We start from the raw sequence: 57671 nt of genomic DNA, 5'->3' as shown, positions 1-57671 counted from the left end.
CCCTCCGGTCCGAGGGCGGCATCGTCGATTTCATGCTCGCGACGTACGGCACCGGGTCTCGTATCAAGGCGCTACGCGGAGATCTGGGCGCCGCGTACCAACTTCTCGACGAAGGGGCCGAGATCGCCGCGATGCTGACGCTGCCGCGCCTGACCGCCCGCATCCGGAACGAGCGAATACGGTTGGCGCTGGCCGATCCTTCGATTCTCGACGAGCATCCGCGGTGGGCGCAGACAGTTCCCCGCGACAGCGGCGACCCCGCCTCACACACAAACGGGATCGACCTGATCACGCAAGAGCTGCATGAAGACTCCGACATTCGGCTCCTGCTCCACGCTGCCTCGCCGACGAATCAGGAAGCAACGGCGACCGCGTGCCGTCGGTCGCAGGCGATGCTCGAGCGTATCTCCCGGCAGTCGCGGCCGAAAGCGCTCCTGAGGGCCCGCCTCCTGCACTGCACGTGTTTGTTCGCGGCCGGACGTACGTCGGAGGCGAAGGAGTGCGTGATACCGGCTCTGGCCCTGTGTGCCGACCGCGAACTCCCCCGCGTCGTGCTCGACGCAGGCCCAGCTGTGGCCGAGGTGGTGGCCTCACTCGAGTCCGATCTACAGCTCGGCAGGTGGCAGCCACAATGGGAACGAGTCCCGAGCTCATTTCTCACTCGGATGACAGAGGACTTCGGGTCCAGCAGCCCCCGCGCGTAGGGCCGCTACGCGATCGGCTTGCCCTCGCTGCTCGCCCAGGTGGGCATCAGTTCGTTCGAGGGGAGCGTTTTGTCGAGAAGTTTCTCAGCCTGTGCGATCCCGGCAACGGGAAGCCCGGTCGGATCGAGCAGCCCGATCTGCACCAGTACACCCGCCTGATCCCAGTAGATGTGCTCGTTGTACAGCTTGTCTCCGCGCAGGGTGACGACAGCAACCAACGGAATTTCGACGTATCGTCCGGTCGGCGCGACACCGGGGAGCATCCAGTCGATCTCGCGGTCGTGCGTGAAGCAGAACAGCTGCTCTTCGACGATCCGATCGGCTCCGACGGTGCGAGAAATCGGAATCGTCCTGGTGTCGTCAGGGTTGTTGTGCACGAAATGGTGGGCGTAGAAACGCGCGAGGTCGTTCTGTCCGACGCCACCGGTCAGCGTCGGAACGTGGTTGACATAGGGTTCGTCAACCATCGTGGCCATGGTCGCCGGGACATCGCGGGCCTCGAACTCGTAATAGATGTGCCGGTCCCAGAGTGCGGACAGATCGTGTCGGGGTCCGATAGTGGCACGCAGAACCTCGAGGGTGCGCGAGTAGGCGAGTCCCGCGGAAAGGGGTTCGTAAACCTCGCGGCCGTGGGTAGCGAAGGCATGATCGACGCCGGCGTAGTCGTAGATACGCACCCGGTCGTTGTCGTCGAACGCCTTCCGGATGGAATTGCGGGCATCCTCGGGGCAGTAGGAGTCGTGTTCAGCCAGGTGGAAGACCATGGGAACGGTCAGCTCGGTCGCTTCATCGAGGTGGTCGTGGACACCGACACCGTAATAGCTGATGGCGCAGTCGACGTCGAGCCGGACGGCGGACAGGTAGGCAAGCAGCCCGCCGAGGCAGTATCCGATGAGTCCGATGCCGCCGGCGTGATTGTTCAGGCCACGCAGCGCCGTGACGGTGTCGCCGATGTCCGTGACGGCCAGATCTTCGTCGAGTTCGTCCCGCAACTCGAGCCCCCGGGTGAATCCGGCCTGATCGTAACCGAGTTCCTGACGAGCGCCTGAGCGCCAGAAGAGATCCGGGACAAGTACCACGTACCCTTCCTCTGCGTAGCGGTCGGCCATGTCCCGCATGTAGTCATTGATCCCGAAGATTTCCTGCAGAAGAATCAGTCCCGGGCCGGAGCCCCGTGCCGGTTCGGCAAGATACGCGGCGAACGACTCACCGGAGCCCTTGCTGATATCGATGTACTTACCCATTGATTCGTGTCGCTTTCGGTAGAGAAGCGGCGGCGCAGCCGCGGTCAGAAGTCGGGATGCTTGGTCACCAAGCGGTAGGACCCCGAGTGGAAGACCAGAGGCTCTCCGGGGTCCGCATCGTATTGTTCGATCTCACCGAGGAAGATGATGTGGTCGCCGGCCTCTACTCGCTGGACCGTCCGGCACTGGAAATGCGCGATGGCGTCATCGATCAGGGGAACGCCGGCAATTCCTTCGGTGGTCGCCACACCGGCGAACTTGTCCTCGGCCGGCGTCGAGAATTGCCGGGACAGATCGTGTTGGTTTGCCGCGAGGACGTTGACAGTGAAATGCGTGGCCGCCGTGAGGTCGGGGAGGCTCGGCGCCTTGCTCGCCGGACACCACGACACCAGGGGCGGATCCATCGACACCGAGGTGAACGAGTTCGCCGTGACACCGACCTTCCGACCGTCCGGGGCCCGCGCGGTAATCACCGTTACCCCCGTGGCGTACTGGCCGAGAGCACGCCGTAGGTCACGGGGATCGAACTGAGCCTGCTCGGCGGCCCGCGCGGTCTCGATCACACGCTGCGCCTCGGCGGCGTCGAACCACCAGTTGTGCACGGTACGTGGATCATCGAAGCCTGCGGCGATGGCCGACGCCAGGGTCGGCGAGTCCTGCGCCGCCGCGAACAACCCGAGGACCGGGTCGGACGGTCCACGAAGCAGGCTGTTGGTCCACGACACGGCCCATTGCGCCCAGCCGCGCCAGAACTTGTCGAACGTGCGTTGCATCCACTGCGCGTCGAACGGTTGATCGCCGCGGTCCACGATCGCATCGAGGTACACAGCGACCGCGTGGGCAGCGTTGTTGCTGCCCTGACCGGTGAGTGGATCATTGAGGACAACAGCGTCAGCCATGCCGAGTACGACGTTGCCCGAGGCAAGTTCGGCCACCGGGCGCCGGACCGTCGGCGTCAGGCGGCCGCGCAATACTCCGGCCTCGTCGGTCAGGGCGATGTCTCCGATCCTGGCGAATTCCGCGGGGAAGTGCTCTGCCAGCACCTCCTTGGCGCGCTCGAGGTGCGCCTGCGGAGTGTGGACATCGTCCCAGCAATCCATCGGTCCACCCGGGACGCCTTCGAACACCATCACATGACAGGGTCCGGAGGTGGTCAGAGCTGGGAGAACGAAGTACTCCCCGACCCCGGGGACGATGTTCAGTGAGAGATCGGCGCCGACGGGGTGTTCGGCAAGGCCGCTCACGTACGCCAGTGACAATGCCCGCTGCGGCCGGTTGTACGGCGATTTCACCGAATCCGGAGGGAACAGCCGTCCGAGGTCGCCCTTGCCGCTCGAGATGATGACCAGGTCGTGGCTCTGGGCAAGATTCTCGATGTCCCCGGGGCTCGCCGCCTTGATGATCAGATCGCCACCGAGTTCTACGAACTCGTCGACCCAATCCGCACACTTGACGCGTTGATCGACCGACTGCGCGAAACCGATCAAGGGTGTCGTTACCGTGATCTCGTTGCTGTCGTGGGTTTTCGAGACAGTGAGCGCCATCGTGTCGATGTGCGGGCACTGCTCCTCCCAGCGGTCGAGCCCGAGATCCCGCTCGATCTGCAGTGCCGAGTCGAACATGCACTGGCTGGACATGACGGGACCGATCCGGACCTCGTCAGGCGTTCGGTCGGTCACCAGGGTGACGCGGAAGTCACGTGTGAGTAAGGCGAGCGCCAGTAGCGCCCCGGACTGTCCGGCTCCGACGATAGCAATGCTGCGCATGACTGACGGCTTCCAATCGTTGATTCGGGCGAATGCTAGTTCGCGACGTCGGTGAGGTACTGGGCGGCGGCTTCGGGTGTCATGAACCAGTGGAAGAAGTCGCGCGGATCGTCGAATCCGTTGGCAAACCGGCGAGCGATTCGTGGCTCGGTGGCAGCGGCGCTGAGCAGTGTCAGCACATGCTCCGGCGGCGGGCTGAGTAGGGCATTCGTCCACGAAGCCACGTATTGTGCGTAATCCCAATACCGTTCGAAGGTGTTGGTCATGAAGGCGGCGTCGAAGGGCCGGTCGCCCTGCTCGATGATGCTGGCAAGGTAGGAGGCCGCGCACTTGCTCGCGTTGTTCGAGCCCTGGCCGGTGAGCGGATCGTTGAGGACCACCACGTCGGCAAGCCCGAGGATATTCGCGCCCGAAGGTAAGACGCCGATCGGCTTGCGAACCGTGGGTGGGAATCGACCCGCGAGGATCCCGTTGTCATCGGTGAGGGTGATGTCGGTGCAGCGCTCGGCCTCCCAGGGGACGAACGTCTCGACCACCCACTTGGACTTTGCCAGATGCTCCTCGGGAGTCGTCACATCCGCCCAGCAGTCCATCGGTCCACCCGGGATGCCCTCCATCACCATGATTTCGCACGGTCCACTGGTGGTGAGCGCAGGGAAGGCGAAATACTCACCGACACCCGGAATCATGTTGAACGTCACCGCGGAATGTTCCTCCCGCGGCACCATTCCGTTGACGTAAGTCAGCGCGAGGGCACGCTGCGGGCGGTCGAAGACCGACCGTGTGGCGTCCCGCTCAAACATCTTCGCGATCTCGCCCTTGCCTGCGGCGAGGATCACCAGATCGGAGTCGGCAGCGAACTCTTCGAGGTCACCGATCCCGGCATCCTGGATCACCAGCTTGCCGCCGCGTAATTCGAATTCCTCGAGCCACTTGGGCATCTTCACGCGCTGATCGACCGACTGGGCGGGGAGGTCGAGGCGCGACGCCCAGGAGAAGGCCGGGTTTCCGTTGTCGGCGACGGTGAACGAGATGCCCTCGACCGATGGGCATTCATCGCTCCAGAGGTCCAGTCCGACGGCGCGCTCCCGTGCGAGGGCCCCGCCGAACATGCACTGGCTGGACATGACCTTGCCCTCACGGATCTGCTCCGGAGTTCGGTTGGAGACGACGGTCACGTCGTATCCGGCGTCGACGAGACCGATGGCGAGCTGGAGTCCTGCTTGTCCGGCTCCAACGATGGTGATCTTGCGCATGAGGAGAGGATCCTTTGGTCGAAGTTATTGGGCGAGTAGCGGGATTGCCGGGGAGGACTGTTCAGGCCCCATCGCGGAATAGCCTCCGTCGATGGCCCAGTCGGCTCCGGTGACGAATGCGGCGCGCGGTGAACACAGGTAAGCGATGACGTCGCCGACCTCGGTGGGCTCTCCGACTCGACCGGCGAGGTGGAACTTTCCGGCCACCCGATCGGTCTTGGCGCGGTCCGATCCCGAGAGCTCGTCCATCACCTTCGACCAGATCCAGCCCGGGCTCACCGAGTTGACGCGGATGTTGTCCCCTGCGAGGTCCATCGCCATGTTTCGTGTCATTTGCACCACGGCGGCCTTGGAGACGGGGTACAGCCATCTCCCGGTCTGCGCTACCTTCGACGAGATGGAACCGAAATTCACGATGGCACCACCGCCCTGCGCGGCCATGTGCGGGCGCACCGCCTTGGCGAATATGGCAGCGCTCACGACGTTCACATCGAGAGCGGTGGTCCACTGTGCCCGGCTGGACTCGGCGCCGTCGTCGATATAGGTGCACGCCAGGTTCACCAGAAAGTTGATGGAGCCGAAAGTGTCGAGGGTGGTAGCCACGCAGGCCTCGATCGCCCGGTCGTCGGTGATGTCGGTCTCGCTGAACAGAGCGTTCTTCTTGCCGTCGACAGCGGTCTTGCCACCGTCCCGGTCGATGTCGGCGACAACGACGTTGACACCACTCTCGTGCAGAGAGTCGACGACGCCGCGCCCGATCTTGGTGGCGCCGCCGGTGATGATGGCCGTCTTGCCGTCGATCCCGAGATAGTCGCTCATGGTCTAGATCTCCTGACTTCGCTCACTATGTGATCTGCAACACTAGGAACATTTCCGGTGATGATCTATCCGCTGAACGCGTCGACTGTGCAGATTGCGCTCACTTTGATCACGCCGAGTTTTTCGCCGGCAATGCCGGATTCGGGCGCGGCTAGCGCGTGGCCCGTCGGAACTCCCGCAGCCGGTAGCGCTGGATCTTGCCGTTCGGGGTGCGCGGTAAATGGGCGAGGAAATCGATACTGCGAGGGTACTTGTACGGTGCCAGCTGATTTCTGACGAAGTCCTGGAGTTCGCGGACCTTGGCGTCGCTGCCCACGGTGTCCGAGATCAGTACGACTGCCGCGTGGACGATCATTCCCCGATCGGGGTCGGGCAGACCCACGACCGCGCATTCCTTCACGTCGGGGTGCCGGCCCAGCGCTTCTTCGACCTCCGGGCCGGCGATGTTGTAGCCGGACGAGACGATCATGTCGTCACTACGTGCCTGGTACCAGAAGTAGCCGTCGGAGTCGCGAATATACGTATCGCCGGTGATGTTCCATCCGTTCTGCACGTACTGGTGTTGGCGGTCGTCGGCAAGATATCGGCAACCGGTCGGGCCGGTCACCGCCAAACGTCCCGGTGTGCCGTCGGGAACGGGCTGTCCATCATCGTCGAGTACCGCTGCGGTATAACCCGGTACAGCCTTCCCAGTGGCCCCGGGTCGGATGTCGTCGTCACCGGCCGCGATGAAGACATGCAGCATTTCGGTGGCACCGATGCCGTTGATGATGCGAATTCCGGTCTCCTCGTGGAACTCTTCCCACACCGCTGCCGGCAGATGCTCGCCCGCAGACACGCAGCGACGAACCGAGGCGAGACTCTGCGCCTTGTTCTCGCGGAGAATTGCCCGGTACGCGGTGGGGGCGGTGAACAACACCGACACTGCGTGTTCTCGTACCGCCTCGGCCAGCTCACTCGGAGTTGCCTTCTCGAGTAGTAACGTCGCGGCGCCCACCCGCAACGGGAAGGCCACCAGACCGCACAGCCCGAAGGTGAACGCCAGCGGCGGCGTTCCCGTGAAGACATCCGAGGAAGTCGGCCGGAGTACCCGTGCCGAGAAGGTGTCCGCAACGGCAAGGATGTCGCGGTGGAAGTGCATCGTCGCTTTCGGAGTACCGGTGGTTCCGGATGTGGTGGCCAGCAGAACGACATCGTCGGCCGCGGTGGCGACGTTGGTGAAGCGCCCGGATTTGGCGGCGGTGCGGGCGATGAGGTCGGTGGGTTCGTTACTTCCGTAGAACAGGGCGCCGATCTGGCCGGTCTCGATCAGGTCGGCGGCGAACCGGTGATCACACAGCGCGAGCGAGGGTGTGGTGAGGTCGATAATTTTGCTCAGTTCACCGCTGCGGAGCAGCGGCATGGTCGTTACGGCAACGCCGCCTGCCTTCACCACCCCGAACCAGCAAGCCACCAACCAGGGATTGTTCGGCCCGCGGAGCAATACGCGGTTGCCCGGTACCAGCCCGAAGTCTTCGGTGAGTATCTGGGCGATCTGGTTGGCGCGGCGCAAAAGCTGCCCGTAGGTCCAGCTTTCGGACGGCGAGAGCAGCGCTGGGCGATCTCCGCCCAAGGCGGTGACCTGGTCGTCGAGAAGTGAAGATGCGCAGTTCAGGCGGTCCGGGTACCGCAACTCCGGGAGGGTGAATTCGAATTTCGGCCACAAATTTTTCGGAGGGAGGTTGTCGCGGCAGAACGAGTCCAAGTGCGCCGACGGAGACAGCGTCATAGATGGCCTTCCCACTATAGATATGGACGTCACAAGCGTATGCACTATTCATTACGCTCGTCAACGGTACGAAATATTACCAGGACCACATGCTGACCACCCGATGCTTCGTGGCCGCGACAATGGTTATGGTGTATCCATGACGACGGAGAGCTTCGCCGACGACTTGGCCATCGAACGATCGAACGAGCTGCAACCGCGCGAATTGATCGTGACGATCTTCGGGCTCTACGCGCGGGCCGAGTCGAACTGGTTGTCGGTGGCCTCCGTGGTCCGGCTGATGTCCCATCTCGGTGTGGACGGAGCCGCGGTTCGCTCGTCGATTTCACGGCTCAAGCGACGCGAAACGTTGGAAGCCCATCGTCACGACGGCGCCGCGGGCTATTCGCTGTCCAAGCAGACTTTGGATGCACTCGCCGAGGGCGATGTCAGGATCTTCGATCGCAAGCGCGCCGAGATCGAAGACGGCTGGTTGATGGTGGTCTTCTCCATCCCCGAATCAGAACGGGACAAGCGGCACATTCTCCGAACGTTCCTGACCCGTCTCGGCTTCGGCACCACCGCGCCGGGGGTGTGGATCGCACCGGGAAGCCTGGTGCGCGAGACCAGGGAAACGCTGGAACGGCGAGGACTCAGCGAATACGTCGACATGTACAGCGCGGAACACCTCGGCTTCGGCGATCTCCGCACGAAGGTACGCACCTGGTGGGATCTCGACGCACTCACTACCCTCTATGCCGCATTTCTCGACAAGTACCGTCCGGTCCTCGAACGGTCGAGCGCCGGAACACTCACCCCGCGAGACGCGTTCGCCGAATATGTGCCCATGCTCACCGAGTGGCGGCGACTGCCCTACCTCGATCCCGGCCTCCCCCTTCCCCTCCTTCCACCGGGATGGAACGGTGTCACGGCCGGCCGGCTCTTCGACGAACTGAACGACGCCCTCAGCGGACCGGCCAGAGAACACGCAATGCGGGTCATCCACCAGTCCTGACCGCTACCCGCGGCCGGAAGCCGTGGCCTCCAGTTGCTGGACGAGGCTGTCCCCCAGCTTCATAGTCGCCAGCTTGGCGTCCAGTCGGGCTCCGTCCTCGTCGGCGAGCGCGGACTCACGGAGCTCTGCCAGCGAAGTGACCGCTCCGGGTGAGCCGACCAATGCGTGGGCCGCTGACATCAGCTTGCCGAAGCTGTCGCCGCCGTGCTCATACGTGGCGCCGTAACCCTTGAGGACACGCTGGCATTCGACGATCTCACGTCCGAGGTCGGCATCGATTGCTGCAGCGTTGAGGGCGTGGGCGATCCATTCCTCGATCGCCGCCTGCTCCCGAACGAACCGCAGTGACCGCGGGCGGAGGGGTCGCAACCGCGCCATGGTGCTCAACATCGTGTAACCGTGCACCGAACTCGTGTTCAGGATCATCCCCTTGTGGGTGATCGCGCCCACCAATAGCTGGAACCACTTCGAACGGTGCATGCGGGCCCCCAGCCGGGAGGGCATCGTGTCGGTGATCTCGTCGATCTGCGGATGGAGGTATTCACGAACCTGCATCAGCTGGTTCGGCTCGGCCCGCGCCTCGGTGCGGATCCGCTCCATCCGCGCCTGCCGAGTCTTCTGCAGCGCGACCTGAATCGTGTCTTGGTAACACATCCACAACCCGATGTGCCGGGCCGCTTCGGTGGTCAGCCGAGCCGCTCCGGCTGAGTCCGGATCAACCTCGGCAAAGCGCATGACCCGGGACAGATAGCGCTCGGCGTAGTCCAGATTCTGGTACACCGCGGTGCGGACCAGTCCGTGCAGAATCATCGACCGCGCCGCCAGAGGGAGATCCAGCACTCGCGCGGCGAGCGGCCGCAGGGCCGGCCCGACCAGGGCGAAGGGATCTGTCGCCGCGACCGCTCTGCGCCGCGCCTCTTCCTCCGCTTTGCGATCCTCCGGGGTCACCGGTCGCGGTCCGATCGAGATGGGAACCGGATTCGACTTCCGTGCGGGGCGTGGCTTCTGCTGCTGCGCCGCAGCGTCGAAGCCCGCGGAGAAGGCCTTCAGCGAGGATTCGACGCCCTTTCCGAAGGCGTGGATCGGCGCCTCGAACTGGCCCCTGGTGAACGGAAGGGTTCCGGAGCCGGCGAGCGCGCCGAACAGTGCGGCGCTGATGACGCTGCGACTCTGTTCTGCCATCGCCATGAAGTCGGCGGCGATCAGCCGCTTCGAGGCCCGCTGGGCCGCCGCGACGAGTTCGGAGCTGTCGGCGCGACCGTCACCGAGGGCCATCTTTTCGTCGATGGAGTACACGCGATTGGTGGAGGTGATCAAGGTCGTTCGATCGGGTGTGACGAACCCACGCTGGACGGCCCGCCCGCATTCCATCAGCTCCGAGGCGATCAGGACATCCACCTCGCCGGGACTCGGAAACACGCTGAGCACCGGTTCGATTCGGGCGTCAGCTGCCGACGACGGATTCGGCTCGTCGCCAGGCGGGAAGATCTCGACGTAATAGACCGTCGCCCCGGTGCGCTGGGCGACACCGGCGACGGACGTGTTCTGCGCGTAGTGGCCGGCGTTCTCGGCGACGGCGACGATCCAGTCGGCGAGCACGCCGCCGCCTTCGCCGCCCAGGGCGACGATCGCCAGAGTGATCGGACGTTGACCGTTGTACCAGTTGGACATCAGGCTGCCTCGAATTGTGCGGCGCGGCGTTCGATGCCGCGGGATGCGATCTTGATCCACCACGAGCGGACGTTCGCAAGGAGCTGTTCGCGTCGGGTGGGGTTGTCGATGACGTCGGTGCGGTAGAAGGACGGGCAGAGCACCGCGGCGTGAGCATTTTCCCCGCACACTCCACAGCCGACGCAGCTGTCGAGGACCTCGGCGATCGGGTCGGTGCGCATCGGATCCGGGTTGGGTGCGATCGTCAACGACGGGCAGCCGGAAATCCGGATGCAGGCGTGGTCGCCGGTGCAGGTGTCGGGGTCGACCCCGAACCGCTCGCGCACCACCCGCTTACCGGCAGCCAGTGCTGCGCTTCGGTCGCGCTTGACGCGGCGCTGGGCATTGAGTTGGCACTCGCTCTGCATGACGAGCACCTTGGGCCCGGACTCCTCTGTGGTGAGGGCCTCGACGAAAGTGTCACGAACCTTGCTGACGTCGTAGGTGTTCTTGATCGTGCGTGCCCATTTCACGCCGATACCGCGGACGGCCTTCTCGATCGGGTGCTGGGTGGACCGGGTGGGGAGGTCGGCCTGGGATGACAGCACATCCTGCCCACCGGTCGCCGCGGCGTAGGCGTTATCGACGATGAGGTGGACCTGATCGCTCTTGTTGAAGACGGCGTTGCCGATGCCGCTGGTGAGGCCGTTGTGCCAGAAACCGCCGTCACCCATGATCGCGATGCTGCGCCGGTCGGTGTCCTTGGAACTCAAGGCGGAGGCACCGGCTGATCCGAGGCCGTATCCCATCGTCGTGGCTCCGAGGTCGAATGGTGCGTTGACGGCGAAGAGGTGGCAGCCGATGTCGGCGCTGACGTGGTGTTTGCCGGTCTCCCGCTCGGCGAGTTTGAGGCCGCTGAAGATCGGGCGTTCGGGGCATCCGGTGCACAGTCCCGGCGGCCGCGGTGAGATGACCTCGGACGAGACGCGGGGAGCGGTGGGGCTCGTCGGGTCGTCGGGATCACGCAGCAGGGCGGGCTGGTGCGCGACGACGTCCGGGAGGTATCGCTGGAGGAACTCGTTGACGCCGCGGGTGACGACCGTCGAGGTGTATTCGCCGGCGAGCGTCAGCATGTCCTTGCCGTGCAGTGCGGTGGCAATGTTGGCCCGGCGCAGGATCGCGTTGAGGTTCTGCTCGATGTAGTCGGGCTGGCCCTCCTCCAGGAGGAGGACGGCGCGTTTACCCTGGCAGAACTCGATGATCTCGTCGTCGACCACCGGGTAGGTGACGTTCATGACGTACGTCGGCACCTGGGTGCGCCCGAACGCGTCGGAGCAGCCGAGCAGCTCCATCGACCGGTTCAGCGTGTTGTAGAGACCGCCCTGCACGATGATGCCGATGTCGGCTTTGTCGTCCCCGAAGACCTCGTTGAGACCGCGGTCCTTGATGAACGTGACCGCCGCCGGCCACCGGTCGTGAATCTTCTCCTTCTCGTGCAGGAAGCTGGCCGGCGGTAGCACGATCCGGTCGATGTCGCGCAGCGGATTGTCGAGCGCATCGCTGACTGTCATGGGTGGACGCTTGTTGTCCTTGGCGTCGAACGCCCCGTGCAAGTGGCAGGAGCGGAGCCGCAGGTCGAGCATCACCGGGGTGTTGCTCGCCTCGGACAGCTCGAAGCCGACCTCGACCGCGTCGACGATCGCCGAGACGTTGGGCCGGGGATCGAGCAACCACATCTGCGACTTCATCGCGAAGGCGTGGGAACGCTCCTGCATGATGCTCGAGCCCTCGCCGTAGTCCTCGCCGAGGATGACGAGCGCGCCGCCGGTGACGCCGCCGCTGGCCAGGTTCGCCAGCGCGTCCGAGGCGACATTCAGGCCGACCGTGGACTTGAAGGTCACCGCACCGCGGAGCGGGTAGTGAACGGATGCCGCCAGCATCGCGGCCGCGGTCGCCTCCGAGGCGCTGTTCTCGAAATAGACCCCGAGCTCGTCGAGGATCTCGTGGGCGTCACCGAGGACATCCATCAGGTGCGAGATCGGTGCACCCTGGTAGCCGCCGACATAGGCCACACCGGATTGCAGCAGTGCCTTGGTGACGGCGAGGATGCCTTCGACGTGCAGGGTGGTGCCGGCGCCGTTGCGGAGTTGTTCGACTTCGGCGGCGAAAGAACGTTCGGCCATTTCTGACTCTTCCTTACTTCTCGACCAGTGCGACCACGCGGGCCGGACTGCCTGATCCGCCGACGATGGGCAGTGGCAGGACCGCGAGCGCGAATCCGGTCGGCGGCAGGCGATCGAGGTTCTGCAGCTGGGTCAGTCCCAGCTTGCCCGCGCCGAGCATGTGGTGGTGGCAGGGGAACGTCGGATCCAGTGCGGCAGCCTGACCGGCGTCGGTGCCGACGGTTTCCACACCCACCCCGACCAGGTCGGTTTCCTCGGCGAGCCAGCGTGCACACTCGGCCGTGAAACCTGGTGTATGCGAACCTGACTCGTCGACGTTGAGGAAGTCGTCGCTGTTCTCCGATCGACTCGACCACCCGGTGCGGTAGAGGAGCCAACCACCGGAGGGGAGGGCACCGTGCGTGCGTTGCCACTGCTCGATGTCGGCGATATCGAGGAGGAAGTCCGGGTTCTCGGCGACCCGGTCGGTGACATCGAGTACGACGGCCGGTGTGATCAGCGAGCGCAACGGCACCTGTGACACATCCAGCCCGTCCTTGCCGGTGATCCAGTGGTTCGGCGCATCGACATGGGTGCCGGTGTGTTCGCCGGTATGGATGTTGTTCCAGTACCAGCCCGGTCCCTCCTCGTCGTAGCGGCTGATCAACTCCAGGCGAAACGGCAGGGTGTTCTTGAACGGTTCCGGCAAACGCAGCACCGGGGTCTTGTCCGTCAGTGGTGCGGTGAGGTCGATGAGCTCGATGCGTTCTCCGGCGATGGACGCGAGCAGGTCGGTGATTACTGACATGTCAACTCCTAATTGGATTTACGGTGCCGCTGGGTAGCAAGTTTGGTGGCAACGAGGTGGCCGGAACCGGCGCCCAGTCCGGCTCCGGGATGAGTGGACGCCCCGATGTGCCAGAGCCCGTCCACGCAGGTCCGATGCCGTCCGGCCTCGGGTAGTGGGCGCCACAGGAAGCTCTGATCCAGCTCGGAACTGCCGCCGTAGGGGTCCCCGCCGACGGCATTTTCGTTGTATGCCGCGAGATCGGCCGGCGAGATCACGTCCGTTCCGAGGATCTTCAGACCAAAGGTGTGCGCGTCCACGCGATCGATGACCCGCTGGGCGTAGGCCTTGGCCAGTTCCGAGGTCCAACCGTCCGCGGTGTTCAGCTCGCCGGCGGCGTCGCCGAGCGGTTCGTACGGAACTTCCTGCAGTTGCAACCAGAGCGAAGCGGCACCGGACGGAACGCGCGAGGGATCCAGGAGGGATTGTTGCCCCACCACGACTGTCGGGTTCCTGGGAAGAAGACCGGCCTCCGCTTCCGCACGGGCAATACCGGTACTCGCCGATCCATCCGAGATATGCACCAGGGGAACCTCATCCAGGCGGGCATCGCGCCACTGGGGTGATTCGGACAAGGCGATGTGAATCTGCATCTCACCGCGCCCGTACCGGTACCGCTGTGCCTGGGCCCGCAGCGGAGCAGGACTCGCCTCGGGAGGCAGCAAGGACCCGTACAAGGCGGTGGGTGTTACCGACGCCAGTACGGCGCGCCGGGCCCGGTAACGTCGCCCTGCCGTCTCCACCCCGGTCGCACGGTTTCCCTCGACAATGATGCGATCGACGCGGGATCCGGTATGCACCTCGACGCCCAACTCGTCGAGTAGTCCCCGGAATGCCTGGAGCAGTCGTGCCGAGCCCCCCTCGACGACGGGCAAACCGAACCCGTGGACGGTGGCCGCCAGCACCGGAATCATGAAGCCCCCGGAGGCATTGTCCGGCGACAGACCCGCGTGCAGCAGCCACGGCACCCACAGGTGATCTACCTCGGGACCGACATACTCCCGAGAACAATAGGCGCGGCCCGATGCAGCGAGGTCTCGAAGCCACTTCTCGGAACCGCGCCGCCCGTTGGTTCTGAAGAAGCGCGCGAGTAGTGGAACGACTCCGGCGCTGCGGATTTCGCTGCCCATCATTCCGCCGATCACCGGCGCGTTGCGACCGAACCGGTGCAACGCTTCCAGATAGGCAGTCGCGTCTTCTTCGTTGCCGAAGCCTGCTGCCGTCAGCTCCGGATCGCGGTACGCCAGGGTGACGCGGCCGCTGTCGGCAACGCTCGCGGTCACGGCCTGGTCGGTGTTGCAGAACCTCAGCCCGTGACGGGCCAGGTCGTCGCCGAGCGCCGTGTGCGCGGGGCCCGACACGAACAGTGGGTACCAGGAAGAGAACGTGTCGTGCACGTAGCCGGGCACCGTGCGCTCACCGCTCCCGACGAACCCACCGATCTCCGGATTACTCTCCAGGAGTGCCACTTTCCAGCCAGATCGCGCCAACATGGACGCGGCGACGAGTCCGTTGATTCCGGAACCGACGATGACGGCATCGAATTCGTTGTGCATCACATTCCCTTCGACTGTGAGCCACAACACTATTGGCACCGAAGCGGTGAAGCTATCCTCTTTGCGCGCGTCTTATCCGAATGCCGCTCACTTCTGCAACGACCCGGTGCCGATGTGGGTGACGCGCCCCTGGCTGGATGTCGAGGGCCAACCCGTGGACGTTCGTCATCTAGTTCACTGCCCTGTGAGTACTTATTAACCGCCCGCGGTTAATAAGTACTCACAGGTCTCATGGTGACGCCAGTCACATCTGTTGACTTGCGGGGCCTTCAGACCATCTACTTAGGCGGCCCTCACAGAGGGCAGGCTAACCGTTCTCGCGCTTCAGCCGAGGCTCACCCCCCCGGGTGATCCGGAGCTGGCACGCAAGGATCACATGCGCCGCGTGCGGGGGCCCGGCGACTAACGACAAGGACATACTCTCGTGGCTTCTTCCACCAAGCGGCGCCTGGCCGGCGCCGGCGTCATCGCCGGACTCTCCGCCCTCACACTGATCGCAAACCCCGCCATCGGTTCCGCAGCGATCACCGGTGCGGCGACCGTGACCGCGGACGCCGGTGCAGGCACGATCACCACCTCGATCACCGGACTGAACACCACCAAGCCGTTCGTCAAGTGCGAGGGCACCGTCTACAGCGCCGACGCAACGGTCCTCGACTCCACGACGAAAGTCGGTCAGAGCTTCCTCGTGACCGGTCCGACCATGGTGGCCGGTCAGGTGCTGACCAATGCGTCCGGCGTCGGCACCTCGGCTGTTTTCCCCGACGGCGAGTACCAGGTGCGCACGAAATGCAAGGAGGAGGGCGACGTCGACTACCAGGACCCCATCGCCCCCGTGCGGGTCACTGTGAGCTCGACCACCCCGGGCGGTGGCGGCCTGGACTTCGGTCTCGACGGTCTCCTCGAGCTGTTCGGCGGATTCGGTAGCTAACAGCTGGAGCGGCGGTGGCCACGTCTCGGACCTGGCCACCGCCACCCGCTGCGTCGAGCGACAGTCATCTGCCCGGGTGACAGCGCATTGTCGGGCGTTCGTCCACATGCCCGTCGGATCGTCCTTGCGGCGATCACATTTGTAACGGAGCCTCTCCCAGCTCGTATACAGTCACAGCGTCTTGACGATACGGCGCAGAGGGAGCAAATTCATGCGGCGAGCCTTCAGGGCATTGATGGCGGCGATGCTCGGTGCCATCTTCCTTGCAATGACAGTTCCGGCACCGGCAAGCGCCGAACCACTCTATCCCTGGCCCGACCCGGATCCGTTCTACCTCGCTCCCGCCGATCTCGCGGCAATTCAGCCGGGCGACGTGGTTCGCACTCGACGGATCGACACGTGGATGTACGCCAACTCGGACGGCTGGCAGATCGCGTTCCGTTCGACGAATTCCGCCGGGAATCCCATTCTGGCGGTCACGACGGTGCTGCTCCCCCGGGGCGTCGCGAATCCACCGCTGGTGTCGTATCAGGCGATCGTCAATTCGCTGGGTACCAAGTGCGCGCCCTCACGGGCTCTGTTCAACCTGGAGATGCAGGAATCGCCGGGGATGTATCTGGGCCTGCAGCGGGGATGGGCCGTTTCGGTGCCGGACCACCTCGGCCCCACCGGTGCGTACGGTGCCGCCAAACTCGGCGGCATGATCACGTTGGACAGCATTCGCGCGGTTCAGCGAGTATCCGAATTGGGCCTCACGAACAGCCCCGTAGCCTTGGCGGGCTACTCCGGCGGCGGAATGGCAAGCGCCTGGGCGGCGGCGCTCGCACCGACCTATGCTCCCGAGCTGAAGCTTGCCGCAGTGGTACAGGGCGGAATTCCGGCTGATCTCGAACAGATGGCCGAGGGGCTCGGGTTCAACCCGCACCCCGGGTTCGGGCTCGCTTTCGCGGCGGCCGTCGGCCTCGAGCGTGAGTACCCGGAACGGCTGCCGGTGTCGTCGCAGCTCAACGAAACAGGTCTGTGGCTGCGCGAATGGATGAGCAACGAGTGCCGGCGATTCCTTCTGTTCCACGGCGCTTTCCGGAACGCTGGCCAGCTGGCCGCGTCGACCAGTCTTATGGCGAGTTCGACCGCACGCCAGGTGTTACGGGAGAACAGTCTCCGCTATTTCGAAGGTGTGCCGACCGCGCCGGTCTACATGTGGCACGGCACCCTAGACGGGCTCACGCCCTTCGATTCGGTGGCAGAGGTGGCCCGTCGATACTGCTCCGCCGGAGCAAACCTGACGTTCGTGCCGTACGAGATCTCGGAGCACATGACCACTGCTGTGGTGGGTTTCCCCGATGCGTACGAGTTCATCGCAGCGCGATTCCGAGGTGAGCCTGCGCCCACGCGCTGCTGAAGCGGGGATCCGTCACGCGAATGACCGGCGCCCTCAGCGTCGTCACGGCCCACAGTTGTCGAGGAGTATCGCCGCGGCCGATCTTGCTGCAGTGGCAGGTTCGGGCGACTCGGAGATGGCGGCGGTCGTCTGTGCGCCCTCCGCGAGCAAAGCGATCTGGAGCCCGACGATCGGCGCGCAGCCGGCCTGCACCGCCAGGTCGGTGACATAGTCGATGAACTGCTTCTTGTGACTGTGTGCTGACTCCGCGACCGCGGGCATGGTGCTGCCGAGCTCACCGAACGAATTGATGAAGGCGCAACCGCGGAACTCGTCCTCGTGGAACCAGGCGTCGAGAAAGTCGAATATCGACAACAGTTTCTCGCGCGGAGTGTCGTGTCGGCTCGCCTCCGCGCGAATGCCGTCGTTCCACATCGCGGTACGCCCTTCGAGGACGCCGGTAACGATGGCAGCCTTGGACGGAAACAGTGCGTACATCCGCTTGAGGGAGATCCCGGCGGCGGTGCGTAACTCGTCCATGCCGACCGACTGGATGCCGCGCGCATAGAAGAGCGCATCGGCCGATTCGAGCACCGCCGCTTTCGCTGCGTCTACATCCACGTCACTTACCCCTTGCCCAGAGAACCAGCGTTCTCTAGAGTAGTCCACGCACCGGAGAACGCACGTTCTCCGGTGAGTCGAGGATCAAGGAAAGGCGTCACCATGGCATATATCGAGGTCGGCACCGAGAACAGCACCCCCATCGAGGTGTACTACGAGGATCACGGCACAGGACAACCCGTCGTCCTCATCCACGGCTACCCGCTCGACGGCAACTCCTGGGAGCGCCAGTCGGCAGCATTACTGACAGCCGGATACCGGGTGATCACGTACGACCGACGCGGGTTCGGGCAGTCCAGCAAGCCGACCACCGGCTACGACTACGACACGTTCGCCTCGGATCTGAACACCGTGCTGACCACACTGGACCTGAACGACGTCATCCTCGTCGGATTCTCGATGGGCACCGGCGAGCTCGCCCGGTACGCCGGCATCTACGGCACCGATCGCGTCGCCAAGTTCGCCTTCCTCGCATCCCTCGAGCCCTTCCTCCTACAGACCGACGACAACCCGACCGGTGTGCCACAGTCGGTATTCGACGGCATCGAGGCCGCCGCCCGCGAAGACCGGTTCGCCTGGTTCGACAACTTCTACAAGGACTTCTACAACCTCGACGAGAACCTCGGCAGCCGGATCAGCGAAGCCGCCGTACGCAACAGCTGGAATGTTGCGGCCGGAAGCGCACCCGTTGCCGCGTATGCCGTCGTGTCCAGCTGGATCGAAGACTTCCGTGCCGACATCAAGAAGGTGCGCGAGTCGGGCAAACCTGCCTTGATCCTGCACGGGACGAAGGACAACATTCTCCCGATCGATGCCGCCGGGCGTCCGTTCCACGAAGCGTTTCCCGAAGCGCAGTACGTCGAGGTCGAGGGCGCTCCGCACGGACTGCTCTGGACCCACTTCCAGGAGGTCAACGACGCCCTGCTCGACTTCGTGAAGTAGTCGAATCGGGTGTCCTTCCGCACCCGGCGCCGTCGCAGATCCGTGAAGAGGCCGACAGCCGCTTCACGGTCTCGGCGGGCCGGTGAAGGGGAACCATCGCAGGAAAGGGCAGCTCTATCGGGTGTGCAGACTCTTCACCACTGCTTCCGCCACAGCGCGGGCGCTCCCCGGGTTCTGCCCCGTGATCAGCGTCCCCTCCTCGACCACATAGGTTGCGAACGGTTCGTCGGCGATGCTGTAGTTCGCTCCCAGCTTTTTCAGCTCGTCCTGAAGACTGAACGGGACGGCGTCGGCCCGTTGTGCCGCCTCCTCTTCCGGCCAGGAGAAGCCGGTGACATTCTTGTTTTTGACAAGCGGAGTGCCGTCGCTGAGGGGAACGTTGAGCAGGCCGGCCGGTCCGTGGCATACCGCCGACACGATCCGGTCGGATTCGTAGAATTTTGCCGTCACTGCACCGAGGTCGTCACCGCCGAAGTCGAACATCACACCGTGGCCGCCGGTGAAGTAGATGGCGTCGTATTCCTCGACGGCGACGTCAGTAACTTTCTTCGTGTCACAGAGAAGATCCATGAACTCGCGGTCGCGGTAGCGCTTGTCGGTGCCGAGGTCACCGAGCACGTCGTGAGCGAGGCTCTCCGGGTCGATCGGTACGTAACCACCTGCAGGGCTGACAATGTCGACTTCGTAGCCGTTATCGGTGACGTAGTCGTAGAAGTGCGTCAGTTCGCCCAGCCACAGACCTGTCCGATAGCCGACCTTCTGATATTCGGCGACGTTCGTCACGACGATGAGGATGCGGTTCTTGGTGGCCATGGTGGTCTCCTGATCGGGTACGAGGTTTCAGCGGCGTCGGGCAGCGGCCGACCGGCGCGGTATCAGAGACATTCGGTACCGAGTGTGGTGGCAGCGCCCCTCAGAGAAGTGTCGTCGTTCTCGCATGCCATAACAACCAGCATTCCCATCCGTTCGGGCAACGCCTACCACTGAACGCTGCGTTGATCCCAGCTCCGGGAGCACTCGGTGAGAACGTCCACCAGCGTGTCGCGTTGCTGAGTGATCACTTCGTGTGACGCGATGACGCCCACGGCAGCAACGGTTTTCCCATTGTCCCGTACTGCGATGGAGACACCGTCACCTTGCTCGGAGGCATTGGGGGAAGCGCATATCCCAGTTTGTTCGATCTCAGGCAATGCCGCGAAGAATTTGTCGACGAGGGGTTGCTCATCCTCGCCGACATTTTTCAGGTACGCCCAGAGATCCCGCTTTTCCATGCCCGCGAGCAATACCCAACCGCCGGAGGTGCGGATGAGGGAACGCCGCACGTAGTTCTCGGCGAGGTAGGCGAACCGGGGGTCGGACGAGCAGTAGTCGACGTAGAAGATGTCCGGTCCGACTGCAATGGACAGTACGGTCGTCAGGCCGGCCCGTTGGTGCACCTCTTCGAGGTCGGCATGCGTCACCGTCGAGACGGGCTGCCGCCCTGCCAATCGGTTGAGCAGATACGGCGCACTGCCCAGGGAGTAGCGCCGGTCGTGTTCGCCCAGATATCCGGTGGCGACGAGACCGTTGACCAAGCCCTGAACCGAACTGATCGGGGCCGAAAGCTCTTTTGCTATCTCGCTGAGGGTGATTCCGCCACGAGCCCGCGCAACGCATTCGAGGATCGAGGCGATGCGATCCACGGTGCGATGACGAGCGCGGGCCCGCGCCCCTGTTGCGCCCTCCGGTTGCACCACGACAATTCCTCCTCGGTAGTCGCTCGGCGCGACTGCGACCCACCCTATCAGATACGTATATACGTAATCAACTCCAGTATTGCGTAGACGTGGCTCGAGGTGCCATAGTCGTTGAAGCCACCTCGAACGAACCCATGTCGGCTTGAACGGAAAGACCACCACCATGAGCACCCTCAGACTGGTTCCCCCGGTCTCCGCCGATCCCCACGCCGCGGACGCCCTGCGCGCCGAGGTTCGCGAATTCCTCGCCGGCCAACGCGCCGAGGGCAAGATCGGCCGGGACGTCGACTGCTGGCTCACCGGATGGGACGAGGACTTCTCCCGCGCCCTGGCCGCCCGCGGTTGGCTCGGCATGACTGTGCCCGTCGAGTACGGCGGCCACGGCCGTAGCCACCTCGAGCGGTTCGTCGTCACCGAGGAATTGCTGGCTGCCGGGGCACCCGTCGCAGCGCACTGGATTGCCGATCGGCAGATCGTTCCGTCGCTCCTGAAGTACGGCACCGAAAATCAGAAGCAGCAATACCTGCCGGCCATTGCGAGTGGTGCGTGCTATTTCGGTATCGGTATGAGCGAACCGGATTCCGGTTCCGATCTGGCGAGCGTTCGCACCAAGGCCACCCGGGTCGACGGCGGCTGGTCGATCACCGGCACCAAGGTATGGACCTCGGGCGCACACCGTGCTCACGCATTCTTTTGCCTTGCCCGCACCACCGCGGTCGATCCCGCGCACCGGCACGACGGACTGAGCCAGTTCATCGTCGATCTGCATTCCCCGGGTGTCGACATTCGGCCCATCGTGTCGATGAACGGCGAGCACCACTTCAACGAGGTCATACTCGACGACGTCTTCGTCGCCGACGACATGGTGTTCGGCACCATCGGCGACGGCTGGCAACAGGTCACCTCCGAATTGAGCTTCGAACGCAGCGGTCCCGAGCGATTCCTGTCCACGTTCACCTTGCTGGCAGAAACCGCCGAGCAGATGCGCAGCAGTGCGATCCCCCGGCATACCGACCTCGGCCGTTATGTCGCCCGCATCGCCGGTCTGCATCAGATGTCGACCGCCGTCGCCGGCGCGCTCGAACGCCGGGAACCGGCCGATACAGCTGCCGCCGTCGTCAAGGTCCTGGGCACGTCCACCGAGGGCGACATCGCCGATTTCGCCGACCTGCTCACCGGTGACTATTCGCCGGATCGGGCCGAATACCACGACATGCTCGACGACGCCGTCGTGCAACGCCCCGGATTCACTCTCCGCGGCGGTACCAACGAAGTTCTGCGCGGCGTGATCGCGCGAGGATTGGGGATGCGCTGATGACTGCACCGTTCACGGTCGACCACGACCTCGTCGAGATGATGTCCGCGGTCTTCGCGAGCCACCGCGAACAGAACGAGCCGGAGAGCGGCACCGCCCCCTGGGATACGGGCTTGTGGAGCCGGCTGGACGAGCTGGGTTTGGTCCGGCTCACCGGCCGGGAAGAAAACGGGGGCAGCGGCGCGGGCTGGTTCGAGGCCGCCGAGCTGATCCGCGCGTCCGCCTCTCACGGCGTCCGAATTCCATTGGTCGAACACGACTTGCTGGCCGGGTGGCTTCTCGAGGTCACCGGCTCTCCTGTCGATGCAGCGCGCCGCACGGTATGCGTGCTCGACAAAGAAGGAATGGCCTCCGGCGTGCCCTGGGCAGCCCAGTCCGACAAGGTCGTTCTCGTCTGGCGGAACGGCGACACCTACCACGTCGCCGACGTCGAAACCTCGACGCTGGACATCGCTCCCGGCACCAACGTTGCCGGCGAACCGCGCGACACCGTCACCGCCGACACCACCGTTCTGTCGGGCACCCCGATCGCGGATGCCGTCGTCGACCAGTTACTGCTGCGCGGCGCACTGGCACGCGGACTGCAAACGTGCGCCGCACTCGCACGCATCCTGGACCTCTCGATCACCCACACGACCGAACGCACCCAGTTCGGGCGTCCACTCGCCAAGTTCCAGGCCGTCCAGAACCTGGTCGCCGACATTGCCGCAGAAGTCGCCCTTGCCCGCGCCGCTACCGACGCCGCCCTCATCGAAGCTGTCCGCACCGACTGGTCCGGACCCAACCTCGAGTTCCTCGTCGCCGCTGCCCGATCTTGCGCAGGCCACGCCACCTCCGTGGTGGTGCGCAACGCCCACCAGGTGCATGGCGCGATTGGCACCACTCGCGAGCACCGGCTGCACGAATTCACCACACCCGCTCTCGCGTGGCGTTCGGAGTTCGGCTCGGTCCACTACTGGGACGAAAAATTGACCGCGGCCGCCCTCGAAGCAGGGCGCGAGGGCCTCTGGGCCCTCGTCACCGCCTGAACACCTAGCTCCGCCTCGCCGACACCCTGCGCGTCGACGCTCGACTCTGACAAGGAATACAACATGGCTGACCTGGAATACACCGTCACCGGCGGCGTCGGCACCATCCTGCTCAATCGCCCACACCGTAAGAACGCCTTCACCTTCGACATGCTGGACGCCTGGGCCGAGGCGCTGCGGTCGGCACGCACCGACCCGGACGTGCGCGTCGTGCTCGTCACGGGTGCCGGAGGATCGTTCTGCGCCGGCGTGGATCTCGACGACTTCTCGGAGATCACCTCCACACTCGGCCGTCAGCAAGTACTGCAGGACCGCGTTCACCGCGTAGCCGCGGCTGCCCTCGACCTCGACAAACCACTGATCGCCGCCGTCGACGGTGTCGCGGTCGGCGCAGGCATGGACATGGCCCTGGCCTGCGACATCCGTCTCGCCTCGACTCGGGCGCGCTTCTCGGAGGCGTATGTACGGGTCGGGCTGATCCCCGGTGACGGCGGTGCCCACCTGCTGCCCCGCATCGTCGGTCAGGCACGCGCTCTCGAACTGCTGTGGACCGGACGCTTCGTCGAAGCCCAAGAAGCCCTCGACCTGGGCATCGTCCTGTCAGTACACTCCCCGGAGGAACTGCCTGAAGCCGCCCAGGATTTGTGCCGACGCCTTGCCGACGGTCCCCCGGTCGCGATCCGCGCCATCAAGCGTCTTGTGCGGAATGGCGAGAACGTCGACTTCAGAACGTCGCTGTCGATGGTGGCCGCCGAGCAAGCCGTCGTGCAGTCGACCCAGGACTCCGCAGAGGCCGTCGCGGCCTTCCGTGAGAAGCGCGCACCCGCCTTCGTCGGCGAGTAACAGAAGTCACCGAACGCATCGGCAGTCACTCACGAGCGCCCAGAGCGGCACCGAGAAGACCACCGATCTGCGCCGAAACTTCGCGAACGAGGTGGGCGCTGTTCGCGACCATGTCCGTGAGGCTCGAAGGACCCTTGGCGATGGAGAACGCCGAAACGACTCCAGAAGAAGCAATTTCGGCAGCCGACAGCTGAACCGTTCCCGCGATCACGACGACCGGGCAACTCGGTGGGGTGACGTCGAGGACGCCGCGGACGACCTTCCCTCGCAGCGACTGCGAGTCGAACGAACCCTCGCCCGTCAGAACCACGTCTGCATGAGCGCAGATGTCGCGCAGTCCGACGACGTCCGAGACCAAACGGGCTCCGGGTGTGAGTTCGGCTCCCAGAAGTGGCACCAGGCAGGCCGGCATTCCACCGGCAGCGCCCGCTCCTGGATGCTGGGCGATGTCGATACCGGTCGCAGCTCTAATGATCCGCGCAAGGTGCTCAAGCCCGGCGTCGAGGTCGATCACGTTCTGTGGTGTCGCCCCCTTCTGCGGACCGAACACCGCTGCCGCGCCGGATGATCCACACAATGGGTTGTCGACGTCTGTGGCGACGCGCCACCGGACGTGACGGGCGCGCGGATGAAGCTGGGAATCATCGACAGACGCGATACTCGCAAGGCCGGCTCCACCGGGTTCCACCTCACGACCGTCGGAATCGAGGAACCGCATCCCGAGTGCTCGGAGAAACCCCGTCCCGCCGTCCGTGCTCGCCGATCCGCCGATGCACAGCACGATTTCGCCGACGCCCTGGTCCAGCAGAGTATGCGCGATGACACCGACGCCGTAGCTGTCTGCGCGCATGGGCTGCAGGGGGATATCGGACACCTGCGGAAGACCGTTCGCTTCGGCGGCTTCGATGATGCCGACCACTCCGTCATTCGAAATTCCGTATCGAGCCGTCCGTGCCCGCCCCACCGCGTCGGTCGTATCGAGAAATCTTGGAACGGCGTGCCAGTTGGCGAGTAGTGCATCCAGGGTGCCCTCGCCGCCGTCGGCAAGGGGGCACTCGATGATGACCGTGTCCGGACCGAGCGCACTTCGCACACCTTCGGCCATCGCTGCGGCGACCTCGGCAGCCGTCAGACTCCCCTTGAAGGAGTCGGGCGCGATGACGACCGTGGGGTGACGACGAAGCATGCGACGGAGCCTAGGTCACTATCGGGCCCTTCGCAGGGGCAGAGGAACCAGATTTCATCCGGCCGGACGAGGCTCGAGGTATCGAGGACAGCAGCTGTCCTGAATGGCTTCTAGCCTGATGCCAACCGAATGAAAGGAGATCCGATGACGCTCGTTCCGCGCAGGTCAGAGCGACCGTGCCACTCGAAATCCGAGATCGTCGATGGAGAACGACGGGTGACTGCGACGACGGCACGTCGCCCCACATCCTCGGGCTTCCTCGGCCCAGCTCCCGCCGCGGAAGGTTCGGTACGAGCCGTACACCTCGGCGTCGTACACATCCCAGCACCACTCCCACACGTTCCCCAACATGTCATGGAGGCCCCACGCGTTGGGCGCTTTTCCGCCCACCCCATGGACGTGTCCGCCGGAATTGCCGCTGTACCAGGCGATGTCGTCGAGTTCGCCGTATCGGTATCCGGATGTTCCTGCTTTGCAGGCGTACTGCCACTCCGCTTCGGTGGGAAGACGGTATCCGTCGGACTCGCGAGTGCACGAAACATGCCGGCCGCCGTCGGTCACCGAGTAGTACTCCGTCAGCCCCGATTCCCGCGACAGCACATTGCAGAATTCGACGGCGTCGTGCCACGAGACATCGACCACCGGCGCGGCGCCATTGGAGGAAGACTTCGCGGAATCGTTCATGATGCGGGAATACAGCGAAGCGGTGACGGGGCTGCGCGCGAGGAGGAAGCTCTCGAGTTCCACCGTCCACGCCGACGCTTTCCGGTCGTCTCTCAACGCAACTTCGCCGACAGGGATTCGGGCCATCGCGACAGCGAGGCCGACCCTCGGATTCGACATGGAACGACCCTTCGCGATCAGCTGGATTACCGTGCAACATTCTTCAAGGCATTAGACCCAGCGGGCATCACGCGGTCAAGGCTTTCACTCAGCCGACCTGTCCGTCACCGGTACAGAAAGGCCGCCGTCCCCTTGACCTCGAGTGAACTCGAGGTAATAGCGTCCGATCATGATCATCAGGTGTTCAGCCGTCCGAAATATACAAGCGACATCGTCCGGGCAACCTGTAAGTTGGTCTGCGATCGACGGGGGACGACGTGATTCGTAACAAGCATCGAAGTGTGCGGGCTTCACCGTGCGCCACTGCGCTGCGGCACACACATTCAGGCGCACACCACTGTGACGGTTCGCCGTCACTTCAGGCAGGGAGATCTTCATGACATCCGAAGCGGCGATCGAGGCAATAGAGCTGGTCAAGCGATTCGGCGACAACGTGGCGGTCGATGGGGTGAGCTTCACGGTTCCGCAGGGATCCGTTCTCGGATTGCTCGGCCCCAACGGCGCGGGCAAGACCACGACAGTGCGGATGATGACCACCCTGAGTGTCCCCACCAGTGGAACTGCACGGGTGGCCGGTCACGACGTCGTCACCGACCCCGGGGCGGTGCGGCTGAGCATGGGACTGACCGGCCAGGCCGCGACCATCGACGAACTGCTGACCGGACGTGAGAACATCCGGATGATCGGCGAGCTCTACGGGCTGTCGGGCAAGGCAGCTCGCCGTGCCAGCGACGAACTCCTCGAACGGTTCTCCCTCACCTCCGCCGGTGACCGGATCGCTCGAACCTATTCGGGTGGAATGCGCAGGCGTCTCGACCTCGCCGTGAGTCTCGTTGCCACACCACCGGTGCTGTTCCTCGACGAACCCACAACCGGACTCGACCCGGCCAGTCGGATCGAATTGTGGGATGTACTCCGGGAACTGGTCGAGGACGGAACGACACTGCTGCTGACGACGCAGTATCTCGAGGAAGCCGACCAACTTGCCGACAAGATCGTCGTCATCGACAAGGGCAAGGTCATCGCCTCCGGCACCCCGGTGCAACTGAAGGACCAATCCGGCAAGGCCAGTCTCGTTCTGACGGTATCGCACGTGGCCGATCTCGACGAGGCCGAGCGCATGCTCCGCCAGCACGTCTCGGACGTGCGGGTCGACAGGTCGGCCCGGCAACTGTCGGCGCCGACCGACGGTCTACGCGACATGACGCGTATCGCGAATCTTTTCGACGACAGCACCATCCTTCTCGATGACATCGGTCTCAAACGTCCGAGCCTCGACGATGTCTTCCTGAGCCTGACCGGTCACCGCGCCGAGACGGCCGAAACCGCACGTACCTCAGATGACCTGGAGACAGCCAGATGACCACCACATCCACACTGAACCCCACCGCGATCGGTACCCGGCTGACTCGCCCCGACATCAAGCCTGCGGGACTGGCACGTCAATCGTGGATCGTGGTGCGGCGGAACCTCACCCACATCAAGCGGATGCCGGAGATGCTGCTGGATGTCACCATCCAGCCGGTGATGTTCGTTCTGCTGTTCGCCTACGTTTTCGGTGGGTCGATCATGACGTCGGGCGCGAATTACCGCGAATGGTTGCTTCCCGGCATCATGGCTCAGACCATGGTGTTCTCCTGCTTCGTGGTCGCCGTGGGGTTGAACTCGGACCTCGACAAGGGCATCGTCGATCGCTTCCGGTCACTACCGATCTCGCGGTCGTCGATCCTCATCGGCCGGAGCGTGTCCAGCATCATCCACTCCAGCATCGGCGTCGTCGTCATGTCGCTGACCGGCCTCCTCATCGGCTGGCGCATTCACAACGGCTTCGGTGAGGCGGTACTCGCGTTCGCGCTGCTGTTGCTGTTCGGCTTCGCGATGATCTGGTTCGGCATTCTCGTCGGATCGTTGATGCGCTCGGTCGAGGCGGTCCAGGGGTTCATGTTCACCTCGATGTTCCCCATCACGTTCCTGGCCAACACCTTCGCACCCACCGAACAGATGCCGACCTGGCTGCGGACCATCGCGGAATGGAACCCGATCTCCGCGCTCGTGCAGGCCATGCGCCAGCTGTGGGGCAACGCTCCCGCAGCACCCGCCGGCGCGGCGTGGCCGCTCCATCACGCGGTTCCGGTCACGATCGGCTGGTCACTGCTGCTGATCGCGATCTTCGCGCCCCTCGCGGTGCGAGCCTTTCTGAACCGGACCCGCGACTGACCGATACGGACGGCAGCTAGCCCGACACCTCGTCCACCAGCCCCCACACCATCGCAGTCTGCGCGTCGAGGGCAACGCCGGTCACGCACAGCCAGAAGGCACGCCAGCGTCCGATCCGCCGCGGCACGCTGACGGTGCCGCCGGCACCGGGGATCAGCCCCATCGCCACCTCGGGAAGCCGGAAAAGGGAGTCCGGGCGGGCGACGATTCGGTCTGCGAACGCGGGAACTTCGATTCCTGCTCCCACGCAGCTACCGTGCACGCGGACCTCGATCCGGTCCGCGAGCTGCGCGACGAGCCGGCCGGCGCCCGCCCGGGTGCGGATCAGATGGGCGGTGGCCAGGTCGGGTGTCGTGCCGAATTCGTCGAGGTCACCCCCCGCGGAGAAGGAAGGTCCGGAGCCGTCGAGAACGATTTTCGTGATGGTGGTGTCCACGAGTGCGAGCCGCAGCGCCTCGACCAGACCGTGACGGACCTCGGCGCCGTAAGCGTTGCGGCGTTCGGGCCGATTCAAAGTGACCAGAAGCTCGTCGTCCTCCCGCCGGACCAGCACCGGTTCCTGCGGCGAGGGTGGCGGCAACGGGCGCGGCCCTCGCTGCTCGAGCCATCGACGAAACTCCGGGCCCCCGAGCAGAGTGGAATACGCCAGCGATTCGACGTCGATCGCGGCAGGCGCCGTCAGGTGCTCGGAAAGCTTCAGCACCTGGGCCAGTACCAGCGTCGAGTGCGGGTTTTCGGCGACCTTGCGGTGCAATTCTCCGACTGCCACATCCGGGTCCGGCACGGACACCGCGACGCGGTTGCCCGGCGCCGACTCGGCGACGAGCGTCGTGTCGAGGGCGGACGCCACCTTCTGCACATCCGGTGACAACTCACGGCCACCGTGGTGCAGTCCCACAAGTATCCGGTCACTGACGCGTGCCCTGTCCGCGGCGCGCACGCAGGTGACCGGATCGGCGGCGCCGTCGAGGTTCACCGTGAGCATCGGGCTGTCGATCTCGGCGCCCTCGGACAGCAGCGGGCGGTCCGCAGCACCGTCGGCCAACTGCTCGAGCGTGATCGTTCGGACGTCGTTACCCATGGATACAGCCTGCCAGCTCCATATCGGTTGCGTGCAGCCGGGTTTCGTCCACCGCGTAGCATCGACGCCGTGCCCTCCCCCTCGACGACGGATCCCTCGGACCCGGTGCGGGACTGGGCCGACAGTGGCGTCGTCGCACTCACCGGCCGCCACGGCGGTTCCCCGATCGTGCCGCCGGGGCGAGCCGCGACCGTGGCGCGGGAAAGGGCCTCGTGGATCGCCGAGGTCACGGAACTCAGTTCGGATCCCGTGCTTGTCGACGGTCCGCGACTCCTGTCCGAACGGGCCGCCTTCACCGGGCACAGCCGGCGTGGGGACATCTCGGTCGGCGGCAGTTGTCGCCTCCTGCCCACGTCGGACGGGTGGGCGGCGGTGTCGTGTGCGCGACCCGATGATCCCAGCCTGTTGGGGGCGCTGATCAGCCGCGCCGTCGACGAGTCCGATCCCTGGCCCGCCGTTGCCGAGTGGCTGAAGACCCACACCGGATCGGAGTTGGACGAGCGGGCGGAACTGCTGGGCATCGCGGCGGGTTCGCTCCGGTCCACGGAAACGATCCCTGGTCCTCTCGTGCCGCTGGCACCTCGCTCGGTGCAGGGATTGCTGGTCGTGGATTTCAGCGCCCTGTGGGCGGGACCGCTGTGTGCTCATCTACTCGGGTTGGCCGGCGCCCGCGTCGTCAAGGTCGAGACACCGACCCGCGCGGACGGCGCCCGCCGTGGCAACGCCGACTTCTACGCCCTGCTGCACGGCGGCCACGAGGCGGTGGTTCTCGACCCGGATACCGCCGAGGGTAGGCGGTCGTTGGCTCTGTTGGTCGAGACGGCCGACATCGTCATCGAGGCATCCCGGCCGCGCGCGCTCCGGCGCTTCGGCCTCGATGCCGACGAATCGGTGGCGCGGGGAACCACGTGGGTGTCGATCACCGCCGCCGGGCGCGGGTCGGATCGGATCGGCTTCGGTGACGACCTCGCCGCGTCCGCCGGCCTGGTCTCGCACGATACGGACGGTTCCCCGTTGTTCGTCGGTGACGCGATCGCCGACCCCCTCACCGGTCTCACCGCCGCAGCACTGGCGATGTCGGCTCCCGCCGACGGATCGGGGTACCTGTGGGACATCTCGATGTCCGCGGTCGTGGCGGCCACGTTGACCGGCGAGCCCGAGGTGCAGTCCGAACGGCGAAGCGGTCATTGGGTCCTCGTGACGGACTCGGGTGTGGCCGATGTCGCGCATCCGCACCGCCGGACACCGCGAGGGCGGGTCGCGGATGTCGGAGAGAACACCGTCGAAACTCTCCGCAGCCTCGGAATTCCGGTGCCATGACCGACCTCCTCATCCGCAACGCGGAACTGGGCGGCGTGTCCGGTGTCGACATACGTATCTCCGGCGGAACGGTCACCGAGATCGGGCGCGGAATCACCCCGGCAGGCGCCGAGGTGATCGACGCCGACGGTGGGGCTGTGCTGCCCGGACTCACCGACCATCACCTGCACCTGCACGCCATGGCCGCCGACGCCGTCTCGGTTCGGTGCGGACCTCCCCATGTTCGCGACCGCGGGGATCTCGCTCGCGCACTCGAACGTGCCCAGGCCGACGACAACGGGTGGGTGCGCGGTGTCGGATACATCGAAACTGTTGCCGGCGAGCTGGATTCATCTGTTCTCGACACCCTGCACGGGCAACGGCCGGTGCGCATTCAACATCGGAGCGGGGCGATGTGGGTGCTCAACGGCGCCGCTATGGCGGCCGCGCGCCTCGCAGAGACCCACCACCCAGGAGTCGAGCTCGACCACGCCGGGGCCCCGACCGGGCGGGTCTGGCGCGCCGACACCTGGCTGCGTGAACGTCTGCCACGCTCACAACCGCCCCGGTTGGCAACCATCGGTGCGGCGCTGGCCCGTTTCGGGATCACGACCGTCACCGACGCCACCCCCGACCTTTCCGCCGAGTCGCAGCAGGCCATCGGTTCTGCCGTCCGCTCTCGCGAACTTCCCCAGCGGGTGCATCTGCTCGGCGCGCCGCTTCGAGGCGACCCGGACACCGTGGCGGGACGCGTCAGCGTGGGCCCGTACAAGATCGTGCTGGCAGATTCGGGTTTTCCGGACCTCACGGAGTTGGCCGACCTCATCCGCGACGTTCACGCGCTCGGCCGCGCCGTCGCCGTCCACTGCGTGAGCCGGGAAGCGCTGCTCATTCTTCTCAGCGTGTTCGACGAGGTCGGCACAGTTCCGGGTGACCGTATCGAACACGGCGCACTCATCCCCCGCGAGAGCCTCGACGACGTTCGCCGACGGGGATTGCGGGTGGTGACGCAGCCGGGTTTCCTCGCCCACCGCGGCGACGACTACCTGCGCGACGTCGACCCGCGGGACCTCCCGGATCTCTACCGCTGTCGCTCGCTGATCGACGCCGGCGTCCCCCTCGCGCTGTCGAGTGATGCCCCCTACGGGCCGCTCGATCCGTGGCAGGTGATCGCAACAGCCGTCGACCGCCGCGCACCCACCGGCGACATCGTGGGCATCGACGAGCGCATCACCGCTGCCGAAGCCCTGGACCGCTACCTCGCACCCGCCGGGGACCCGGGTGGCCGACCCCTCGGAGTCACCGTGGGAGGACCCGCCGACGTGGTGCTGTTGCACGTTCCGCTCGACGAAGCGTTGCGGATACTCGGCTCCGAGGTCGTTCGGAGCACCGTGCTGGACGGAATCGTCACTTACGCTGCGTCCGTGGACAATTCCCATTGAGCCGAGGAGTCGATCCGGATTCGCCGCCGACCGGGCATTTCGGCGCTATCGTGTTTTCGATGACGTACACACCCGATCCGCGTGTCGACGCCTACATCGATGCCTTGCCGGAGTGGCAGCAGACGATCTGCAGGGAAGTCCGGGAGCTCGTACACGAGGCGGATCCGGAGGTCACCGAAACCATCAAGCGCACGGTCCAGCCGTACTTCGTGCTGCAGGGCAATGTGTGCGCACTGCTGGCGGCGAAAGATCATGTCAACGTGTTTCTGTACGACGGCGGTATCGTCCCCGATCCGGACGGAATCATCACCGCCGGCCACGACAACAAGACCGCGCGCACGGTGGCCTTCCGGGAAGGCGAGAAGATCGATGCACCGCCGCTGCTGGCGATGTTTCAGCAGATCATCGCCAATAACCGTGCGGGCGGGTGGCGGAAGTTGAAGAAGGAGATGTAGCTCGGAAAGTGCGCGAGTGGTGCCTTCCGGGGGTTAGGTTGGCTGCATGGCGACCGGCAAGAGCAAGTCTCCCGCTGTCGAGCTGGCGGTCGGTGATCGCACCGTGCGGATTTCTCATCCGGAACGCGTGTATTTTCCGGCCACGGGGGCGACGAAACTCGATCTCGCGAACTATTACCTGAGCGTCGGTGACGGCATCGTGCGCGCGCTCCGGGAGCGGCCCTGTATGACCCATCGCTTCCCGGACGGACTGAGCGGGGAGAAAGTTCATCAGAAACGGTTGCCGCGCGGAGCACCGGATTGGGTCCAGACTGTGCGGGTGACCTTCCCCCGTTATGGGCGTCACGCCGACGAGTTGTGCGTGACGCATCTGGCCGACGTGATCTGGTCGGTGCAGATGTCCGCAGTGGAGTTCCACCCGTGGAACTCCCGCCGGGCGGACGTGGAGAAACCCGACGAGTGGCGGATCGATCTCGATCCCATGCCCGACTGCGGTTTCGACAGGGTGCAGCGCGTCGCCGGTGTCGTGCACGAGGTGCTCGACGAACTGGGGGCGACGGGCTGGCCGAAAACCTCCGGCGGATCCGGCGTCCATGTCTACGTGCGCATTCAGCCCGACTACGGATTCGACGACGTACGCCGTGCGGCGCTGGCCTTCGCCCGTGAAGTCGAGCGGAGGGCGCCGAAAGATGTGACCACGACGTGGTGGCGTAAGGACCGCGACCCCGAGAAGGTTTTCGTGGACTACAACCAGAACGCCCGCGACCACACCATCGCCAGTGCGTATTCGGTGCGGGGTGTGGCCGAGGCAACGGTTTCGACGCCGGTGTCCTGGGACGAGATCGACGATGTCGACCCGCGGGAATTCACGATCGCCACGGTTCCCGCCCGTTTCGAGAAACTCGGTGACCTGCACGCCGGAATCGACGATGCGGTGTTTTCCCTGGCCCCCCTGTTGGAATGGGCGGAGCGGGACGAAGCCGCCGGCCAACCCGATCCCGGTGGCGCCGAGGACTGATCACCGACGCCACCACCCATCCGGCGCGATGATCGCGAGCTCATATGCCTTGACGCGTATATACCCGAAGGCGCATACTCCAACCATGGCGCCCGATGTGTTTACCGTGGTAGCCGAGCCGCAGCGCCGCCGGATTCTGGAACAGTTGCGCGGCGGCCAGGCGAGCGTCGGAGAGTTGGTCGACGTCCTCGACCTCTCGCAGCCCACGGTGTCGAAGCATCTACGGGTACTGCGCCAGGCGGGGTTCGTCACGTGCCGCACGGCGGCGCAGCACCGTATCTACAGCTTGCACCGTGACCCGTTCGACGAACTCGAGGCGTGGCTCCGGCCGTACCGCCAACTCTGGGATCGCCACCTCGACGCACTCGGACATCACCTCGATTCGAAGGAGAACAGGACATGACAGAGACCAATCGCCCGAGCGCGTACCGCCCCGGACCACTCGGTCGAGTCGAGACCACACCGGAGGGCGACCGGTGGACGCTGACGTTCGTTCGCGAGTTCCCACACTCCCCGTCAGCGCTGTGGACAGCACTGACCGATCCGGCGGAACTGCCGCAATGGGCGCCGTACACGGCGAGCCGCAACCTCGGAACACTCGGCCCCGCCACGCTCGTCATGGTCGACGGGGAAGAGCGAACCGAACTCGACGGCAACGTCACGCGCGCGGACGCCCCGCACATTCTCGAACACGCATGGGGCGACGACGTCCTGCACTGGCAGATCGACGAAACCGAGTCGGGAACGCGACTGACACTGCGCCACACGCTCGACGACAAACGCACCACTGCGATGACGGCCGCCGGCTGGCACATGTGCTTCGACGTGGCCGAAGCACTCTTGGGTGGCAGCCCGATCGGGCCCATTGTCGGCGGTGACGCGATGAACTACGGCTGGCGCGAACTCAACGAGCAGTACTCCGCGCTGCTCGGAGTCGAGCCGATCGACCCGACACTCGAGTGAACCGCTGACAGTGTTCGACTGCGCCAGTACGGTCGAAACCATGAGACTGCAATGGGAATCTGTTGTCGTCAACGCGGTGAATCCGGCCGCTCTCGGACAGTGGTGGGCGGCCGCCCTGGGCTGGGGGCTGGTTACCGACATCGAAGGGGATGTGCACATCCGGCCGACACCGGAGAGTCATCCGGAAATCCTGTTCGTCGCCGTTCCGGAACCCAAGCAGATACAGAACAGGCTGCATCTCGACTTTCGGCCCGACGATCAACAGGCCGAGGTCGAGCGACTCCTCGCCCTGGGCGCCAGACACGCCGACGTCGGTCAGGGACAGGAGAGTTGGGTCGTGCTCGCCGATCCGGAGGGCAACGAATTCTGTGTTCTCCGAAGTCGGTAACGCTCACTCACACAGTCGCCCCGCGCAGATCCCGGAGAGCCTCGTGTTGAACGACGAGTACCCGGCCCACCGGGACGCCGACGACCCCCGCCGTGTCGTGAACGGACAGTCCGTCGATCACTCTCAGCAGCATGATTTCCCGAGCAACGGGGTGTAGGCGCTGCAGGAGCAGCGATACCTCCCGAGGTGCGTCGACAATGCCGAATTCGGCGTCGGCGCGGGCACGGTTCACCGTTCCGGCCATCCGTCGATACACCTCGCGCACCGGAAACTCGTGAGAAGCAAGCGAAGATACGTCGCGGGCGACGACGAGCAACGCCTCCTGCGCCACCTCGCCGACCCGACGCGATGCCTCACGACCGTTCCCCAACCTGGCACGGCAGTACCGCACCACGTACGGCCACAGCAGCGTGGTCAACCGTTCGACGCCGGCACGATCCCCTGATCTAGCGGCAGTTGCCGCGGAACGCACATCGTCACCGAACATACGTCCATCCTCCGACACGTCCGACGAGGACACATCAGGGATTGTCCCCATCTCGAGATGCGTAGAAGTCCCTATAATTCGGGCTTGCGTCGCAGGTTCTTCACGTGTCCGCGTTGCTTCTTCGCCTCGAGCCTGCGCCGATGGGAGCCCTTGGTCGCGGTTGTCGGGCGTCGCCGACGGGGTTCGGACAAGAGCGCCGCCCGCAACAGGGCCGACATCCGAGCCCGTGCCGCTCGGCGGTTTCGCAACTGAGACCGGGTATCGGAAGCTGTCACCGTCACCACCCCGTCGACGAGTCGGTGTCCCAGACCGACCTGCAACCGCTCATACTGTCCCGCCGTGAGAATCGACAACGCGCGCACGTCGATCGACAGCTCCACCCGCGAATCCGTCGTATTGACGCCCTGCCCACCGGGACCGCCCGAGCGAGAGAACCGCCACTGCAACTCTGCGGCAGGAACGATCAGCGATCGAGTGATCTCGAGGTCGTCGGTGACGTCACTCCCTGGAAGTGCCCGGGGCCCGTCGCTCATGATCACAGTGTGCCCGAGGGGACGACAACGCATACATCCCAGAACCCGCGCACGAGTGTCGGAAGCGGCATGCCGGCGTAACAGAGAAGCCCCGAGCAACGATATCCCGCGGACTTCCAATATCTCCGAAGGACCGCATGACTCACGTTCCGCCACCCGTATCCGCCACCCGGCGGAAGTGGCCTTGGATCACCGGCGCGATCGTCGCGGTGATTGCCGCAATCACTTTCCTCAGCCCCACCGAGGACGACCACTCGGCTGGCGCCGCGGCAGTATCCGCCTCCGAAACTTCGGTAGGGTCGCCGACCACGACTGCACCGGCACCGGCCTCCCCACATGCGGTGCTGCCGTCGGATCCTGATCTGTCCGCCGTCGAACCCCGGATGGTCGACGGGACTCGAGCGAGCGATGCGCTTCGCCTGCTCGATACCCTGGCGATCAAGGGCCGCGCCCCGAAAACCGGTTACGACCGCGAACTCTTCGGACAGTCGTGGACAGACGACGTGACGGTGGAGGGCGGCCACAACGGTTGCGACACACGCAACGACATCCTCCGGCGCGACCTTCGGAACATCGTGTTCAAACCCGGATCCCGCGACTGTGCGGTGCAGAGCGGGACCTTGCACGACCCGTACACCGGGAACACCCTCTTCTTCGTGCGCGGCGAGACCACCTCGAGCGCCGTGCAGATCGACCACGTCGTCGCGCTGTCCGACGCGTGGCAGAAGGGCGCCCAGCAGCTCGACACCGCGACGCGTCGCGACTTCGCGAACGATCCCCGGAACCTCAAGGCGGTCGACGGCCCCACCAACCAGCAGAAGTCCGATGGTGACGCCGCGACGTGGCTGCCGCCGAACCGAGGTTTCCGCTGCACGTACGTGGCCGACCAGGTGGAAGTCAAAGCTGCCTACGGGCTGTGGGTCACCCAGGCGGAGCGCGACGCGATAGCGCGGGTCCTCCAGGATTGCGGCGGCACCTCTCCCGTGGTCGCGCCGACTCCAGCGCCTGTGCCAGCCCCAGCCCCTGCCCCTGTGCCGGCTCCAGCGCCCGTCCCCTTCGCCGAACCCGCACCCCCCAGCGCGGTGTATTACAAGAACTGCTCGGCGGCCCGGGCCGCGGGCGCTGCGCCGGTGCGCGCGGGTGACCCCGGCTATGCGTCACACCTCGATCGTGACGGGGACGGCGTCGGCTGCGAGAACTGACCCGAAATACGCCTGCGACCCGAGCCTGACGAGGCACGCGTCCAGAGCACCCGTTATCGTGAAGTGGCCTGCAGGGACGTCGGGTACCTGTAGATCTGTTGTACATGTCAGAAAGATGAGATCGGCATGACCGCTGCACCCGACGAAGTCGGCACCCCCTCTCCCCCGACGGCCCCCGCCGCGCTGACCAGGCCTGCTCTGTCAGCACGTGAGGTGGAAGTCCTGCGACACTGGTTGCGCAGCGATTCCAAGCTCGCCGTCGCCGGTGACCTGCACATCGCTCTCGGCACGGTCAACACCCACCTGAGCCGCATCCGCGAGAAGTACGCGCTGGTGGGGCGTGACGCGACCACCAAGACGGCGTTGCTGGTCCGGGCGCTTCAGGACGACATCATCACCATCGCCGAACTCTGAGGCCTACGCCCTCCGCAGGGCGTCCCGATTGATCTCACCGACCGAGGTGAGGCCGCTCAGCCCCATCGTGAGGTCGAATTCGGCGATCACATTCGCGGTGGCGTCGCGGACGCCTTCGCGGCCAGCGAGTGCCAGACCATAGAGGTGTGGCCGGCCCAGAGTGACCGCGTCCGCCCCCAGAGCCAACGACTTGAAGACGTCGGCCCCCGTACGGATACCGCTGTCGAGGAGCACCGTCATCCTGCCGTCCACAACAGGCGCGATGTCTGCGAGAGCGTCGAGTGCCGAGACGCTGCCGTCCACCTGCCGCCCACCGTGATTGGACACCACGATGCCGTCGACACCCGTGTCGAGAGCGCGCCGGGCGTCGTCGGGATGAAGCACACCCTTGAGGAGGACGGGAAGGCTGGTCCGCTCGCGCAGCGTCTCGATGTCGCTCCAGCTCAACGAGGGCCGAGAGTAGATGTCGAGGAAGGTCTCGACGGCCGCGCGGGGCTCCGGTGACCGGAGATTGTCGAGGAACCGGCCCGGGAATCGCCGGGTCATCGACACGAGGGATCGGATCGCGCCGAGTGTCACCTCGACATCGGGCTTGGCCACTGCCGCCGCGATTCGATCGCGCACGATGCGGCGGAATACCGGGTCCGAGGTGTACTGCGCGATGCCCTGGCCCTGCGCGAACGGAAGCGAACCGAGGTTGAGGTCCTCCGGCCGCCAGCCGAGCATCGTCGTGTCGAGGGTGACCACCACAGCATCCGCCCCGATCTTCTCGGCACGGTGCAGAAGGCTGTCGACCAGCTCGTCGTCGGTGCTCCAGTACAGCTGGAACCAGCGGGGCGCATCACCCATCACCGCGGCGCTGTCTTCCATGGGCGCGCAGCCCTGGTTCGAGAAGATGTACGGGACACCCAGTTCGGCGGCCGCCGCCGCGATCGCGCCGTCACCCTCGGGGTGCGCCAGTTCCGCGGCGCCCACCGGTGCCAGCAGGACAGGTGCGGGTAGCCGTCGTCCGAACAATTCGACGCCGATGTCGCGGCGGGAGACGTCACGCAGCACGCGCGGAACGATCTGCCATGAGTCGAACGCCTCACGGTTGGCCTGCATGGTCCGGCCCAGCCCGGCGCCGCCGTGAACGTACGCCCAGGCCTTGGGACTCATCTTCCTGCGGGCGCGGCGTTCGAGCGTCGCGAAGTCCGTCGGGACAGTGGGTGTGCGTCCCAGAACACCGTCACGGTAGATCACGTTCTGGCGGGCCCGGCCCGGGTTGTCCTGGTTCTCGCTCACAGCCATGCGCCGAGTCTTGCACAGAGCACGAAGGCGCAGAGTCGATCGGACGCGTATGTTCGGTACCGGCACCACTTCCTGCAGACCTGTCTCACCACAGCACTGCCGCGTCCACCACCGCCGACGTTCCAGGAGTCCGAGATGCCCGATCGCCAGTCCCTCACCGGCGCACCCTGTTGGATCGACCTCACCAGTTCCGACCCCGCACAAGTCATTCCGTTCTACACCGACCTGTTCGGGTGGACCGCCGACACCGATGAAGATCCTCAATACGGTGGTTACACGATCTTCGGTAAGAACGGCTCACCGATAGCCGGCCTGGGTCCGCAGCAGCCCGGCAATCCCTACGGCAACATCTGGACCAACTACATCGCGTCCGAGGACGCCCAGGCCACGGCCGCGAAAGCGGCAGACGCGGGCGGCCGGGTGATGATGCCGCCCATGGTCGTCGGCGACCAGGGCTCCATGGCCATCCTCGCCGATCCCGCCGGCGCGGTCATCGGGGTATGGCAGGCAGATCAGCACAGCGGCTTCGGACTCGTCGACGAACCGGGAGCCCCCGTCTGGCACGAGACGCTCTCCCGCAACTATGCGTCCGTGCTCCCGTTCTATGCGGACGTGTTCGGCTGGTCGTACGAATCCATGGGCGACTCAACCGAATTCCGCTACTCCCAGGCGAAGATCGGCGACCGGATGGTGGCGGGCGTCATGGATGCCGACGCGTTCCTTCCCGAGGGCGTGCCGTCGTTCTGGCAGTTCTACCTCGGTGTCGACGACGCGGACGCCGCGGTGGCCCGGGTGACCGAGCTGGGCGGAAGCGTTCAGCGCGAACCGGAGGACAGCCCGTTCGGCAGGCTGGCGTCGGTGGCCGATCCGTTGGGTGCTTCCTTCCAGATCATGGGAATGCGGTCGTAACCGCTACGGCGCGGACGAGTTCGCGTCGCGCGCGTCCCAGATGTCGAGCAGCGACGTGAGGATTTCCTCGGCCATGCCTAGCCCGCCGAGGTGACTCTCGCCGCGCATCGTGTGAAACTCGGCATCCGGCAACATCGACACCATGTGCTCCCCGTGCCGGTGCGGGATGATGTGGTCGCAGTCGCCGTGCCACCAGCGGACCGGAGTCTTCACCTCGTTCACCCGGAACCCCCAGTCCCGCGCGAACAGCACCAGGTCGGCGAAGGGTGCACTGAGCTGCTTGCGGCCACCGTTGAGCAGGTCGTCGAGGAACATCGCCTTGAACTCCGGGCGGGCCAGGAGGCGCCGGTCCCCCTCGGGCGACAGCCGCCCGTACAGGTCGATGATCGGGGAGGCGAACGGCCTGGCCAAGCGGATGACGGAACTGGCCACCAGCCCGATGGGGATGCCGCCGGCCGCCAACGCCGGCGCTGCCAGCACCGCGAGGTCCATGAGCCCGCTGCGGATGGCGTCCGGCCCCTGCGTGGGCGCGACTCCACCGAGAATGCCGACGGCGACCACGCGGTCGGGCATCGCGTATGCCGCGCCCAGCGTGTAAGGGCCACCGCCCGACAGCCCCACGATGGCCATCTGGTCGATTCCCAGGGTGTCGGCGACGATACCCAGGTCCTCGGAGAAGTCGAGTACCGATTCGTACCGGAAGGACGTCGACGAACCGACACCCGGCCGGTCGATGCCGATCAGCCGCAGATGGTGCTTCTCCGCGAACGCCCGAGCCTCGGTCGGGACCTGACGGCGCGCGCCCGGGGTGCCGTGCAGCCAGATGACCGCACGACCCTGGGCGGCTCCGAACTCGGCGAAACCGATCCGTCGTCCCTCGCGTACGGCTACGGTGCCCTCCAACTGTGGGCGTGCGATATCGACCATGCGCACAGCTTCGCACGTGACCCCGGTCACGATTTCGACCAGGTCCCGGTCAGCGGTGGGCGGTGGATGTGAACTGGTAGGTCGCCGCGTCGACGATCTGTTCCGGCGACACCTCGATCTCGCCGTTCAACCACGCGGTGATCAACTCCGATAACCCACCGACGAACAGCAGGGCGGTGATCTCGTCCTGCGGCGACGACCACGCGCGGTCCCCGTAGAGCGCCTTGGACTCTTCTGCAACCATCGACGCGAACGCGCGCAGCAACTGACGGCGTCGTGTGCGCAGCGGTTCGGCACCCGCCGATTCGATGATCGACACCCTCCCCTTCCGCGGATCCTCCGTGAGAATCTCCACGAACGTCGCGATCGCCGCTCGCGCGCGCACTTCGGGATCTCCGGTGACGGTCTGCAGGGTGGCGTGCGCCGCCACCCGCACCTCCTCGGCGATCCCCTCGATGACCTGTACCAGCAGATCGTCGCGACTGCGGAAGCTCTCGTAGAAATATCGTTCGGTCAGTTTTGCCTCTGCACAGATCGCGGTCATGGTCGCCTTGTCACCGACCGTCCCGAAGACCTGCAACCCGGCTTCCAGCAGCCGTGCACGGCGATCTGCAGCCCGCTCCTGCGAACTTCTGCCGCGGTACTGCCGCGCCGGCTGAGTCATTCCTCGATGTTGACAGACCGTCCGGTGTGACGCACACTACACACAACTGACAGAGCGTCCTGTCACATCCTCGACGAGGAGAGCCGATGCCCAAGCTTCTTGCTCCCCCACCTCCCGACAGCACCCTGAGTCCCATCGCCGGTAACGCCGGACTTCCCATCATCGGACTGGGACTCGACTACATCCGCGACCCCATGGGACTGCTCGAAAGCCGCTGGGAGCGGTACGGGCCCGTGTCGTGGCTGAGCATGGCGGGCAAGCGGTGGGTCACCGTCATGGGGCCGGACGGCTGCCAGACGGTGCTGCAGAACAAGGACCGCGCGTTCGCCAACGGTGACGGCTGGAGCGTGCTCATCGGCCCGTTCTTCCACCGCGGCCTCATGCTTCTCGACGGCGACGAACACCTCGCCCACCGGCGAATACTGCAGCAGGCATTCACTCGCGAACGACTGTCCCGCTACACCGAGGCACTGCACCCCGCCGTCGAGGGTGCGCTGGACGGTTGGCACCCGCGGGCAGGCTTCGCCGCGTACCCGGCGTTGAAGGAACTGACGCTGGATCTGGCCACGAGCATCTTCATGGGCGGCGCCGAGGGGTCGTCGCACCAGGAGATGGTCGAGGTCAACAAGGCCTTCATCGATTGCGTCCAGGCTGCCACCTCCGTGGTTCGCTTCCCGTTGCCGGGCACTCGCTGGAAGCGTGGAATCGACGGGCGAGCACGCCTCGAGAAGTTCTTCCGCCGATACCTGCCGGCGCGCAGGGCAGGCACGGGCGACGACCTGTTCACCACGCTGTGCCACATCGAATCCGAAGACGGACAACGGTTCAGCGACGACGACGTCATCAACCACATGATCTTTCTGCTGATGGCTGCGCACGACACGTCCACCATCACGCTGTCGACGATGATGCAGTACCTGGGTCAGCATCCGGAATGGCAGGAGCGATGCCGTCGGCAGTCGGCGGCGCTGGGAACGTCCACGCCGAGTTACGACCAGCTCGACGAGCTCACCGACCTCGACCTCGTCATGAAGGAGTGCATGCGGCTGGTGCCGCCGGTCCCGGTGGTGTCCCGGCGGGCGGTCAAGGACACGGAGGTGCTGGGTCGCTACATTCCACGGGGCTCGTACGTATCGGTGGTCGTGCACTTCACCCACCACATGGCCGAATACTGGCCCGATCCGGAGAAGTTCGATCCCGAACGTTTCGCACCCGAGCGACGGGAAGACAAGATTCACCGATACGCCTGGGAGCCGTTCGGTGGGGGTGTACACAAATGCCTCGGTATGCATTTCGCCGGCGCCGAGATCAAGACGGTCATGCATCACCTGCTCCAGCGCTTCGATTGGCACGTCGATCCCGGATACCGCGCGCCGCTCAACTACACCTCGCTGCCGTACCCCTCCGACGGGCAACCCGTCGACCTTCGTCACCGGTTGTGATCACGACGGGCGCCGTCCATCCCGCATAGTGGACCCATGACCACTACGGCGCCTGCGCTCGACGTGTACTCGCAGCCCACTCTGTCCACCCTGATGCCGTCCGTCCTGGCCTCGCTCGGGGTGGCGGGTGAAGCGAACCCCCTCGAGCTCCCGGACAGCCGGCACACCGTCGTGCTGCTTCTCGACGGGTTGGGCTGGAACGCACTGAATCAGCATCGAGACCACGCGCCATTTCTGTGCAGTCTCGCGGGCCGGCCGATTCGAGCCGGGTTTCCCACCACGACGGCAACCAGCATCGCTTCCCTCGGCACCGGATTACCGTCGGGCAGTCACGGCATCACCGGGTACCAGTCATACGTCCGTGAGGTTTCGGGCACGCTGAATTGGTTGTCGTGGCGGGCGGGGCGCCGAGGCGACGAACTCGCACGCCTCGTCCCCGAGGTCGCCCTGCCGACACCCACTGTGTTCGAACGCGCTGCGGCAGACGGAGTTCGGTGCGCCAACGTGCTACCGGCAAAATTCGACGGGTCCGGTCTCACCCGAGCGGTGCTGCGCGGTGGAACCTTCACCGGCATACATGCGTACGGTGATCTGATCGCGCAGGTGATCACCGCCTCCCGTACCGGCGACCGCACCCTCACTTACTGCTATCTCAGCGAAATCGACACCCTCGGACACGTGTACGGTCCGGGATCGGAGTCGTGGACACAGCAAGTGGCCATCGTCGACGCACTCGTCGAGAATCTTGCCCGCGCCCTCGCGACCGTGCCCGGGAATCCCACTCTGTACATCACCGCCGATCACGGCATGGTCACCGTGGACGACGTCGACAAATTGGACTTCGATGCGGATTCGAGGTTGTCGGACGACGTCATCGCACTCGCCGGCGAGCCCCGGTGCCGGCACGTGCACACCCGGAGCGGAGCCGCCGGCGACGTGGCAGCACGGTGGCGGCAAGCACTCGGCCCTCGTATGTGGATCGGCACGAGAGACGAGGCGATCACTGCCGGGCTGTTCGGCCCCGCCGTTCGATCCGACATCGCCGGGCGTATCGGTGACGTCGTGGCAATCGCACTGGACGGTGTCGCGGTGGTGCGGCGGAAGAAGGAGTCGCGGTTGTCCGCCCTTCCCGGTCAACACGGCGCACTCACCGACGACGAGTTGCTGATTCCCCTGCTGCACACCGCTGGTTAGTCCCGGGTCGGCCACCGGCACTGCGGGCCACTCCTGGTAGAAATAGCGAACGCTGTTGAATCCAGGAGACATTCATGCCCCGCACTGCGGTACCGAATCATCGCACCATCATCTCGACCGTCAGAAGCAGGTGGCCCTGGATCCTCGCCGCCATCGCCGTCATCGTGTTTGCAGCAATGCTGGCCCCGCAGTCCGACGACACCCTCGCCGCAGGCACCGGCCCGCCCATCCTGCCGGAAGCCACTGACGCACAGCAGATACAAACGGCGTTCGCACAGTTGGCAACCCTCGAAGTCAAGGGCCGCGCCCCCAAGACCGGATACGACCGGGAACTCTTCGGCAGCAGCTGGACCGACAACGTCTCCGTCGAACTCGGCCGCAACGGCTGCGACACCCGCAACGACATCCTGCGACGCGACCTCGTCGACATCACCTCTCGGGATCGCACCCGAAACTGCGTGGTGCAGTCCGGGACGCTGCGAGACCTGTACACCGGCAGCGTCATTGCCTTCACCCGTGGCCCGAAGACGTCGGACGCGGTGCAGATCGACCACGTGGTCGCGCTGTCCGACGCGTGGCAGAAGGGCGCCCAGCTCCTCGACGCCCAGACACGGGCCGACCTCGCGAACGATCCGCGCAACCTCCAGGCGGTGGACGGTCCCACGAACCAACGCAAGAGCGATGCGGACGCCTCCACCTGGCTGCCGCCACTGAAGAACTACCGATGCACCTATGTGGCCCGGCAGGTGGAAGTAAAAGCGGCATACCGCCTCTGGGTCACCCCAGCCGAGCGCGACGCCATGGCCGGTGTGCTCACCGAGTGCGGCGCGCGGTGACTACTGCCCCGGTGCGGTGAGCCGGTTCTCCGAGCCCGAGTCGGACACCGGAGCGGCGGCACCGGTCTCCCAGTCCACCGAGTTGTTCGACCCGGTCAGCTCCACACTGTCCATCTCCTGTGCGCGCACGAAGTTGTCGTTGCCACTCACCGTCGTCACACCCGAGTCGTCCACGGTGATCGAGTTACCGCTGCCGGCGACCGAGATCCGCCCCGCCTGCTTACCCACCACTGTCACACCGTTGCCCTGCACCTCGATGGCCTCCACCGTCTCGATGTTCGCACTGTTGGTGCGCCCGGCGACGGTGAGAGTGCCGGTGCGGCCGCCGATCACGTTGGTGTCCTGGCCACGGATCAGCACGGCGTCCGAGCTGCCGATGTCGGCCGACACGCCGTTGGCCTCGATCGTGACCGTGCCGCATTCTCCGTCGAGCACGATGCCCGCCCCGTCCCGGTTGACGACGACATCCCGGCCGGCACAGTCACCACCGGCGTTCAGCTCGACAGCCGAATCTCCTGACGACGACGCCGCGCGGTCGTCCGACGCCACGTTTCCGCAACCGGTGAGGCACACGGCGCCGACCGTCAGAAAGACGGAAGCGGTCAGAACCGGCACACGGATGCCACCGCCCTGCCGTGTCACGTTCATCGATCCCTGCCTCCTCGTCCCGGACCCGTGCCCTCTTCTCCCGGACAGGGGGTGTCACACTCGCAGAACTAGCCGGCAGTGACCTCGCCCGAAACCTCGGAGCCACGAGTACACCGCGGCCCCGAGGTCGGGTACAGGATCAGCTCTTCGGGAGGGCCGGCATCGTCACGACCTGAGCGGCATACGACAGCCCGGCCCCGAACGCGAGAAGCAGGGCAGTGTCGCCCGGCTTCGTGTCGCCGGACTTCAGCATGGCCTCCATCGCCAGGGGTACCGAGGCAGCGGATGTATTGCCGCTCTCGGCGATGTCGTCGGAGACGGGAACACTCTCCGGCAGCTTCATGCTGCGAGCGATGACCTCGGTGATCCGCGAATTGGCCTGGTGCGGGACGAATGCGTCGAGGTCGTCCACGGTCATGCCGGCCTTCTCGACCGCACGCAGTGCCACCTTGCCCATCTCGAAGGCGGCCCAGCGGAATACCGCGGTTCCGGCCATCTTGATGTACGGGCGGGTGGCGCCCGGCGTCGTGATGTATTCGTACCAATCCAGGTCCTGCACGATGGCGTCGGCCTGCGAGCCGTCCGACCCCCACTCCACCGGTCCGATACCGGCGACGTCACTCTTGCCGACCACGACGGCGCCCGCGCCGTCGCCGAAGATGAATCGGGTCGAGCGGTCGGTGGGGTCGGTGGTGATGCTCATCTTCTCGACGCCCACCACCAGGGCGTAGTCGATGGAACCGCCACGGACCATGTCCGACGCCACGGCCAGGGCGGTGCAGAATCCCGCGCAACCGCCCCCGAGGTCGAAAGCGCCCGGGCCGTTGGTCCCCAGCGCGTCGGCGACCACCGCGGCGGCGGGCGGTGTCAGCAGGAGGTACGTCGACGTGGCGACGATGACACACCCGATCTGCTCGGGAGCGATACCGCTCGCCGCGATCGCCTCGCGGCCCGCGGCGATCGACATCGTGACCACGTTCTCGTCCTCCGCGGCGAAGCGGCGATTGCGGATGCCGGAGCGGGACTGGATCCACTCGTCATTCGAGTCGATCAGCTCACAGATCTCGTCATTGGTGACGACCCGTTCCGGCCGGTACACGCCGAGCCCGAGAAGGGCGGACTGCCGACCTCCGGTCAGGGTGGCAATCTGCTTTCCCATCGATCGATCTCCTCATCAGGTCCCGCGTCGTCTCCGCGCGGTGTGGACTTGCTCGTTCCACACGTTACGTCGGCACCGCCCCAGCGGGTAGCACCGGTTACTGTTACTCGTCGGTAACCTCAGGCCGTCGTGTCCGGACAGAAACGAACTCACTACTCGAAGCGACACTTCGGCGGGACCCGACTTGCTAGACTTCCTTCGATTTCCAGCAGTTGATCACCGGTAGGGGGAAGGGTCCCACGGACCCGGGGAAGCCGCCTGCTGCTAGAGATGGAGTACCACTTCGTGAAGCGCACCACAGCCCTTGCCGCAGCGTCCATCGCCAGCGTCGCCGCGTCGTTGATCGCCTTCGCCGTACCGGCCGCGGCCAACCCGAACGTCGTCAACCCCATTCCAGGGCTCAACGGCACCAACGGTATCCCGCATCTCACCGGCCGTACCCAAGCCGTCGCCCAGCAGACCGGCCTGCTCAGCCCGAACCGCACCCAGGACGCCAACGTCCTCGGCACCGACCTCGGCATCATGTGGGACAACGGCCAGGGGCAGGTCCTCACCGCGTTCGGTGACTCCGCCGGGCTCGGACTGCCCAACCTGCTGTCGGGCAGCATCTGGGCGTGGCGCAGCAGCACCCTGTTCCGCAGTTCCGACGGCATCCTGTCCGACGGCATGAACTTCGACAGTTCGCCGCGCGACATCTTCGGGCAGTCCAAGGAACTCGTTCCCAGCCCCAAGATCCCGTTCGTCGAGATCAGCCGCATCCCCACCGCAGGTGTCGCCGTGGGCAACACCCAGGTGATGAGCATGATGTCGGTGAAGAACTGGGGTCCCGCGGGAACGTGGGACACCAACTATTCCGGTCTCGTCTACTCGCACGACAACGGCGAGAACTGGACCGTCGCACCCGAAACCCAGCGCCCGAACGTCGGAGGCAACGCCAACTTCCAGATGAGCGCGTTCGTCAAGGGCGGTGGCTTCGTCTACCAGTACGGAACGCCGGCCGGCCGCGGCGGACTCGTCCACGTCGCTCGCGTCCCCGAGGCCCAGATCATGGACCTCGGCGCCTACGAGTACTTCGACGGCGGCAAGTGGATCAAGGGGAACCCGGACGTCGCCAGGCCGATCGTCGCCGGAGGCGTCGGTGAGTTGTCCGTTGCCTACAACGAATACCTCGGACAGTTCCTCATGCTGACCACCGACCACAACAACTCCGTCGTGATGCGCCGCTCCCCCTCGATCACCGGACCATGGAGCGGACCCGAGACCCTCGTCGACGCCCGGGAACTCCCCAGCGCGTACGGCGCGTACATCCACCCGTGGTCGTCCGGTCCCGACCTCTACTTCCTCACCACGGTGCACAGCAACTACAACGTGCTGTTGATGCGCACCACCTTGACTCCCTGAGTCCCGAGTCGTTCCACGTTTCCTCCATGGCCCCGACGCGCACTAGCGTCGGGGCCATGGACGCATCTGACTGGGACGAACGGTATGCAGACAGCGAACTGGTGTGGGGTGCGCCACCCAACGCCGTCGTGGTCGAGCAGGTCACCGCGCTCAACCGGGGTCGGGCGCTCGACCTGGCCTGTGGGGAGGGCCGCAACGCGCTGTGGCTCGCCACCCGCGGGTGGGAAGTGACGGGGCTCGACTACTCCGCTGTCGCGATCGACAAGGCCCGGCGAGTGGCGGCCGAAGCACCCCGCTCGGTGCGTGAACGGCTCGACTACCGCGTCGCCGATGTCACCGAATCCGACTTCGGCACCGAGTACGACCTCGTCCTCGTCATCTACCTCCATCTGCCGCCCGCGGAGCGTCGCAAGGTTGTGAACCGCGCCATATCCGCGTTGAAACCTGATGGAATCCTCATGATTCTGGGGCATGACGCCGTTAACTTGTCGCAAGGAGTCGGGGGGCCTCAGGATCCCGAAATACTGTTCACCCCAGAGGATTTGACGACCGAGCTGAATGGCCGCGTCGACATCGATCTTGCAGAACGGCGCTTCCGCGAGACGGATGCAGGAACCGCGATCGACGCACTCGTCGTGGCACACCGCCCGAGTCTTGGCAGTCGGGATATTGGGGCGTAATATCGGCGATGTTACCGACGAGTAATAACTTGGGCGGTACTTACTGATAGACCGCACCATCTCACTGGGAGAGACAGAAGACATGGGCCATTACAAGAGCAACGTCCGCGACCTGGAGTTCAACCTCTTCGAGGTCCTCGGTCTCGAGCAGCCGCTGAGCGAAGGCGTGTGGGGCGATCTCGACGCCGACACAGTCCGCAACATGCTCAGCGAAGTTGCCCGCCTCGCCGAGGGACCGCTGGGTGAGGCGTTCGCCGACGCCGACCGCAACCCTCCGGTCTTCGATCCCGAAACCCACACCGTCACGCTGCCGGAGTCCTTCAAGAAGTCCTTCCGCGCATTGTGGGACGCCGAGTGGTTCCGCATGGGCATCTCCGAAGAGATCGGCGGCGTTCCCGTCCCCCGCTCCGTGGTCTGGGCCATCGGAGAGTTGATCCTCGGCTCGCAGCCGGCCGCGCACATGTACCAGGCCGGACCCGCGTTCGCGGACGTGCTGTTCCACAACGGCACCGAAGAGCAGAAGAAGTGGGCCGCCACCATCGTCGAGCGCGGCTGGGGCGCCACCATGGTCCTCACCGAGCCCGACGCCGGATCCGACGTGGGCGCGGGCCGCACCAAGGCGATCAAGCAGGACGACGGCTCCTGGCACATCGAAGGCGTCAAGCGGTTCATCACCTCCGCAGACTCCGACGACCTCTTCGAGAACATCTTCCACCTCGTTCTCGCCCGCCCCGAGGGCGCGGGACCGGGCACCAAGGGCCTGTCCCTGTTCTTCGTCCCGAAGACGCATTTCAACTTCGAAACCAACGAGTTCGGTGAGCGCAACGGCGTCTTCGTCACCAACGTCGAGCACAAGATGGGCCTCAAGGTGTCCACCACGTGTGAGGTCACCTTCGGCGGCCACGGCGTCCCGGCCCAGGGCTGGCTCGTCGGCGAGGTCCACAACGGCATCGCGCAGATGTTCGACGTCATCGAGCACGCCCGCATGATGGTGGGCACCAAGGCAATTGCCACCCTGTCGACCGGTTACCTCAACGCGCTCGACTACGCCAAGGAACGCGTCCAGGGCGCCGACCTCACGCAGATGACGGACAAGACCGCCCCCCGCGTCACCATCACGCATCACCCCGACGTCCGGCGCGCCCTCGCCATGCAGAAGGCGTACTCCGAGGGCCTGCGCGCCGTGTACCTCTACACCGCCGCACACCAGGACGAGGCCACCGCCAAGCTCGTCTCCGGTGCCGACAAGGACCTCGCGTTCCGCATCAACGACCTGCTGCTGCCCATCGTCAAGGGTGTCGGCTCCGAACGTGCGTACCAGTACCTGACCGAAAGCCTGCAGACCTTCGGTGGCTCCGGCTTCCTGCAGGACTACCCCATCGAGCAGTACATCCGCGACGCCAAGATCGACTCGCTGTACGAGGGCACCACCGCCATCCAGGCCCAGGACTTCTTCTTCCGGAAGATCGCTCGCGACCGCGGCGTGGCACTCGCCCACGTCTCCGGCGAGATCAAGAAGTTCATCGACAGCGAGGCAGGCAACGGTCGCCTCAAGGCGGAGCGCGCACTGCTCGCCACCGCGCTCGACGACGTCCAGACCATGGCCGCCACCCTCACCGGCTACCTCATGGGCGCCCAGGAGCAGCCGTCCGAGCTGTACAAGGTCGGACTCGGTTCCGTGCGTTTCCTCCTCGCCGTCGGTGACCTGATGATCGGCTGGCAGCTGCTGCGTCACTCGGAGATCGCGATCAAGGCGCTCGACGAAGGCGCGTCGGACAAGGACAAGGCGTTCTACGAGGGCAAGGTCGCCATCGCGTCCTTCTTCGCCAAGAACGTCCTCCCCGAACTCACCGCCATCCGCGGCATCATCGCGAACATCGACAACGACATCATGGAGCTCGACGAAGCCGCGTTCTGATCGGCTGTAGCTTCTGGTTTCCGCAGACGCACCCCTTCTCCGCACACGCACCGCTTTCCGGACCTTATTCCGGGTGCGTCTGCAGAGGAGGGGTGCGTTTCGATGCTCACACAGTGCGCAACGTCAGCTGCCGCGGCGCAGGCAGCGCCGAGGGCTCAACCCTTCCCGACGGTGGAAGCGATGCGCCTCCTCGTGCGAGGACCCGCCGGATGCGAGCAGCGAGCCGAAGAGGATCACCCAGGTCTTCCCATGTCCATCGGACCATCTGGAAGCCGAGCTCTCGCATCGCATCTTCGCGCCGTTTCTCGTCGAACACCGCGTCGCCCGGTTGTTGACCAGCTTTCAGCAACCGGGCGTATTTCACGCGTCCGTCGAATTCGCCCAGGAACGCCGAGCTCTCGATGTAGAAGTCGACGCGGCCGAGGATTCTGTCGTCGTATCCCCGAACCACACCCTGCTGCGATGGCGAGGGAAGCCCCATTGCCGCGAACATCACTCGACTGCGGGATTCCCCGACACTTTCGCTGTATCCGGTGAGAAAGTGCACCACACGGCGGGCAGCACTCACACCCTTCCGGCCCTGAGCAGATGCGAGTTCGCATTCCAATTCGTCGCGCCTGATACCGAAGGTCCGAACGGCCGCGTCTCCGGTCACAACGGCCTGCTCGAATGGGAGCGTACGGCCGAGATCCACGATCATCCGTGACGGAGTGGTCACGAGGTACCCGTCCACCTCCACTACTTGGTCGTTCAGTGACGAGCAATGCACCGCCACACGGTTCTTGATACGCCCGCCACCCTGGCGATTTCTGGTGAAGTGCACCCGATCGAGTGGCGTTCTCCACACTGGTAATCCGTATACGACAGCTGCCGATTGGTGGCTCAGTACTGCGTCCCGCGACATTCGGGGAACTGCGGCGTCGATCAGAAGCCGGTGACGTGCTTCGGGCGTCGCACGCTTGAACGCCGGTTCGACGAGATACGCGCCGGAACCGAGCCGTCGCCACTCTCCTCGCGAGTAGCGGCGCCGTATTTCGTCGTCTGTGAAACCGGCCGCTAGTGCGTCCCGCCTCAGGATCAACTCCGCCGGATCGTGTTCCATAGCGATGATCCTCGCGGGCGCACAGTTCAGCCGCATTACCGATCTTCGATCTGTGGACAACTCCCGCACAGCCGCACCCCTTATCGGCTTCCGCGTACGAAATGGGGCGCGAGAATGAGTGCGCTTGCCCAGAAGGGGTGCGGCTACTCGCCGTCGTCCGGGCCGGGCTTCGGCGCCGGAGACGGGGTGGCGGATGGAGAGGTGGGGGCCGCCGCGGGGGTGCGATCGTCGGGCTTGGGGGCGGGGACAGGTTCGGGTGCTTCGCACTTCACGATCGGCACGGGGTCGTAGCGCACGGTCCGGGTGTTGCGGGAGATTTCCCGGCCGGTGGCGCGGTCGGTGATCACCCGGGTGTCGCTGGCGGTGAAGCCGGGCGCGCCGCTCGACGGGATGCAGTGATCCCCGGCGGGCAAGGTGACCGTATCGGGAGTCGTGGGTCTGGTGCGATTGCCGGTGATCGAGTCGACGTCGACGGTCTTCGTTCCCCAGAACCTGATCGTCAGTTCGGAACTGCCGCCGATCGCCTGGATCATGACCCCGGTCTTCGCCGTGTTGCGGAACTGGAGATCGATGGCCCCTTCGAAGACCGTGGCCTCCCGCGCCTCCGGATAGCGCGAAATGTAGTAGGAGTGCTCGGTGTGCGCGACGTCTTCCATGCCGGCGAAGTAGGCCGCGTTGTAGAGCGTCGTCGCCACCTGACTGACACCGCCACCGACGGCCGTGTCGGGGCGGCCGTTGTTGATGATCCCCGACTCCACGTAACCCTGAGCGGCTCCACGCGGACCGGTATGTCCGTTGAGGGAGAACGTGTCGCCGGGCTTGATCAGCGCACCGTTGATTTCGCTGGCCGCCAGCCTGATGTTGGTACCCGAAGCCGCGGAGAAGCCGCCGGTGGTGAATTCGCTGATCACCTCGTTGACGCCGAGGGCTTGCGCCGCCTCGGTGGTCAGGGCCGGCGGGACCGGGCCGTACACGGCCGGGGTGGTGTGCGAACCGGGAGTCGCGAGGAGCTGCGGCAATGTCTCCAACGTTTTGGGCCACTGGATCAGGTCACCGACGACTGCGGGAACGACGCGGGGCGATCCCCCGTCGAGCGTGATCGTGGCGTCCTTGGGCATGATCTCCGTCGAGACGAGCTGCGGCGCGAGTATTCCGATCGCAGCGTCGACGTTGTACTCGGGCGTCAAGCCACCGTTCCCGTCCGGGCGGAATCCGAGCACGGCGCCGATCTGCTGCCGTGGCAGGGTGGCGACCGAGCCGTTGCGGCCCGGGACGACCAGGTCAGCGGAGGCGGCCGGCACCGCGATCTCGTCGAGCGCCGTCTGGACGCCCTCCTTGGTCACGGTTACCGGCACCGCGTCGACGGGCAACTCCACCGGGCCGCCGAACGCCCAGTTCTCCACAATTGCCGCCTCGGCGCCCTCGCCGTTCAGGTTTTGGCCCGCGGATGGGTCGACGGGGACAGGTGTGGGCCCCTCGAACACCACCGTTCCCTCGCGGGAGGCTCGGTCGGTGCGGGACCGCAGGTTGTCGACGGCAGCCGCTAACGCGGACTCGTCCCGCGTCGACACGACACCGATCTCGTCGGAGGTGAAGAACGACGCCATTCGGGTGAACGGATTGAGCGGCTGGGCATCAGCCCGGTCGAGCGTGGCCTGCCAGTCGACATCGAGTCCCGCCTGGGCAGGCACGAGCTCGGCGAATACGTCGCCGGCCTTCACCGACACCGGCTGATTCACGCGCGGCCCGACCTGCGCTTGCAGGATGGCTTCGGCGTCGGCGCGGGACGAACCGCCCACGTCGACCCCGGCCACCGTCACTCCGCGTGGCAGCTTCCCGGACGACATCGCGAGGTCGGCCGCGTAGGCGATGCCGATAATCGCGAAGACACCACCGATGACCGCGGCGATCTTTCCCCACCGGGGCCCCTTCGGACCACCCGCGTCGAGGGGCAGAACGGCGGGGGGCGGAGCGGCGGGGGGTGGGACGTCGCCGGTCGGTTCTCCACCCGCCGGAGGCGCCGCTTCCGGCGGTGGAGGAGATGCGGGCGCGAGGACCGTCGGTTCATCCGCCGGACCTGCCGTGTACGCCTGTGTCGGCCCGCTCGCGGCGTCCGGTGTGATCACCGGGATCACCTGCGTCTCGTCCTCGTTGGGCGCAGGTTCCACCCACAGCGGTTCGGGGCGTGATGCCAGATCGCCGAGGTCCAGTCGAGTCGTGGGCGCGTCGTCGTCAGCGCTCGGCGGTGTGGGCTGAGGGTCGGGCGAAACCGGGTTCTCGGGAGCAGCATCAGGCGTCGACCGTTGGGGTGCTGCGCTCCCTGCTTCGCGGTCTTCGTCGTTCACCGTGGCCCTCTCACCGAGTATCTTCGTTGCCGGCTTCAGCTTGCCGTCGGCGCTCGGTGCATTTCAAGCGGCGTCCGATTTCAGCGATCTCCGGTCCGGACCCCCCACGACAGACTACCGGCCGCCGAAAATGCAGGAGCCCCGCGCTGCTGCCAGGTCGGGGGTCAGGCAGCAACACGGGGCTGATGGGAGTATCGCCAGCTAATCTCCAGCGTTACACCTGCGGAGAAATATTTCGGGGATTCGACCACCCCTCGTCGCCGGATCCCTTCACCGGACGCGCGCGAACTGGCCTTTCCGATCCGACAGCTACCGGAAAGGCCAGTCGAATTACGCCTCTATGATTGCCGTCACACCCTGCCCGCCGGCGGCGCAGATCGAGATCAATCCGCGGGCCGAACCGTTGGTGCCGGCCTTCTCGCGAAGCATCTTCGCCAGCGACGCCACGATGCGCCCGCCCGTCGCCGCGAACGGGTGACCGGCCGCCAGCGACGACCCGTTGACGTTCAGCTTGCTGCGGTCGATCGAGCCGAGGGCGCCGTCGAGCCCCAGACGCTCCTTGCAGTACTCATCCGACTCGAACGCCTGCAGCGTCGCGAGAACGACGGACGCGAAGGCTTCGTGGATCTCGTAGTAGTCGAAGTCCTGCAGGGTGAGGCCGTTGCGGGCCAGCAGCCGCGGGATGGCATAGGTGGGGGCCATGAGCAGGCCGTCCTTGCCGTGGATGTAGTCGACGGACGCGGTTTCGGAGTCGACGAGGTGGGCCAGGACCGGCAACTTGCGCTCGGCCGCCCACTCCTCGCTCGACAGCAGGACCGCGGACGCTCCATCGGTGAGCGGCGTGGAGTTTCCGGCGGTCATCGTCGCATCGCCCGCCTTCACCCCGAATACCGGCTTCAGCGTGGACAGCTTCTCGACGGTGGACCCCGGACGCAGGTTGTCGTCGCGGGTGAGGCCCAGGAACGGGGTCACCAGATCGTCGAAGAATCCGCGGTCGTAGGCGGCGGCCATGTTCTTGTGGCTCGCGGCGGCCAGCTCGTCCTGGTCCTCGCGTCGAACGCCGAACTCCTTGGCAGTGATCGCCGCATGCTCGCCCATGGACAGGCCGGTCCGGGGTTCACCGTTGCGGGGGATCTCGATACCCAGCATCGACGGCCGCACGTTGGCGAGCAGCTTGATGCGATCGCCCGTGCTCTTCGCCCGGTTGAGCGACAGCAGGAACTCGCGGAGGTCGTCGTTGACGCCGATCGGTGCGTCGGACGTGGTGTCGACACCGCCACCGATACCGGCGTCGATGCGACCCGCCGCGATCGCGTCACCGACGGCGACGATCGACTGGAGGCCGGTACCGCACGCCTGTTGCAGGTCGAAGGCGGGCGTGTACGGGCTGAGCGCGCTGCCGAGCACACATTCCCGCATCAGGTTGAAGTCGCGGCTGTGCTTGAGAACGGCGCCACCCGCGACGAGTCCGAGCTTCTCGCCCTGCAGATGGAAGCGACTCACCAAGCCGTCGAGGGTCGCGGTGAACATGTCCTGGTTGGACGCCTGTGCGTACGCCTTGTCCGAGCGTGCGAACGGGATGCGATTGCCGCCGACGATGGCGACGGGACGCTGCTGCTTCCCGCCTGGCTTCGGCGTCGCGTCGGAGTTCGAATTGGTGCGAGCTTTGCTGGTCACTGACGTCTCCAAGGATCTGGTGCGATTACCTGTTGGCTACTATTCTTACTCAGGAGTAAGTTACTTGTCGACACCGCACTTCTTTTGGTGCTCGGTGACTGACCGCCAAACGACGAGAAGAAGGTAGGACCGTGGCAGCCAGCAAGGGAGCTCCCGACATCTATTCCCAGTTTCTGTCCTCCGCGCCAGGGGCGTTCATCGCCGCGAAGGCGGGCCTGCCCCGGCCCGAGAACCTGCGGCGTTACAAACACGGCGAGCCGCCCCTCGCCGGCCCGGTGCTGATCGGGGGCAAGGGCCGTTTGGCCGAGCCGCTTCGCGCGCTGCTCTCCGATTACCCGGCCGCCTCCGCCGCCGACGACAACTTCGGCGCCCTGGTGTTCGACGCCACCGGCATCGGCCAGGTCACCGAACTCGAGCAGCTGTTCGAGTTCTTTCAGCCGGTCATCCGTAACCTCGCGCCGTCCGCTCGCGTCGTCGTCCTCGGGACCACTCCGGAAGAGACGACCGACGTCGACGAGCACGTCGCCCAGCGCGCCCTCGAAGGCTTCACCCGCAGCGTCGGCAAAGAGGTGAAGCGTGGCGCCACCGCACAACTCGTCTACGTCTCCCCGAAGGCGTCACCCGGACTCTCCGGCGTGGAGTCGACGCTCCGATTCCTGCTCTCCGCCAAGTCCGCGTTCGTCAGCGGGCAGGTCATCCGCGTCGGCGCCGAGGATTCCACCGCCCCCGCGGACTGGGACAAGCCGCTCGAGGGCAAGGTCGCCATCGTCACCGGTGCGGCGCGCGGCATCGGTGCCACCATCGCCGAGGTCCTGTCCCGCGACGGTGCGCATGTCATCTGCGCCGACATCCCGGCGGCCGGCGACGCGCTGTCCGAGACGGCCAACAAGGTCGGCGGCACGTCCCTCGCCCTGGATGTGACTGCACCTGACGCGGCCGACAAGCTCGCCGAGCACGTCCTCGAACGCCACAGCGGCGGCGCCGACATCATCGTCCACAACGCCGGTATCACCCGGGACAAGACGCTCGCCAACATGGACGAGGGCCGGTGGAACATGGTGATGGGTGTCAATCTCCTTGCACCGCAGAAGATCACCGAGTCGCTGGTCGCCAAGGGTGCACTGAAGGAAGGCGGCCGGGTGATCGACGTGTCCTCCATCGCCGGCATCGCCGGTAACCGTGGCCAGACCAACTACGGGACGTCCAAGGCCGGCGTCATCGGGCTCGTCGAAGCATCGGCACCCGTTCTGGCGGAGAAGAACATCACCATCAACGCCGTCGCACCGGGCTTCATCGAAACCGCCATGACCGCGGCCATCCCCTTCGCCACCCGCGAGGCCGGACGCCGCATGAGCTCGCTGCTGCAGGGCGGTCAGACCGTCGACGTCGCCGAGACGGTCGCGTACTTCGCCAATCCCGCGTCCAACGCCGTCACCGGACAGGTCGTCCGTGTCTGCGGCCAGAGCTTGCTGGGCGCCTGATGGCGGGCAAAGTGGTCGAACTTCCCGCAATGCCGGGCACTCTCGACATCTACGCCCGCGCCGTACGCAGCGCGCTTCCGGTCGTCGGGGCGAGCGGTGACCGTGCCCCGGACACCACACTGGCGCTCAGCGGCGTCAAGGTCGACCCCGACAACCTTGCGGCGTACGACAGGGTCACCGGCCTGCGCTTCGGCGACACCCTGCCGTTGACCTACCCGTTCACGCTGGTGTTCCCGATCGTGATGAAGCTGATGGTTTCGGACGGATTTCCGTTCCCCGCCATCGGTTCCGTCCACGCCGAGAACGTGATCGAACAGTTTCGTCCCATCTCGGTGAGTGAGCCGCTGGACGTGTCGGTGCACGCCGAGAATCTCCGCGAGCATCGCAAGGGTCTGCTGATCGACGTGGTCAGCGAGATCCAGGTGGGACGCGAACTGGTATGGCGGCAGACGTCGAGTTTCTTGCGGCAGCAGAAGACGTCGCTGTCCGGTCAGCCGGGTCCCGAACCGAAACCCGAAGAGGTGCCGCCGCCGCCCCTCCGCACGTTGCGGGTCGACCAGAAGACGATCAGCAAGTACGCCGGGGTGTCGGGCGATCGCAACCCGATTCACGTGTCGACGTTGGGCGCCAAGGCCTTCGGCTTCCCGAAGACCATCGCGCACGGCATGTGGAGTGCGGCCGCCGTGCTCGGCTCCGTGGAGGGCCGGATTCCCGAGGCCGTCACCTACAGCGTGCGCTTCGGCAAGCCCATCCTGTTGCCGGCCACACTGAATGTCTACGCCGACCATACGGGTGAAGGCTGGGAGTTGTCGCTCAAGCACCCGAAGAAGGGGTATCCACACCTCACGGCGACGCTGCGCTGACGAGTACGAACGGGACGTTGGTTCGATCTGACCGAACCGACGTC

General features: G+C 65.5%; 53 protein-coding genes (1 of these 53 running past the window's edge). 28 read left to right on the top strand and 25 right to left on the bottom strand.

Going from position 1 to position 57671, the window contains the following annotated elements:
• A protein-coding gene (locus HYG77_RS21150; protein WP_208960486.1) for a serine/threonine-protein kinase crosses the window boundary here: on the top strand, window positions 1-704 show its 3' end. Its footprint begins 2794 nt before the window's first position; only the last 704 of its 3498 coding nucleotides appear in the window; its start codon lies off the left edge, out of view; its stop codon occupies window positions 702-704.
• A 5-nt stretch (window positions 705-709) separates the two neighbouring features.
• Here HYG77_RS21150 and HYG77_RS21145 read toward each other — a convergent pair whose 3' ends face one another.
• From HYG77_RS21145 to HYG77_RS21125, 5 genes are all read right to left on the bottom strand, one after another.
• Complete coding sequence (locus tag HYG77_RS21145) at window positions 710-1948, bottom strand: dienelactone hydrolase family protein (protein WP_208960485.1); 1239 nt, start codon at window positions 1946-1948, stop codon at window positions 710-712.
• 44 nt (window positions 1949-1992) lie between these two features.
• On the bottom strand, window positions 1993-3714 hold the full coding sequence (locus tag HYG77_RS21140; protein WP_208960484.1) for a flavin reductase: 1722 nt from the start codon (window positions 3712-3714) through the stop codon (window positions 1993-1995).
• A 35-nt stretch (window positions 3715-3749) separates the two neighbouring features.
• Window positions 3750-4970: a styrene monooxygenase/indole monooxygenase family protein gene (locus HYG77_RS21135; protein WP_208960483.1), complete on the bottom strand. Its 1221-nt coding sequence runs from the start codon at window positions 4968-4970 to the stop codon at window positions 3750-3752.
• A gap of 24 nt (window positions 4971-4994) precedes the next feature.
• Window positions 4995-5789, bottom strand: coding sequence for an SDR family oxidoreductase (locus tag HYG77_RS21130; protein ID WP_208960482.1), 795 nt, complete (start codon window positions 5787-5789; stop codon window positions 4995-4997).
• A gap of 151 nt (window positions 5790-5940) precedes the next feature.
• Entirely contained in the window at window positions 5941-7557 is a 1617-nt protein-coding gene (locus tag HYG77_RS21125; protein ID WP_208960481.1) for an AMP-binding protein, read from the bottom strand.
• 139 nt (window positions 7558-7696) lie between these two features.
• Between HYG77_RS21125 and HYG77_RS21120 the strand changes: the two genes are divergently transcribed.
• Window positions 7697-8551, top strand: coding sequence for a PaaX family transcriptional regulator C-terminal domain-containing protein (locus HYG77_RS21120; RefSeq protein WP_208960480.1), 855 nt, complete (start codon window positions 7697-7699; stop codon window positions 8549-8551).
• A 3-nt stretch (window positions 8552-8554) separates the two neighbouring features.
• Here HYG77_RS21120 and HYG77_RS21115 read toward each other — a convergent pair whose 3' ends face one another.
• Genes HYG77_RS21115 through HYG77_RS21100 form a run of 4 tightly spaced genes read right to left on the bottom strand, consistent with a single transcriptional unit; the run spans window position 8555 to window position 14766 of the window.
• Window positions 8555-10222, bottom strand: a complete 1668-nt coding sequence (locus tag HYG77_RS21115; protein ID WP_244372992.1) for an indolepyruvate oxidoreductase subunit beta family protein — start codon at window positions 10220-10222, stop codon at window positions 8555-8557.
• Window positions 10222-12384 (bottom strand): indolepyruvate ferredoxin oxidoreductase subunit alpha, encoded by a 2163-nt coding sequence (locus HYG77_RS21110; RefSeq protein WP_208960479.1) that lies wholly within the window; start codon window positions 12382-12384, stop codon window positions 10222-10224. Before HYG77_RS21110 ends, HYG77_RS21115 begins: the two co-directional genes overlap by 1 nt.
• A gap of 13 nt (window positions 12385-12397) precedes the next feature.
• A complete protein-coding gene (locus HYG77_RS21105) occupies window positions 12398-13171 on the bottom strand; it encodes a cyclase family protein (protein ID WP_208960478.1) in 774 nt (257 codons plus the stop codon).
• Between the two features lie 8 nt (window positions 13172-13179).
• The gene (locus HYG77_RS21100) at window positions 13180-14766 is read right to left on the bottom strand and encodes an NAD(P)/FAD-dependent oxidoreductase (protein WP_208960477.1); all 1587 of its coding nucleotides are present in this window, start codon (window positions 14764-14766) and stop codon (window positions 13180-13182) included.
• A 424-nt stretch (window positions 14767-15190) separates the two neighbouring features.
• On the opposite strand from HYG77_RS21100, the gene HYG77_RS21095 reads away from it, so the two are divergent.
• A complete protein-coding gene (locus HYG77_RS21095; RefSeq protein WP_208960476.1) occupies window positions 15191-15697 on the top strand; it encodes a hypothetical protein in 507 nt (168 codons plus the stop codon).
• Window positions 15698-15932: 235 nt separating this feature from the next.
• Window positions 15933-17099: a lipase family protein gene (locus HYG77_RS21090; RefSeq protein ID WP_208963467.1), complete on the top strand. Its 1167-nt coding sequence runs from the start codon at window positions 15933-15935 to the stop codon at window positions 17097-17099.
• Window positions 17100-17141: 42 nt separating this feature from the next.
• On the opposite strand, the gene HYG77_RS21085 is transcribed toward HYG77_RS21090, so the two are convergent.
• Window positions 17142-17699, bottom strand: coding sequence for a TetR/AcrR family transcriptional regulator (locus HYG77_RS21085; protein ID WP_109333174.1), 558 nt, complete (start codon window positions 17697-17699; stop codon window positions 17142-17144).
• Between the two features lie 102 nt (window positions 17700-17801).
• Here HYG77_RS21085 and HYG77_RS21080 point away from each other — a divergent pair, with 102 nt between their 5' ends.
• Window positions 17802-18641 (top strand): alpha/beta hydrolase, encoded by an 840-nt coding sequence (locus HYG77_RS21080; RefSeq protein ID WP_208960475.1) that lies wholly within the window; start codon window positions 17802-17804, stop codon window positions 18639-18641.
• A gap of 114 nt (window positions 18642-18755) precedes the next feature.
• On the opposite strand, the gene HYG77_RS21075 is transcribed toward HYG77_RS21080, so the two are convergent.
• Both HYG77_RS21075 and HYG77_RS21070 read right to left on the bottom strand, forming a co-directional pair.
• On the bottom strand, window positions 18756-19454 hold the full coding sequence (locus tag HYG77_RS21075) for a type 1 glutamine amidotransferase domain-containing protein (RefSeq protein ID WP_208960474.1): 699 nt from the start codon (window positions 19452-19454) through the stop codon (window positions 18756-18758).
• 164 nt (window positions 19455-19618) lie between these two features.
• A complete protein-coding gene (locus HYG77_RS21070; RefSeq protein WP_244372991.1) occupies window positions 19619-20377 on the bottom strand; it encodes a helix-turn-helix domain-containing protein in 759 nt (252 codons plus the stop codon).
• Window positions 20378-20540: 163 nt separating this feature from the next.
• Here HYG77_RS21070 and HYG77_RS21065 point away from each other — a divergent pair, with 163 nt between their 5' ends.
• The 3 genes from HYG77_RS21065 (at window position 20541) to HYG77_RS21055 (ending at window position 23563) form a co-directional block, all read left to right on the top strand.
• Window positions 20541-21692 (top strand): acyl-CoA dehydrogenase family protein, encoded by a 1152-nt coding sequence (locus HYG77_RS21065; protein WP_208960473.1) that lies wholly within the window; start codon window positions 20541-20543, stop codon window positions 21690-21692.
• Entirely contained in the window at window positions 21692-22720 is a 1029-nt protein-coding gene (locus HYG77_RS21060; protein WP_208960472.1) for an acyl-CoA dehydrogenase family protein, read from the top strand. The genes HYG77_RS21065 and HYG77_RS21060 overlap by 1 nt, the downstream gene beginning before the upstream one ends.
• 63 nt (window positions 22721-22783) lie before the next feature.
• Window positions 22784-23563, top strand: a complete 780-nt coding sequence (locus tag HYG77_RS21055) for an enoyl-CoA hydratase-related protein (protein ID WP_109333209.1) — start codon at window positions 22784-22786, stop codon at window positions 23561-23563.
• A 25-nt stretch (window positions 23564-23588) separates the two neighbouring features.
• On the opposite strand, the gene HYG77_RS21050 is transcribed toward HYG77_RS21055, so the two are convergent.
• Together HYG77_RS21050 and HYG77_RS21045 are read right to left on the bottom strand one after the other, a co-directional pair.
• Entirely contained in the window at window positions 23589-24749 is a 1161-nt protein-coding gene (locus HYG77_RS21050) for a glycerate kinase (RefSeq protein WP_208960471.1), read from the bottom strand.
• Window positions 24750-24914: 165 nt separating this feature from the next.
• Window positions 24915-25592, bottom strand: coding sequence for an SUMF1/EgtB/PvdO family nonheme iron enzyme (locus HYG77_RS21045; protein ID WP_244372989.1), 678 nt, complete (start codon window positions 25590-25592; stop codon window positions 24915-24917).
• A gap of 376 nt (window positions 25593-25968) precedes the next feature.
• Between HYG77_RS21045 and HYG77_RS21040 the strand changes: the two genes are divergently transcribed.
• Both HYG77_RS21040 and HYG77_RS21035 read left to right on the top strand, forming a co-directional pair.
• A complete protein-coding gene (locus HYG77_RS21040) occupies window positions 25969-26955 on the top strand; it encodes an ATP-binding cassette domain-containing protein (RefSeq protein WP_208960470.1) in 987 nt (328 codons plus the stop codon).
• The gene (locus tag HYG77_RS21035) at window positions 26952-27809 is read left to right on the top strand and encodes an ABC transporter permease (protein ID WP_109333217.1); all 858 of its coding nucleotides are present in this window, start codon (window positions 26952-26954) and stop codon (window positions 27807-27809) included. Before HYG77_RS21040 ends, HYG77_RS21035 begins: the two co-directional genes overlap by 4 nt.
• Before the next feature lie 16 nt (window positions 27810-27825).
• On the opposite strand, the gene HYG77_RS21030 is transcribed toward HYG77_RS21035, so the two are convergent.
• A complete protein-coding gene (locus HYG77_RS21030) occupies window positions 27826-28890 on the bottom strand; it encodes an enoyl-CoA hydratase/isomerase family protein (protein ID WP_208960469.1) in 1065 nt (354 codons plus the stop codon).
• Window positions 28891-28959: 69 nt separating this feature from the next.
• On the opposite strand from HYG77_RS21030, the gene HYG77_RS21025 reads away from it, so the two are divergent.
• From HYG77_RS21025 to HYG77_RS20995, 7 genes are all read left to right on the top strand, one after another.
• Window positions 28960-30210, top strand: coding sequence for a CoA transferase (locus HYG77_RS21025; protein WP_244372987.1), 1251 nt, complete (start codon window positions 28960-28962; stop codon window positions 30208-30210).
• Complete coding sequence (locus tag HYG77_RS21020) at window positions 30207-31631, top strand: amidohydrolase family protein (RefSeq protein WP_208960468.1); 1425 nt, start codon at window positions 30207-30209, stop codon at window positions 31629-31631. The genes HYG77_RS21025 and HYG77_RS21020 overlap by 4 nt, the downstream gene beginning before the upstream one ends.
• A gap of 59 nt (window positions 31632-31690) precedes the next feature.
• Window positions 31691-32086, top strand: coding sequence for a DUF1801 domain-containing protein (locus HYG77_RS21015; protein ID WP_208960467.1), 396 nt, complete (start codon window positions 31691-31693; stop codon window positions 32084-32086).
• 46 nt (window positions 32087-32132) lie between these two features.
• Window positions 32133-33104, top strand: a complete 972-nt coding sequence (gene ligD, locus HYG77_RS21010) for a non-homologous end-joining DNA ligase (RefSeq protein WP_109333225.1) — start codon at window positions 32133-32135, stop codon at window positions 33102-33104.
• Between the two features lie 85 nt (window positions 33105-33189).
• Window positions 33190-33507, top strand: a complete 318-nt coding sequence (locus tag HYG77_RS21005; protein WP_208960466.1) for a metalloregulator ArsR/SmtB family transcription factor — start codon at window positions 33190-33192, stop codon at window positions 33505-33507.
• Entirely contained in the window at window positions 33504-34067 is a 564-nt protein-coding gene (locus HYG77_RS21000; RefSeq protein WP_208960465.1) for an SRPBCC family protein, read from the top strand. Before HYG77_RS21005 ends, HYG77_RS21000 begins: the two co-directional genes overlap by 4 nt.
• Before the next feature lie 40 nt (window positions 34068-34107).
• Window positions 34108-34455 (top strand): VOC family protein, encoded by a 348-nt coding sequence (locus tag HYG77_RS20995; protein WP_109335346.1) that lies wholly within the window; start codon window positions 34108-34110, stop codon window positions 34453-34455.
• Window positions 34456-34462: 7 nt separating this feature from the next.
• Here HYG77_RS20995 and HYG77_RS20990 read toward each other — a convergent pair whose 3' ends face one another.
• Complete coding sequence (locus HYG77_RS20990) at window positions 34463-34993, bottom strand: sigma factor-like helix-turn-helix DNA-binding protein (RefSeq protein WP_244372985.1); 531 nt, start codon at window positions 34991-34993, stop codon at window positions 34463-34465.
• Window positions 34994-35013: 20 nt separating this feature from the next.
• Window positions 35014-35475 (bottom strand): alternative ribosome rescue aminoacyl-tRNA hydrolase ArfB, encoded by a 462-nt coding sequence (gene arfB, locus HYG77_RS20985; RefSeq protein WP_109335347.1) that lies wholly within the window; start codon window positions 35473-35475, stop codon window positions 35014-35016.
• A 137-nt stretch (window positions 35476-35612) separates the two neighbouring features.
• On the opposite strand from arfB, the gene HYG77_RS20980 reads away from it, so the two are divergent.
• Window positions 35613-36677, top strand: coding sequence for a DUF1524 domain-containing protein (locus tag HYG77_RS20980; protein ID WP_208960464.1), 1065 nt, complete (start codon window positions 35613-35615; stop codon window positions 36675-36677).
• Window positions 36678-36803: 126 nt separating this feature from the next.
• Window positions 36804-37091, top strand: coding sequence for a LuxR C-terminal-related transcriptional regulator (locus tag HYG77_RS20975; RefSeq protein WP_201453408.1), 288 nt, complete (start codon window positions 36804-36806; stop codon window positions 37089-37091).
• 3 nt (window positions 37092-37094) lie between these two features.
• On the opposite strand, the gene HYG77_RS20970 is transcribed toward HYG77_RS20975, so the two are convergent.
• Complete coding sequence (locus HYG77_RS20970; protein WP_208960463.1) at window positions 37095-38381, bottom strand: lactate 2-monooxygenase; 1287 nt, start codon at window positions 38379-38381, stop codon at window positions 37095-37097.
• Between the two features lie 135 nt (window positions 38382-38516).
• On the opposite strand from HYG77_RS20970, the gene HYG77_RS20965 reads away from it, so the two are divergent.
• The gene (locus tag HYG77_RS20965; RefSeq protein ID WP_208960462.1) at window positions 38517-39290 is read left to right on the top strand and encodes a VOC family protein; all 774 of its coding nucleotides are present in this window, start codon (window positions 38517-38519) and stop codon (window positions 39288-39290) included.
• A 3-nt stretch (window positions 39291-39293) separates the two neighbouring features.
• Here HYG77_RS20965 and HYG77_RS20960 read toward each other — a convergent pair whose 3' ends face one another.
• Window positions 39294-40217 carry an alpha/beta hydrolase gene (locus tag HYG77_RS20960; RefSeq protein WP_159924171.1) on the bottom strand — a complete coding sequence of 308 codons (924 nt, stop codon included), beginning with the start codon at window positions 40215-40217 and terminating at the stop codon, window positions 39294-39296.
• Window positions 40218-40266: 49 nt separating this feature from the next.
• Window positions 40267-40881 (bottom strand): TetR family transcriptional regulator, encoded by a 615-nt coding sequence (locus tag HYG77_RS20955; RefSeq protein ID WP_109333238.1) that lies wholly within the window; start codon window positions 40879-40881, stop codon window positions 40267-40269.
• An 86-nt stretch (window positions 40882-40967) separates the two neighbouring features.
• Between HYG77_RS20955 and HYG77_RS20950 the strand changes: the two genes are divergently transcribed.
• The 3 genes from HYG77_RS20950 (at window position 40968) to HYG77_RS20940 (ending at window position 44353) form a co-directional block, all read left to right on the top strand.
• Window positions 40968-42323: a cytochrome P450 gene (locus HYG77_RS20950; protein ID WP_208960461.1), complete on the top strand. Its 1356-nt coding sequence runs from the start codon at window positions 40968-40970 to the stop codon at window positions 42321-42323.
• A 36-nt stretch (window positions 42324-42359) separates the two neighbouring features.
• Complete coding sequence (locus HYG77_RS20945) at window positions 42360-43517, top strand: nucleotide pyrophosphatase/phosphodiesterase family protein (protein ID WP_208960460.1); 1158 nt, start codon at window positions 42360-42362, stop codon at window positions 43515-43517.
• Window positions 43518-43591: 74 nt separating this feature from the next.
• Window positions 43592-44353, top strand: a complete 762-nt coding sequence (locus tag HYG77_RS20940) for an HNH endonuclease family protein (protein WP_109333244.1) — start codon at window positions 43592-43594, stop codon at window positions 44351-44353.
• Here HYG77_RS20940 and HYG77_RS20935 read toward each other — a convergent pair whose 3' ends face one another.
• On the bottom strand, window positions 44354-45001 hold the full coding sequence (locus tag HYG77_RS20935; RefSeq protein WP_208960459.1) for a DUF3060 domain-containing protein: 648 nt from the start codon (window positions 44999-45001) through the stop codon (window positions 44354-44356).
• 139 nt (window positions 45002-45140) lie between these two features.
• Entirely contained in the window at window positions 45141-46160 is a 1020-nt protein-coding gene (locus HYG77_RS20930; protein ID WP_109333248.1) for a beta-ketoacyl-ACP synthase III, read from the bottom strand.
• A gap of 285 nt (window positions 46161-46445) precedes the next feature.
• On the opposite strand from HYG77_RS20930, the gene HYG77_RS20925 reads away from it, so the two are divergent.
• The 3 genes from HYG77_RS20925 to HYG77_RS20915 all read left to right on the top strand — a co-directional run bounded on the left by HYG77_RS20925 (window position 46446) and on the right by HYG77_RS20915 (window position 50159).
• A complete protein-coding gene (locus HYG77_RS20925) occupies window positions 46446-47561 on the top strand; it encodes a DUF4185 domain-containing protein (protein ID WP_109335350.1) in 1116 nt (371 codons plus the stop codon).
• 56 nt (window positions 47562-47617) lie between these two features.
• Entirely contained in the window at window positions 47618-48241 is a 624-nt protein-coding gene (locus tag HYG77_RS20920) for a class I SAM-dependent methyltransferase (protein ID WP_109333250.1), read from the top strand.
• Between the two features lie 82 nt (window positions 48242-48323).
• Window positions 48324-50159, top strand: coding sequence for an acyl-CoA dehydrogenase (locus tag HYG77_RS20915; RefSeq protein ID WP_109333252.1), 1836 nt, complete (start codon window positions 48324-48326; stop codon window positions 50157-50159).
• Window positions 50160-50265: 106 nt separating this feature from the next.
• Here HYG77_RS20915 and HYG77_RS20910 read toward each other — a convergent pair whose 3' ends face one another.
• From HYG77_RS20910 to HYG77_RS20900, 3 genes are all read right to left on the bottom strand, one after another.
• Window positions 50266-51261, bottom strand: a complete 996-nt coding sequence (locus HYG77_RS20910; protein WP_208960458.1) for a hypothetical protein — start codon at window positions 51259-51261, stop codon at window positions 50266-50268.
• A gap of 143 nt (window positions 51262-51404) precedes the next feature.
• On the bottom strand, window positions 51405-53606 hold the full coding sequence (locus tag HYG77_RS20905) for a VanW family protein (RefSeq protein WP_208960457.1): 2202 nt from the start codon (window positions 53604-53606) through the stop codon (window positions 51405-51407).
• A 330-nt stretch (window positions 53607-53936) separates the two neighbouring features.
• Window positions 53937-55283, bottom strand: coding sequence for an acetyl-CoA C-acetyltransferase (locus HYG77_RS20900; RefSeq protein WP_109333256.1), 1347 nt, complete (start codon window positions 55281-55283; stop codon window positions 53937-53939).
• Window positions 55284-55414: 131 nt separating this feature from the next.
• On the opposite strand from HYG77_RS20900, the gene HYG77_RS20895 reads away from it, so the two are divergent.
• Both HYG77_RS20895 and HYG77_RS20890 read left to right on the top strand, forming a co-directional pair.
• Window positions 55415-56764, top strand: coding sequence for a 3-oxoacyl-ACP reductase (locus tag HYG77_RS20895; RefSeq protein WP_208960456.1), 1350 nt, complete (start codon window positions 55415-55417; stop codon window positions 56762-56764).
• On the top strand, window positions 56764-57627 hold the full coding sequence (locus HYG77_RS20890; RefSeq protein WP_208960455.1) for a MaoC/PaaZ C-terminal domain-containing protein: 864 nt from the start codon (window positions 56764-56766) through the stop codon (window positions 57625-57627). Before HYG77_RS20895 ends, HYG77_RS20890 begins: the two co-directional genes overlap by 1 nt.
• The last annotated feature ends 44 nt before the right edge of the window (window positions 57628-57671 follow it).

It is taken from the genome of Rhodococcus sp. ZPP (genome assembly GCF_017656075.1).
In the GTDB taxonomy this organism is placed as follows: domain Bacteria; phylum Actinomycetota; class Actinomycetes; order Mycobacteriales; family Mycobacteriaceae; genus Rhodococcus_F; species Rhodococcus_F oxybenzonivorans.
This window is presented reverse-complemented; position numbering and strand designations above follow the sequence as displayed.

Coding starts and splice junctions, on each gene's coding strand:
- HYG77_RS21145 (WP_208960485.1), bottom strand. CDS start 1,948: ATGGGTAAGTACATCGATATCAGCAAGGGCTCCGGTGAGTCGTTCGCC.
- HYG77_RS21140 (WP_208960484.1), bottom strand. CDS start 3,714: ATGCGCAGCATTGCTATCGTCGGAGCCGGACAGTCCGGGGCGCTACTG.
- HYG77_RS21135 (WP_208960483.1), bottom strand. CDS start 4,970: ATGCGCAAGATCACCATCGTTGGAGCCGGACAAGCAGGACTCCAGCTC.
- HYG77_RS21130 (WP_208960482.1), bottom strand. CDS start 5,789: ATGAGCGACTATCTCGGGATCGACGGCAAGACGGCCATCATCACCGGC.
- HYG77_RS21125 (WP_208960481.1), bottom strand. CDS start 7,557: ATGACGCTGTCTCCGTCGGCGCACTTGGACTCGTTCTGCCGCGACAAC.
- HYG77_RS21120 (WP_208960480.1), top strand. CDS start 7,697: ATGACGACGGAGAGCTTCGCCGACGACTTGGCCATCGAACGATCGAAC.
- HYG77_RS21115 (WP_244372992.1), bottom strand. CDS start 10,222: ATGTCCAACTGGTACAACGGTCAACGTCCGATCACTCTGGCGATCGTC.
- HYG77_RS21110 (WP_208960479.1), bottom strand. CDS start 12,384: ATGGCCGAACGTTCTTTCGCCGCCGAAGTCGAACAACTCCGCAACGGC.
- HYG77_RS21105 (WP_208960478.1), bottom strand. CDS start 13,171: ATGTCAGTAATCACCGACCTGCTCGCGTCCATCGCCGGAGAACGCATC.
- HYG77_RS21100 (WP_208960477.1), bottom strand. CDS start 14,766: ATGCACAACGAATTCGATGCCGTCATCGTCGGTTCCGGAATCAACGGA.
- HYG77_RS21090 (WP_208963467.1), top strand. CDS start 15,933: ATGGCGGCGATGCTCGGTGCCATCTTCCTTGCAATGACAGTTCCGGCA.
- HYG77_RS21080 (WP_208960475.1), top strand. CDS start 17,802: ATGGCATATATCGAGGTCGGCACCGAGAACAGCACCCCCATCGAGGTG.
- HYG77_RS21075 (WP_208960474.1), bottom strand. CDS start 19,454: ATGGCCACCAAGAACCGCATCCTCATCGTCGTGACGAACGTCGCCGAA.
- HYG77_RS21065 (WP_208960473.1), top strand. CDS start 20,541: ATGAGCACCCTCAGACTGGTTCCCCCGGTCTCCGCCGATCCCCACGCC.
- HYG77_RS21060 (WP_208960472.1), top strand. CDS start 21,692: ATGACTGCACCGTTCACGGTCGACCACGACCTCGTCGAGATGATGTCC.
- HYG77_RS21055 (WP_109333209.1), top strand. CDS start 22,784: ATGGCTGACCTGGAATACACCGTCACCGGCGGCGTCGGCACCATCCTG.
- HYG77_RS21050 (WP_208960471.1), bottom strand. CDS start 24,749: ATGCTTCGTCGTCACCCCACGGTCGTCATCGCGCCCGACTCCTTCAAG.
- HYG77_RS21045 (WP_244372989.1), bottom strand. CDS start 25,592: ATGTCGAATCCGAGGGTCGGCCTCGCTGTCGCGATGGCCCGAATCCCT.
- HYG77_RS21040 (WP_208960470.1), top strand. CDS start 25,969: ATGACATCCGAAGCGGCGATCGAGGCAATAGAGCTGGTCAAGCGATTC.
- HYG77_RS21035 (WP_109333217.1), top strand. CDS start 26,952: ATGACCACCACATCCACACTGAACCCCACCGCGATCGGTACCCGGCTG.
- HYG77_RS21030 (WP_208960469.1), bottom strand. CDS start 28,890: ATGGGTAACGACGTCCGAACGATCACGCTCGAGCAGTTGGCCGACGGT.
- HYG77_RS21020 (WP_208960468.1), top strand. CDS start 30,207: ATGACCGACCTCCTCATCCGCAACGCGGAACTGGGCGGCGTGTCCGGT.
- HYG77_RS21015 (WP_208960467.1), top strand. CDS start 31,691: ATGACGTACACACCCGATCCGCGTGTCGACGCCTACATCGATGCCTTG.
- ligD (WP_109333225.1), top strand. CDS start 32,133: ATGGCGACCGGCAAGAGCAAGTCTCCCGCTGTCGAGCTGGCGGTCGGT.
- HYG77_RS21005 (WP_208960466.1), top strand. CDS start 33,190: ATGGCGCCCGATGTGTTTACCGTGGTAGCCGAGCCGCAGCGCCGCCGG.
- HYG77_RS21000 (WP_208960465.1), top strand. CDS start 33,504: ATGACAGAGACCAATCGCCCGAGCGCGTACCGCCCCGGACCACTCGGT.
- HYG77_RS20995 (WP_109335346.1), top strand. CDS start 34,108: ATGAGACTGCAATGGGAATCTGTTGTCGTCAACGCGGTGAATCCGGCC.
- HYG77_RS20990 (WP_244372985.1), bottom strand. CDS start 34,993: ATGGGGACAATCCCTGATGTGTCCTCGTCGGACGTGTCGGAGGATGGA.
- arfB (WP_109335347.1), bottom strand. CDS start 35,475: ATGAGCGACGGGCCCCGGGCACTTCCAGGGAGTGACGTCACCGACGAC.
- HYG77_RS20980 (WP_208960464.1), top strand. CDS start 35,613: ATGACTCACGTTCCGCCACCCGTATCCGCCACCCGGCGGAAGTGGCCT.
- HYG77_RS20975 (WP_201453408.1), top strand. CDS start 36,804: ATGACCGCTGCACCCGACGAAGTCGGCACCCCCTCTCCCCCGACGGCC.
- HYG77_RS20970 (WP_208960463.1), bottom strand. CDS start 38,381: ATGGCTGTGAGCGAGAACCAGGACAACCCGGGCCGGGCCCGCCAGAAC.
- HYG77_RS20965 (WP_208960462.1), top strand. CDS start 38,517: ATGCCCGATCGCCAGTCCCTCACCGGCGCACCCTGTTGGATCGACCTC.
- HYG77_RS20960 (WP_159924171.1), bottom strand. CDS start 40,217: ATGGTCGATATCGCACGCCCACAGTTGGAGGGCACCGTAGCCGTACGC.
- HYG77_RS20955 (WP_109333238.1), bottom strand. CDS start 40,881: ATGACTCAGCCGGCGCGGCAGTACCGCGGCAGAAGTTCGCAGGAGCGG.
- HYG77_RS20950 (WP_208960461.1), top strand. CDS start 40,968: ATGCCCAAGCTTCTTGCTCCCCCACCTCCCGACAGCACCCTGAGTCCC.
- HYG77_RS20945 (WP_208960460.1), top strand. CDS start 42,360: ATGACCACTACGGCGCCTGCGCTCGACGTGTACTCGCAGCCCACTCTG.
- HYG77_RS20940 (WP_109333244.1), top strand. CDS start 43,592: ATGCCCCGCACTGCGGTACCGAATCATCGCACCATCATCTCGACCGTC.
- HYG77_RS20935 (WP_208960459.1), bottom strand. CDS start 45,001: ATGAACGTGACACGGCAGGGCGGTGGCATCCGTGTGCCGGTTCTGACC.
- HYG77_RS20930 (WP_109333248.1), bottom strand. CDS start 46,160: ATGGGAAAGCAGATTGCCACCCTGACCGGAGGTCGGCAGTCCGCCCTT.
- HYG77_RS20920 (WP_109333250.1), top strand. CDS start 47,618: ATGGACGCATCTGACTGGGACGAACGGTATGCAGACAGCGAACTGGTG.
- HYG77_RS20915 (WP_109333252.1), top strand. CDS start 48,324: ATGGGCCATTACAAGAGCAACGTCCGCGACCTGGAGTTCAACCTCTTC.
- HYG77_RS20910 (WP_208960458.1), bottom strand. CDS start 51,261: ATGGAACACGATCCGGCGGAGTTGATCCTGAGGCGGGACGCACTAGCG.
- HYG77_RS20890 (WP_208960455.1), top strand. CDS start 56,764: ATGGCGGGCAAAGTGGTCGAACTTCCCGCAATGCCGGGCACTCTCGAC.